Here is a 53,788-nt window from a genome sequence, read left to right as displayed (position 1 = left end):
GATGAAATGACGGATCGACCAGCCATAGCGCCGCATGGCCCAGGCCAATGCCATGAAGCGGGCGCCGCGGGCGATGATGCAGGACAAGACGAAGAAGGTGAAGGAGACCTGGACGACGCCCGCCAGGATCGTGACCACCTTGATCGGGGGCAGATGGGCGAGGCCCGATGTCACCAGCAGCAGCATGATCGTGTCTTCACCGGTGCATTGGCGCAATTGCTCGAATTCGTCGAACTTGCCGTAGAATTCGAGCACGGGCCGCGCCAGCGTGTCATAGGCGAAGAGGCCGAGGAAATAGCCGGCGATGCCGCCCAAGGTCGAGGCGATGGTGGCGACGATGGCATAGCGATAGGCGCGTTCCGGCCGCGCCAGCGCCATGGGCAAAAAGAGGACATCGGCCGGTATGAGGAAGACCGAGCTTTCGATGAAGGCGATGACGGCGAGCCAGACCTCCGCCGTCTTGCGGGCGGCCAGTGAAAGAGTCCAGTCATAAAGGGAACGAAGCATGGCGAAGTTGTCTAGCTGGAGAGAAGGGTTCCGTCGAGGGTCTGCCTCAACGCGGGTCGTAGGCGTAGTCGGCGAGCAGACGAGCGGCCGCGCGCGCATCGAAATCGGGACGACGCACGAAGATGGAGAGATCGTTAACGCGTACGATCTCGCGGGCGATGAGGGCCGCATCGTGATAATGCAGCCGCGAGGCATAATCGTGAAAGGCGACAAAGGCCTGATCACCGGCATGGAGCAGCACCTGGACGAGGCAGGCCACGCGGAAGCGCCCGTCGATGAGATAGAGGTCTCCCTGGGCCGCGGCGGGGTCGCCCCATATGCTGGCATGATAGGACGGCCAGCGCTCACGCGCCGTTTCGTTGGCAGGAAAGCCCCACTCCCCCGTGTCGCCGATATCGACGAAGGTGAGATTGGGGAAGAGCCGCGTCTTGCGGGCCCGGCATTCCGAGGCGACGCGATCGAGCCAGGCCTTCGACGAATCCAGGCTCATCACCTGCTCGCCCGCCAGCGACGCCGCCAGCACGGTGCTGGCGCCTGAGCCGAATTCGACATAGCGGCGGGCGCAGCGGACAAAACCGGTGAACAGGCTCCATTCGTCGGGGCTCATCGTCACATGCACGGTCGGTCGACCTCCTGAAGTTTCCGGATTTGGTGGTGCTGGAACGGTCAATCGTGCCCGGGGCGCACACGGCGCAACGACTTGACCTTGGAATTGCGCGACTTGGCGTCAAGCCGACGCTGCTTGGAGGCCTTGGTCGGCTTGGTGGCGATGCGCTTTTTCGGCCGTATCGCGGCGCGGCGCAGAAGCGCCAGGAGCCGGCTCCTGGCTTCGGCGCGGTTGCGCTCCTGCGAGCGATGCGTATCGGAGGCGATGACCAGCACACCCTCGAGGGTCAGCTGGCGCCCGGCGAGAAGCTGCAGGCGCTGAATCATGTCGATGGGCAGAGCGGCGCGGGCAAGATCGAAGCGCAACTCTACCGCCGTCGCGACCTTGTTGACATTCTGCCCGCCCGGGCCCGAGGCGCGGATGAAGCGCTCGCTGAGCGAGTCTTCCGGGATGGATATTGTGCCGGTGATGCGGATCATGCCGGCAATCTAGCGCGCCTCCCCGCGAAGTGGAATCACTTCGCCGAAAAGGATCCGCCGGACGTCCCAAGAAATTGGGACGTCCGGCGCATCCGGACCCGATTACGCGGCGACGGCCCTATGGCCGAGGCCGACAAATTGCAGAAGGCCGAATAGACCGACGGCGGCGGCCTGGAAGATGACGAAGCCATGGCCCAGCGCATTGGGTGCCAGCCAGCCCAGAAGCACGACAATTGACCCGAGCGTCCAGAGCGCGTTGCCGGCGATGATCAGCCAGACCGGCGCCACCGGGATGGTGCGGCGGGTCGCGGTCCAGAGGACGAAGAGGACATAGGGCACGAGCAGGAGTCCGGCCTCGAAGAGAAGCTCTCCCGGTATGGCGAGTAGTCCGGACAGAAAGCCGGCGCCGGCGATCATCAGGGCCCCGGTGGCGCCCGATGCGACGGCATCGGCGAAGAGGACGTAACGGAGGAAATCGGGGTGGCGGGTCAGCATGACAGGCTCCTTTGTTGCTGGTGCGATGATGCGGAGCGCCAGGAAGCAAGTCGATTACCTTGGAGGTCATGGAGCCGACGCGGGCCCTCGGCTATCGTGGCGCCATGAACGATGTCCCCAAGACCTTCGGCGACCATCTGCGCGACTGGCGCCGCCGGCGCCGCGTCAGCCAGCTCGATCTCGCCTCGGAAGCCGAGATCTCCACCCGCCATCTGAGCTTCATCGAGACCGGCCGCTCGGTCCCCTCGCGCGGCATGGTACTGCGATTGGCCGACGTGATCGACCTGCCGCTGCGCGAACGCAATCAGCTGCTGCTGGCGGCGGGTTATGCGCCGGCCTACCCCGAACGCAAGCTCGACGATCCCTCACTGAGCGCGGCCCAGGACGCCATCGGTCTGATCCTCAAAGGGCACGAACCCTATCCGGCACTGGCGGTTGACCGGCATTGGACACTTGTCGCCGCCAACGGCACGGTGACGAAGCTCATGGCGGGAGCGGCCCCCCACCTCCTTGCCGAGCCCATCAATGTTTTGCGCCTCAGCCTTCACCCGGAGGGCCTGGCGCCCCGGATCGAGAATCTGAGCGAATGGCGGGCGCATCTGCTCGACCGGCTGCGCCGGCAGATCGACGTGACCGGCGATGCCACCCTGGATGCCCTCCTGGACGAGCTCAGGGCCTATCCGCATCCCGCCAGCCGGACGCCGCATCCCGATTATGGCGGAGTGGCGGTGCCCTTCCGGCTCAAAATGCCAGAGGGCGTTCTGTCGTTCTTCTCGACCACCACGGTTTTCGGGACGCCCGTCGATGTCACCTTGTCGGAGCTGGCGCTGGAAAGCTTCTTTCCGGCCGATCCTCAGACGGCCGAGGCGCTGCGCCAGCTTTCAGGTTGACGGAAGGCCCGGCCTCCCTCTACATCCTGCCCCTGGTTTGGCCTCTGTGGCGGAATGGTAGACGCGGCAGACTCAAAATCTGTTGCTCGCAAGGGCGTGGGGGTTCGAGTCCCTCCAGGGGCACCAATAAAATCAACTGCCTAAATCCGAACGACAAGCCAGGCGGCGATGGGCTCATCGGCCGCGTCCGCACTGTGTCCTCAAAATGGGGCTGCAGCTGAGGCAGGCATCATGCGCGCGGCGTGCCAGGGTCGGGCGGCGTCGGCGGCTTAAGGGGGGCGGGATGGTTGCGCCCGGCGTCGGGCCGCATGTAACCGGGCCTCTGGCACGCTTGGCTCGGGAGGGCAGCTGTGTGCATATTGATGGTGCCTAAACGCGCTTACTTTCGGCGATATTGTAGTGATCATGGATCGCCCTTACGATCTCCTTAAACTTTCGATTTCATGAAGGTTCACCGGTGGGATCCAGCAGGATGCAAGTCACTACTGGGATGGTTGGTCAGGGGTTTTACAATCGCCATTCAGCACCACAATGGGCAGCGATTGAACACGTCCTGCCCTGGCTTGAAATCGCCCTGGAGTCGATGGAGCTGCCAGTTGCGCCAAATGCCATTTCACTGACAGACTTCGGATGCTCAGAAGGCAAGAATTCCGTTGCTGTCATGCAACGCCTCCTGCCCGTGTTACGGCGGCGAACACATCAACCGCTGTTGACCATCCATAGTGACCTTCCGACCAATGACTTCTCCGAGCTCTTCAAGAGATTGCAAGCGGACGGAAAATCGGTTTTTGCGTCTGAACACACTTATGCCAGCGCGGTCGCCGGCTCAATGTACGACCAGCTGATTCCGGGGGCAACCGCCAGCGTAGCGATGAGCTTCAATGCGATCGGATATCTCAGCCGGCGGCCGCTTGACCACCTTCCCGGATACATTCTTCCAAACGGGCCAAGTGCGATCCGCAACATTGGCATCGTCAGCAAGGAGGAGCGTGCCGCATTCGCCCATCAGGCGGGGAACGATATGACCGCCTTCCTAAAGGCAAGAGCCGCCGAACTTGTGAGCGGCGGCAAGCTTCTTGTCCAGGTTTTCGGCGCAGACGGGAACGAATGCACTGGCGATGGGATCTATGACGCATTGAATGATGCGGTTCTTGAATTGTGCGACGCCGGACGGATATCGAGGGAAGAGTACGCTCGGTACTATCAACCGATCTATTTCCGAACGCTTGCGGAACTTGTCGAGCCAGTATCAAGGCCCGATGCCGAACTTGCCTCGCTCTATAGACTTGAGCGGGCAGAGACCTATGATGCAACGGTTCCATTTGTAGAACACTATCGGACCAACGGAGACACGGCCGCGTTCGCACTGGCCTTTACCAGCTTTTTCCGCGCCTTTACCGAGCCCGTTTTCAGAATGACTCTTCGGGACCGCACCGACATTGATTCGCTTGTGTCAGATCTATTCTCAACTTCAGAGCGCCTAATACGTGAGAATCCCGAAAACTATCCGTTCCGCAACATCTGTGTTGCCGCCCTCATGACGCGTCTCTAGCCGGGGCTACGTCGAAGTGGCCACATTTTCTCCGCTGGCTACGCGTTCCATGAGAGCTTTCTCTGCATTTTTTGTAATAGGGAGGCGACACGCCCATTCGACTTCGTCGCGGGTCAAGCCCACATCCTGGAGCACCCGATCATCAAGCCGGGCCAGTCGGCCTATCGCTCCCTGGGACAGCCAGTTGCTGATGACGCGTTTGAAGAATCCCAGCTGACCCGGTGTAGTCGCCACAGCCTTGGCATGGCGTCGCTTGTCGAGGCTTTGGACAGCAATGTCGGTCATTGCAGTCTCTCCTTGTCACGAGACGAACAATTGACCTCACCGCCGTAAAAACGGTGTGGGGCTGCCCGGCAAAAGGCTGTGAAAAGAGCGTGATAACACGCTATAAGGGAGCATCAGGAGTCACAAGATGTTGCGGCTCAAACTGTTCGGGCAATTTGAAATCGTGGGAGCGGACCCGCCGATTGCCCTGTCCAGCCATAAACTCAGCGCCATGCTGGCCTACCTGGCTATGGCTGAAAAGCCGGTACCGCGCGATCAGCTTGCAACTCTGTTATGGGGGAATCATTTCGACGAACAGGCGCGCCAGAATGTTCGTCAGGCTCTGGCAAGGCTGCGCAAAGTGATCGGGAAGGAAGTGCTGGTCTCCAGCGACGAGACTGTACAGCTGAATCCAACGATGATCGGCAGCGACGCTCGCGACGTCGAAGGCCTGATCCGCTCTGATACGCCGGAAGGGCTTGAATCAGCGACCAAGCAACTTGGACTGGAATTCCTAGCAAGCACCGACATCCGGGAGCCTGTTTTCGAAGAGTGGCTGCTCGGCATGCGTCGGCGTTTTCAGAAACTCCTGGCCGATACGCTTGTGCGTCTGGCCAGGAGTGAGCTTGGACTGAGCCGGGCCGATGAGGGGTTACGCCACGCGGAGGCCTGCATTTCTCGCGACTATTTCCGTGAGGACGCCCACCGGCTGGCCATGCAAGCGCTGGCAGCGCTTGGTAGACGCAGCGAGGCGGTGCGGCGATACCTGGAACTGACGCAGCGTTTGAAGCTGGAATTGGGTACTCTGCCCGAGGCAGAAACGGTCCAGCTTGTCGATCAATTGCGCAATTACGGATCCCTTGATGCGCCCATAGTTTCGCAAAGCAAGAAACCCTCCATCGCCGTCCTGCCATTTGCCAATCTCAGCAATGAACCCGAGCAGGAGTATTTCGCAGACGGCGTCGTCGAGGAGATAATCACTGCCTTGTCACGCCTTCACTGGTTGTTCGTCATCGCGCGCAATTCGAGCTTCACGTACAAAGGTCGCGCGGTGGATGTGCGCCAAGTTGGTCGTGAATTGGGGGTTCGTTACATTCTGGAAGGGAGTTTGCGCAAGTCCGGGGCGCGTGTCCGCATCGCGGGGCAGCTCATTGACGCGGAAACCGGTGCCACCATCTGGGCTGACCGCTTTGAGGGCGAGCTCCAGGACCTGTTCGATCTGCAAGACCAGATCACAAGTCATACGGTGGCAGCCATGTCGCCTCGGCTCGAAGAGGCGGAGATTGCACGATCCAAGCACAAACCCACCAGCAGCCTGGACGCGTATGACTGCTACCTGCGTGGACTTGCCGGCTTGAACTCATGGAGCCGCCAGGGCAGCAAAGATGCTCTCCATTACTTCAAACGAGCTATCGCGCTCGATCCGAAATTTGCTGCCGCCTATGGTCTCGCCGCCCGCTCAATCGCACAACGCAAAGCCTTGAACTGGATGGAAGATCAGACACAAGAGGAAAATGAAGCGGTATATCTTTCCGAGAGGGCGGCCGAATTCGGCCGCGAGGACGCTGTTGCGCTCGGCACCGCCGGCTTCGCGCTTGCATTTCTGGCTGGACGTTTCGCTGATGCCGATGCGCTCACAGAACGCGCACTCCGGCTCAATCCGAATTATGCGTGGGGATGGTTCTTCAGCGGCTTCGTAAAGGCGGTCAGTGGCGAGCCGGACCTAGCCATTGAGCGATGTTCAAGGGCTCTCGACCTTAGTCCTCAGGATCCCCACAGCTACAGCATGGAAATCTCCATAGGCACGGCCCATTTCTTGGCCGGGCGCTATTCCGAGGCGCTTGCCCAGGCGGAAAAAGCTTCTCGCCTGCAGGCTCACCGATTTAGCACACTCACCTTGATCGCCGCATGCAGCGCTTATCTTGGCGAGCAGGAGAAGGCTGAATCTGCCGCCGAGCGACTGCATGAACTGGAGCCCAATCTACGGCTAAGTAATTTGCATCGTCGCTGTTACCCCATGAAGCGCAGCGAAGACTTTGACCGGTTGAAGGAGGGCCTGCGCATAGCGGGGTTTCCGGAGTGAACGTGGCGTCGTCACAGTAGTTATCCGGACAAGGTGATTGGGTGCAGCCGTCGGATCTCGGTATTCCTCAATCTCATGCTTTCGACCATAGGCATTCAAAGCTGGGGACCGCGCCCGGAAAGCCCTTGAGGCGCCGCGCGACGCGGTTGCTGAAAATGTCCCGACGCCCGTCCTTCCGGTAAATGTTCTCCGAGGCCAGGATCTGATCGCCTTTTGCCCGCGAGCACAAACGCGCGGCAAGCTGAACCGAACGACCGAACAAGTCGTTGCTGTCTTCGACGGGTTCGCCGCAATCCAGCCCGATACGGACATGTATGGGCTCGGGATTGCCGGCGTTGTACCGGTTGAACTCCCGCTGGATCAGCATCGCGGAATCAACGGCGGCCTTCGATAGAGGAAATGAAGCCATGATGCCGTCTCCGGTGTGCTTCACCTCCTGTCCGCCAAACCGCTTCAGGCATCGGCGAACAATCGCGTCATGTGCCCTGACCAGTTCGGTTGTCATCAGGTCGCCGAGACGCTGGGTTATGCTCGTAGAACCAACGATGTCGGTGAACATGATGGCTCTATGCGCCGCCTCCGACAACGCCGATGAATGACTAGTGGTCAGCTCGGGGTCGTGAATGCGGCCGAGAAAAGCCTCGATTGCGGAAATCGAGACCTCGAGGATCTCACCGGGAATATGCCCGTGGGCATCGCGGTGCACACATTGCACCGCATCCGCGCTTGGCGCGTCAACAAGACAGAAGGTCGTGCCATTTCTCTCATCGAACCAATAGGTGAGGAACTTCACGCCGTACTTATCTTGAAGCTCCAGGTCCTTGCGGTGCGCCTCTGCCACGTCTTCCGCAGTTCCTCCGGCTATATCGTGCCGGTCCATATAAATAGGCATAGTCTACTCCAACATCGCTTAGTGCTGCATTTGGCCTCCCAGTCCCTTGCTCAGCTCTGCCAACCCGCCCCGTGAACCATGAGCTCCAGACAGCTTCGTTATTACTCGCCAAGTATCTCACCGGGACGGTACAGCAGACCGCGCTCCGACAGGCTGGGCTTGCGGCAATAGTCGCCAAGCTGGCCCTGTGGGGTCGGATCCCCGGCATAACCCCACCAGCCGTCACTTCGGAGCCAATAGTTTCCATCCGGTATGGAAACGCAACCCAGCTGTTCCAGTCGCTGAATTTGTGCCGAGTTCAAGAACTGGCCATTCACGATCACGTATCGTTGGGCGTCAGCTGGACTTGCGACGAAGCTACCGGCTATTCCCGCGAACAGGAATGCCATTATCGTGATACGAATTTTCATGGGCTTTGCCTCCACTATCCGTAGAGAAGCACGAGCATTCTATTATTCGGCCAATGAACCGTCTGTGATATTTCCCACAAAGCTCGCCGCGTCACGGCGCCGCCGCGACTGCCCCTTGCGACGACTGGATACAAGTCGTTATTTGAAATTGGCGGCCACGCAGCGGCTTTGAGTTCCAGCAAGCCCCGCTGGGAAACTAGAGCAATACTGAAGTTCGCGCTTCGTATTGCCTATTATCCATGCGATCCCTTCCGGAAACAGATTTGACTCAGAGGCTGTCGTCCTGGGCAGCCGTTCTTTCGTTACATCCAGAAGAACATATTCGCCCGCAGTATTGAAGGGCCGAAAGGTCAAGGTGCATGTCGCACTGAGTGAAATTTGCTGGACGACGGTGCCGCGTGTGGCGACCCGATGGTCTCCACTGCAGTAAAAAACCTCCGAGGTGCTCGGGTCCATATAGGCGATCGTTGAATAGCATTCGGAGTACAAAAGGGTCCCCTGATGAGACTGCGAGCAGATCGTTGATATGCCTGTGGCCAGTTGAGCGCCTGGCGCGACGCCTGCGGTGCTCGTCGCGATCGAGAGACCGATGATAAAACATCGAGCAAGACAAAAAGCGGGGGTCATTTGAACGTCGCCGCGACACATCGGTTCTGAATGCCGGCCTCGCCGGCAATGAACTGGGAGCAGTATTGAATTTCACGCAGATTGCGGGCGGCGACCCAGGCCACACCGTCCGGATACAGGTCCATTCTGGAACGCGGAAGTACCGGCAACCCGTCCTCGGTCATGTCCAACAGCGTGAAGCCGCGGCTGTCTGGATGCGTGTCAAATAAGAGAGCGCACTGCGCCTTCGCCGATATGTCGTGGACCTTGCCTGCGCGCGTAACGACGAGATGGACGCCTTTGCAGTAGAATATCCGGGCGTTTGCAGGTTCGGCATAGGTGATGGTGGAATCGCATTCCCAGAAATGATACTGGCCCAAGTCGTACTGCGAGCAGAAGGTGCGCACGTTCTGTCCAATCTGGTTATCCTGCGCCTTTGCATCCAGCTGGCCTGGAAGAAAGCCGAGAATAGCGACGGACAGCAACCGCTTGAACGAATCCGGATTCATCATCTGGCTTACCGCAATTCCAGACACTTGCGCGCGCGGCTTGCGGCGATGCCGCCCAGACGTGGGCCCTCAAGTGCCCGTGAGCCGGAAATACTATAATAATATTGCCGACGTGAGAACCAGGACGGCTTGCGCGTCACCAGGAGGATATCAAACATGACGACGCCTCAGCCCCTGCGCTCTCGCGCCTTGCGGGCGAACCTTAAATTCGCCGTGGCGTTGGCCGTCCTCATTCTGCTGCCGGCCTGGTCGCTCGGCTATTGGCAAGGTTGGCTCTTGTGGCTGCATGTCTGCATATGGTGCTTCGGACTGACCCTCTATTTCCTGAAGCGCGATCCGGCGCTGGCGGAGCGGCGGATGGAAGTTGGCGCAAAGGCCGAGCACCTCCCCTCACAAAAACGCATCCAGGTCTTCAACAGCGTCGCGATCGTCACACTTTTCGTCGTGTCGGCACTCGACGCCGGCTCGAGATGGTCGTCAATGCCGCTTGCCGGCATCATGATCGGCCATGGGCTCGTCATCCTGGGCTTTCTCATTATCGCCGTCACGCTCAGGGAGAATTCCTTCGCCGCCGCCACGGTCACAGTCGCCGAGGGCCAGCGCATCGTCTCGACCGGCCCCTATGCCTGGATTCGTCACCCGATGTATGCGGGCGCTCTCATTCTCTGCGCCGGTATCCCGTTGGCGCTCGGCTCATGGTGGGGACTTGTGGTCCTGCCGCTCTTGCTGGCCGGTCTTGTTGCGCGCCTGATCGATGAGGAACGCCACCTCGTGGCGCATCTTGCCGGCTATGCCGATTATTGCCGGCGCGTCCGTCACCGCCTGGTGCCCGGTCTCTGGTAGCAACGAACGAAGCTTTGACTAGCGGCGAAAAGGCGGGCACTAAACAGTGGACATCCGCCTGCCGCTGAAGGGAGTACTTCATGGTCAACGAAACACTCGCCGGCGTTTTCGCGCCCGTGCTCACCCCCTTCGACAGGACGTTGAAGCCCGATGCGCCGCTTTTCGCCAAATATTGCGGGTGGGTGCTGTCGCAAGGCGCGGGGCTTGCGGTCTTCGGTACCAACTCCGAAGCCAATTCCCTCACAGTAGGGGAAAAGCTCGAGCTTTTCTCGCTGCTCATCGACAACGAACTGCCGGTCGAGAAGATGATGCCGGGCACCGGCGCCTGCGCGCTGCCCGATGCTGTGGCGCTGTGCCAGGCGGGGGCCAAGGCCAAGACCGCCGCCACTTTGATGTTGCCGCCCTTCTATTACAAGGACGTGTCAGATGACGGATTGTTCGCCTTTTATGCCGAGACGATCGAGCGCGTCGGCGACGCAAATCTGAAAATCTGCCTCTATCACATCCCGCAGGTTTCGGGGATCGCGATCAGCCTGAAGCTGATCGAAAGGCTGATCAAGCAGTATCCGGATACCGTTGTCGGGATCAAGGATTCGGGCGGCGACTTCGCCAACACCAAGGCGATGCTCGATGCCTTCCCGGACTTCCGCGTCTTCTGCGGCTCGGAGCGCTTCCTGCTCGAAACGATGCGGCATGACGGAGCCGGTTGCATCTCGGCGATGGCCAATGTCCATCCCGGCGCCATCGTCAATCTCTATGAGACGCGCGCCAATGCCGACGCGCAAGCCAAGCAGGACGCACTCAACGCGACGCGCGCCGCCTATGACGGCATCGCGATGATCTCAGCGCTCAAGCGCACGATCGCCGAATATGGCAAAGCGCCCGGCTTCAAGACGATGCGGCCGCCGCTTACCGATTTCCCAGACGAGGCCTGGGAAGCCCTGAAGACCAAGCTCAGCGCGTTGAGCCTCAAGACGCCCAATCTCGACAAGGCGCTGAGCTAGACCTGAGCTTAATCCCTCGACAGGAGCCGCATCGCGGCGAGCGTCAGGAGGAAGCTCGCGACGGTGATGACGGCGCTCAGCGCATAGATGAGCGAGACCTGCGTGCTGTGCGAGGCCGATGCCGTCCACAAATAATAGGGCAAGGTCATGATGCCGCCGCGCGCATAGAGGGTGCGCGGCAATTCGTTGAAGGATAAGAGAAAGCTGAAGAACAGCGACGCCGAGATGCCGGGCATCAGCAAGGGCAGCTCGATGTCGAGGAAGCGGCGCCAGCGCGGGGCGCCGAGGTCGCGCGCCGCATCGAGCAGTCTGTGGTCGAAGCGGACGACGACGATCAGGATGCAGAGCAGCGCGAATGGCAGGGCCCAGATGAAATGGGCGAGGAAGACCGACCAGAAGCCGGTGCGGATGCCGATGAGACCGCGATAGAAAATGAGAATGGCAATACCGACGAGAATGCCCGGCATCACGATCACCGACAGATAGGTGGCGAGCAGACCGCCGCGGCGGTGCGCCAGCGGGACGGCGCGGCCGATCAGCAGCGCCGCGGCAGTGGCGTTGAACGAGACGAGAAGGCCGATGCCGACGCTGGTGGCGAGCGGCCGCGTCCATCTGGAGTTTTCACCCTCGAAAAGCGAGGCATACCATTCAATCGTCAGCGGCCAGGGGATGCCGGTCAAGGGCTGCGCGCTGAAGGACAAAAGGACAAGACCGAGGATCGGCAGATAAAGCAGGACCATGGCGAAGACGCCGCAGGCGACCGCGAACCTCACCCCGTTGCGGGTGAAGAGACCGGCCGGCGGCAGGCTGTTCCGTCCGCTCACGACTGCATCCCCGCAAATATCCCGCCTTCCGCCGCCTGCCGGCGCGCCAGTACCAGGCGCGCGATAAGGAAAGCCAGCAGCATGGCGAGGACGAGAAGCGACGCCAGCGCGGCCGCACCCGGATAGTTCATCGCGCGGATCAGGTCGTCGAAGGTTTCGGCGATGAGCGCCACATTGCCGCCACCCAGAAGCGTCGAGGCGACATTGTCGCCGAGCATCGGAATGGCGGTGAAGACGAGGCCGGCGGCGATGCCGGGCGATGCCAGCGGCACGACGACATGGCGTAACGTCGTGAAGGCATCGGCGCCGAGATCGCGGCTCGCCTTGATCAGCTCATCGTCGATCAGAGAGAAGGATATGAAGAGCGGCCAGACCATGGACGGAAAATAGGGACCGATCAGGCCCAGATGCACCGAGAATTCGGAGAACAGCAGCCAGCCCACGGGGTCGGGCGAAATGCCCGTCTGGGCAAGGAAGATGTTGACGAGCCCTTCGCTGCCAAGGATCGAGCGCCAGACGATGGTACGCGCGGCGGGGCTCAGAAAGAACGGGACGACGAGCAAAATGAGAAGGGTGGATTTGAGCCAGCCCGGCTTCATCCCCTTGGCGAGCCACAGCGCAAAGGGAAAGGCGAGCAGCAATTCGATGAGGGTCACGACCACCACGATGCGCAAGGTCCGCAGCACGATCTCGATGCGGAAGTCGACCAGGATGTCGGCATAGGCCTTGGTGGATAAGGCCCAGACGAAGCCCAGCCCCTTGCCTTGGATGAAGGAGATCACCAGGAGCGACAGAATGGGCAGGAGGACGCCCAGGACCCACAGCACGGTGAGGGTGCCGATCGCCGCCTGCTCGACGCCGGTGCCAGCCTGGCCTTTGCGCATGGCGGACATGATCGCTTCCTTAAGGAATGCGGGCGGAGCCGGAGACCAGCCCCGCGCCGATCACGATCCGTTCAGGGTCGGACCGACCCGAACGGATGAACGTGATCAAGTTTCTAATTTGGCGCGTGATCAGAGGAAAACCGGTAGCCACTTTTTCTGATCACGCGCTGATATCACGCGTTGCGGAAACGCGCCATTTCGGCGTCATGTGCCGCCAGATCGTCGGGTGCGCCGCCGATCCAGTAGTTCGGGTTGAGGAACTTGGTCTTGACCTTGACGATATTGGCTTCGACTGCGGCGACCTTGTCCGCGGGCCAGCCGGCCGCTTTGGCGTATTCGAGGCCCAGATCCATGCGCGATCCGGTATAGCCGCGCAGGACCGCGAGTTCGGCGGCATAGGAGCCGCCGAGAAACCAGTCTAGGGCGCGATAGATCTCCTCGATATTCTCGCGCTCGGCCGCCTGCACGGGGATCGAGGTCGCATGCATCCAGTTGATGTGGAAATCGCTGCAGGTCGCGTATTCGACGTCGTGGCCGCGGCCCTTGACATCCTTCACCGCCGGCTCCCAACAACGCTGCACCAGCACCTCGCCATTGACGAAATTGGCGATCTGCTCGTCATAGGTCTTCCACAGATTGCGGAACTGCCCGGCCTTCTTGCGCTCGATCATTTAGTCGGCGGCGGTCTTCACTTCGCTGGCCGTCATATTGGCGGGATCGGCGATCTCGGCGAGCTTGCGGTCCTTCAGATACATGCCGCCGATCATCAGCGCGATATTGTCGCCGTCGATCGACGCCTTGCCGAGCGTCTTCTCGTTGTTGAGCAGGATGTCCCAGTTGAGCGCTTCCGGCGGGCGGATGAGGCCGAGCTTCTCGGGATAATAACCGAAGCTGTCGGCATTGTAGTAGAGCGGCGCGGCCCAGTCCTTGTCGTCGCCGGCATAAAGCACCGGGCTGCGCTTCACGCTGTCGGCGATGCCGGCATAATTCTTGAGGCGCGACGTGTCGAGCTGCGCCACCTGGCCCTGCTTGACCATCGGCTTCTGGACGCCCGCCAGCGTGTTGATGAGATCGAAGCGCTCGCCCGCGTCATTAGCGAGGATCTCGTTATAGAGGGCGCCCACATCGTCGACATTGAAGGAGGTGAACTCCATCTTGAGGCCGGTGTCCTTCTCGAACTGGCTCCAATCCTTGAGCGCCACCGTCGGTCCGCCCATCATGCGGATGGTGCCAGGTGCGGCACGCGCGCGCCTGATGCTGTGGTGGATGAGCGAAGGCGCGGCGAGCGCGCCGACGCCGGCGGCAAGGGTCTTGAGCACCGCGCGCCGGTTCAATGGCCGGCCCTTCCTGCGTTCAGTCATGTTTCTTCCCTTTCGATGATGTTTCTTGTTGGCCTGCGCTTTCGGGCCCGATGCTGCCGATCACGCAGTTCTCGGGTGCGAAACTCAAATCGGCAGCTGGCGGCAGCACATCCTCGGCGCCGTCGAGACGGACCATCATCTCCCCGACCGGACTCTTGAACGGCACGTCGGTGAAACGGCCCTTGTAGACGGGAGCGCCGGCCCTGCCGCGCAGATGATTGGTGCGGTCGGCGGCCTTCGCGATGTGGATATGTTCGGCCCGAATGGCGGCGAAGGCGGTATCGCCGGGACGCAAGTCCCTGGCGACGACACGGCCGCGGACCGTCGCGCCGGCGATGTCGATTTCGGCGTCCCGGGCCGACACGCGAACAATACGGCCGCGCAGGACATTCTCGAATCCCATGAAGCGCGCGGCGAATTCGCTGGCGGGACTGGCGAACAGGTCGCGCGGGCTTCCCATCTGCTCGATCGTGCCGGCGCGCATCAGCACGATGCGGTCGCTCATGGTGATGGCTTCCTCCTGGCTGTGGGTAACCAGGATGAAGGTGGCGCCGGTCTTGCGGCGCAGCTCGATGAGCTCGAGCTGCATGTCGAGGCGCAGGCGCTCGTCGAGGGCGCCCAATGGCTCGTCGAGAAGCAGGATGTCGGGGCCCATGACCAGTGAACGCGCCAGCGCCACGCGTTGTCTTTCGCCACCGCTCAATTGATGGATGCGGCGATCATATTTGTCGGGCAGGCGTACCAAGGCCAAGGCTGCTTCGGCGCGGCGGCGGCGCTCCTCTGGCGTCACCTTGCGGATGCGCAGGCTGTATTCGACATTCTCGCCGACGCTCATATGCGGAAACAGCGCGTAATGCTGGAAGACCGTCGAGACATTGCGCGCCTCGGGCGGCACGCCCGCGATCGAGCGGCCGTTCAGGCGCATCGCATCGGCGGAATCAGGTTCCTCCAGCCCGGCAATGACGCGCAGCAGCGTGGATTTGCCGGACCCCGACGGGCCCAGCAAGGTCAGGAACTCGCCTTTGGCGACGTCGAGGGAAATGCCCCGCAAGGCGAGCACGCCGGAATAGCTCTGCCGCACATTGGCCAGAGTCAGGATGGGGTCGGAGGCTGTCCCAGGTCCGCTAGTCGCCAGTTCAGACATTGTCCCGCTCTGCTTGGACGAAGTTCGGATCGCCGCTCTCGACCCGGCAAGCCTACTTTATCGTTACAGATAAAATAGACCGCGCTTCAGAAAAAATGTCAAGCGCTGCGTATTGCCGAAAAATATGGTGTCTTGTTGCCATTCGAGAGCGCCAACGCAATACCTTCCAAGATGGCGCCCTTGACGAGTTCGTGATTTTAGCTTTAACGTTTTATACCTTAAATCGCGAGATCACCTCATGCATGCCACCGCCACGCTCCGCGAGCATCTCTATACGGCCGTCCTTTCCGACGTGATGGACGAGATGGGACTGACCACGCAGGCGATGCGTCCCTTCGTGCGGCCCGTCGACGACACGCTGATCTTCGTCGGCCGCGCCCGCACCGCGCTTTTCACCAACACCTATTCGGTTCTCGAGGGCGAAAATCCCTATGAGCTGGAAATTCGCCTGGTCGACGATCTCAAGCCCGGCGATGTGGCGGTCGTCGCCTGCGGCGGGCCGACCGACCGCATCGCGCCATGGGGCGAGCTCCTGTCGACAGCGGCCACCGCGCGCGGCGCCGTGGCCTGCGTCACCGACGGGCTGGTGCGCGACGTGCGCCACATCAAGGCGATGAAATTTCCCGTCTTCCATGGCGGCATCGGCCCGCTCGACAGCCGCGGCCGCTGCCGGATGATCGAGATGGATCGCCCGATCGATTGCGCCGGCGTCCGGGTCACCGCCGGCGACTGGGTATTCGGTGATATCGACGGTGTCGTCATCATCCCACAAGGCGTGGCCGACGAAGTCTTCACCAAAGCGCTCGACAAGGTCACGCGCGAGAATCGCACGCGCGACGAACTGCGCGCCGGGCGTCTCCTTGCCGAAGTCTACGAAAAATACGGCGTACTCTGAGGTCGGCCATGACGGCTCCCGCCAGCTTGCGCTTCGCCATCGATACCGGCGGCACTTTCACCGATCTCATTGTCGGCGAAGCGGATGGCAGCCTCACCATGCATAAGGCTCCGACGACACCCGCCGATCCGGTGGCCGGCGTCATCGATGTGCTGAAGGTTGCCGCCGCCGCCAAGGGCGAGAAGCTCGCCGATTATCTGGCGCAGGGTGAGGTGCTGGTGCATGGCACCACGCATGCGATCAACGCCATCGTCACCGGACGCACCGCGCGCACCGCCTTCCTCACCACCGAGGGCCATCCCGACACTTTGGTCTTCCGCGAGGGCGGGCGCCAGGATGCGTTCAATTTCACTATCCCTTACCCCGAACCCTTCATCCCTAAGGCACTCACCTTCGAGATCGAGGAACGCATCATGGCCTCGGGGGAGGTGCGCACGCCTCTCAACGCGGCGAAGCTCGCCGCCCTGTTGAAGGAGCTCCCCGGCAAAGGCGTCGAGGCGATCGCCGTCTGCCTCCTGTGGTCGATCGTCAACCCTGAGCACGAGCTCGCGGTCGGCCGGCTGATCGAGAAACATCTGCCCGGCATGCCCTTCACGCTGTCGCACCGGATCAATCCCTCCATCCGCGAATATCGACGCGCCATGTCGACCGCCATCGATGCCGCGCTGAAGCCGATCATGGGCAGCTATATGCGTGGCCTCGACCGGCGCCTCAGCGATGTCGGCTTTGCCGGAAGGCTCCTGGTGGTGTCCTCGCAAGGTGGCGTGATGGACGCCGCCGAAGTGGCCGAGCAGCCGGTGCATCTCATCAATTCCGGCCCGAGCATGGCGCCGGTCGGCGCCAGGGCCTATTGCAGCGGCGGCGACACGGACACGCTGATCGTCGGCGACACCGGCGGCACGACCTTCGATGTGTCGCTGGTGCGCAACGGGCGCATCCCGCGCACGCGCGAGACCTGGCTCGGCAAGCCCTTCTCCAGCCATCTCACCGGCATGCCGTCGGTCGACACCAAGAGCATCGGCGCCGGCGGCGGCTCGATCGCCTGGGTCGATGACGGCGGCCTTCTGCATGTCGGGCCGATCAGCGCAGGCGCTGTGCCCGGGCCCGCCGCTTATGGCCGCGGCGGCACGCGCCCGACGGTGACCGACGCCTCGGTGGCGCTGGGCATCATCGATCCCCTGCATTTTCTCGGCGGCAGGATGAAGCTCGACCGCGAGGCGGCCGAGGCGGCGATCCAGCGCGATGTCGCTTCGCCTCTCGGCCAGAGCGTCGAGGCGGCCGCTGATGCGATCATCGAGCTTGCCACCGAGCACATGGTGCAGGCCATACTCGACATCACGGTCAATCAGGGCATCGATCCGCGCGAAGCGGCCTTCGTCGCCGGCGGTGGTGCTGCGGGGTTGAATTGCGTCGCGATCGGACGCCGGCTCGGCTGCCGCACGGTGCTGGTGCCCGAGACGGGTGCCGCGCTCGCCGCGGCGGGCGCGCTGGTGTCGGATCTCGTCGCCTATCACCAGGCGATGCTGTATGCCACGAGCAAGGATTTCGATTTCGCCGCGGTGAACAAGGTGCTCGCCGATCTCGAGGCGCATTGCGAAGCGTTCCGCCGGCAGATCGGGCCCGATGCGATCTTTGTCGGCATCGACTGGTCGACGGAAGCCCGTTATCCCGACCAGGCATGGGAAATCGAAGTGCCGTTGTGCGTGAGCCGCTTCCAGGAGAACGCCGATGTCACCCGGCTCGTCGCCGATTTCCACAAGACGCATCAGGACATATTCGCGGTGAGCGACGAGGCCTCCTCGATCGAGACGATCGGCTGGGCGGCGGCGGTGCATTGCCGCCTCGGGGCCACGGCGCCGGGCCGCATGCGGCACCAGCAGGACGGCGCGATCGGCCAGGATCGTCAGGTCTATTTCAAGGATAGCGGCTGGGTGAAGGCCAAGGTCGCCAGCATCGACGCGCTTGCCGGCGATGCCGTGGTCGAGGGGCCGGCCATTCTCGAATCCGGCTTCACTTCGATCGTAATCGACCCGGGCGCCCGCGTAGCGCGCGATCGGTCCGGCACGCTCGTCATCGATATCGGAGCTTAGGGAGACGCATGCGCGACAATCCATCGAACGCCATGAACCGCGTCCAGCTCGCCGTGCTCACCGCCCGCTTCGAGGGCGTGGCGCGCAAAATGGCCAATACGCTGCACCGCACCGGGCGCTCGGGCATCCTCACCATCGCGCGGGACTTCTCCTGCGTGATTCTCACCGCCCGGCATGAACTGCTGACCGCCTCCGACAGCCTGCCCATCCATGTGCTGCGCGGGCCGGAGGTCATGTGCAAGACGATGACCGACAATCATCCGCAGCTCCGCCGCGGCGATGCCTACCTGCACAATTCACCCTATCATGGCTGCACCCATCCGGCCGATCACAGCATCCTGGTGCCGGTGATCGACGACGACGGCATCCATCGCTTCACCGTCCTCGCCAAGGGACATCAGGCCGATTGCGGCAATTCGCTGCCGAGCACCTATATGGGAGCGGCCAAGGACGTCTATGCCGAGGGCGCCCTGATCTTTCCGGCGGTCAAGATCCAGAGCGACTATCAGCATCAGATGGACCTCGTGCGCATGTGCCAGTTGCGCATCCGGGTGCCCGAGCAATGGTGGGGCGACTATCTCGCCACCTTGGGCGCGGCGCGCGTCGGCGAGCGCGAGATCCTGGCCTTAGGCCGCGAAGTCGGCTGGCAGGCGCTCGAGGACTATGCCAGCGCCTGGTTCGACTACAGCGAGGAGCGCATGCGCGCCGCGATACGCGGCATGCCCAAGGGCCGCATCACGCGCAAGAGCCGGCACGATCCCTTCCCGGCTACGCCTCCGGATGGCGTCGAGGTCACCGTCACCGTCGACATCGACCCTGAGGCCGAGCGCATCGAGGTCGATGTACGCGACAATATCGGCTGCCTGGAGAATGGCCTCAATCTCTCGGAAGCCTGCGCGCGCTCGGCGCCGATGGTCGGCATCTTCAATTCCATCGACCATACGGTGCCGAAGAACGAAGGCAGCTTCCGCCGCATCTCGGTGCTGCTGAAGGAGAACAGCGCCGTCGGTCTACCGAAGCACCCGACCTCCTGCTCGGTGGCCACCACCAATCTCGCCGACCGGGTCTCCAATCCGGTGCAATGCGCCATCGCGGAGCTCGGCGACGGTCTCGGCATGGCCGAATCGGGCGCCTGCATTCCAGCTTCTTCAGGTGTCGTCTCCGGAGTCCATGACGGCCAGCCCTTCGTCAATGAAGTCTATCTCGGCTGCACCGGCGGCGCCGGCGCGCCCTCGACCGATGGCTGGCTCACCATCATGCATACGGGCAATGCCGGCATGTGCTACCAGGATTCGATCGAGATCGACGAGCTCAGGCATCCGATCTTCGTGAAGGCCAGGCGGCTGATGGCGGATACCGAAGGGGCGGGCAGGTTCCGCGGCGCGGTGAGCGCCTATTCGGAATTCTCACCTGTCGGCTGCGCCATGACGGTTGCCTATGTCAGCGACGGCAATGTCAATCCGGCGCGGGGTGTGCGTGGCGGTCTCTCGGGGGCGCCCTCCGCGCAATATGTGCGGCGCGCCGGCGGCGCGCTCGAGCCGACACCGGGCTGCGCCGAGGTGCTGGTCCAGCCGGATGAGGCGATGGTGTCGATCAGCTGCGGTGGTGGCGGTTACGGGCCGCCCGAAGCGCGCGACCCGGCGCTGGTGCTGCGCGATGTGCGCGAAGGCTGGGTCAGTCGCGCCAGGGCCGAAAGCGTCTATCGTGTCGCCGTTACCGATGCGCTCGAGCTCGATGCGGCACGCACCGCGAATTTACGGAAGGGATGACGCAGTGTCCTCATGCTGAGGTGCGCCCTCGGCCCTTGAGCCGAGGGCGCCTCGAAGCATCCAACAGGATACAGTGAGATTGCTGCAACAGACCCTTCGAGGCCCACTTTCGGTGGGCACCTCAGGGTGAGGGTAATGCGTGGACAGATTTCGCTATGCGTTAATCCGACTCGCCCGGCAGGAGTGTCACGTCGAACAGCATCTCGCTTTGCTTGAAACGGCCTTCCGACAGGCGGGCGAGCAGCAAGGCGGCGCCCTGCTTGCCCATCTCATAAGCGGGCGAGGCGATCGAGGTGAGGCGCGGACGCACATAATCGATGAAGGCGAAGCCGTTGCAGCCGGTGACCCGCACATCGCCCGGCACCGCGAAATTGCGGTCCTGCGCCCAGGTGAGCGCGGCGCAGCCCATCTGGTCGTTGCCGCCGAGCAGCGCGTCGGGCAGGCCGTTGCGCTCAACATAACGCGCAATGGCAATCTGCGTGTCGGCGATCTCCTCGCTGCCGCAGGTCACCGTGTCGAGCCTCGCGCCATGGCGTTCCGCCACCGCCATGACGCCGGCCTGGCGCGCGGCCATTGCCGCCCAGCTCTGGGCCGGCACCAGCAGCGCCAGCCGCCGGGCGCCCCGCGCGATGAGGCGCTCGGCGAGGAGCTCGCCGGCCTTGTGATCGTCCTGGCGGACCGACAGCGTGTCGGTCATGAAATCCGGCGCCTGATCCTGGAAAATTACGATCGGCTGGCCGGTATCCTCGAGCTGGCGATAGAGCGCGCGGCGCTCCTGCTGGGTGCCGGAGGCCATGATGCAAAGACCATCGGTCTGATCGCGGCGCAAGAGATGCAGATCGGCGACCGCGGCTTTGCGGATGCCGGTGACCAGCAGGCCATAGCCGTGGCCGCTGAGATAGTTGGAGATGCCGGCCAGGATGTTGCTGGTCATCAGATCGGCGAGGAAGCGCGGCTGCTCGTCGACGACGATCAGACCTATGGCGCCGCGCTGCGACAGGCGCAGATTTCGGGCGCCCGCATTGGGACGATAGTTCAATTCGCGAATGGCGGCGGCGACCCGTTCGCGCGTCGCCTCCGACATCAGTTCCAGCCGGCCGTTGACCACGTTGGAAACCGTCGTCATGGAGACGCCCGCCCGCCGGGCGATATCGCGCAAAGTCACCCGCTCATCAGCCATGTCCCGTTCCGTCCGCCTCCATCTGGTTCAGCCGCCTACTTTAACGTTACTCTAGCCGAAAAGCGTGGCCCGGCCAGCCGTTGACCACATCTATCTTCACAAGGAAAAGCACCATGTTCACGAAGATCATCGCCGCCGACGGCGCTCCCAATACCGGCTCCTATTCCCCCGCCCTCAAGGTCGGCGATTTCGTCTTCGTGTCCGGACAAGGCCCCATCGATCCCCAAGGCAATATCGTCGCCGGCAGCATCGAGAGCGAAGTGGCGCTCACTCTCGACAATGTCAAAGCACTGCTCGCCGCGGCGGGCGCGCGCATGGATCAGGTGGTCAAATGCACATGTTATCTCGCCGACATCGCGGATTTCGACGCCTTCGACCGCGTGTACCGGACTTATTTCGGGGAGGTGAAACCGACGCGCACCACCGTCGCCGCGGGTCTTTCCGGCATCAAGATCGAGATCGACGCTATGGCCTATGTCGGGCGGTAGGCGGATGCTTCGCCCGCAGGCGACGTGGTTGACTTGACTTCCGGGGAATATGGACTAGCTTCGGCGCGCCATGATCACGTTTCCGAAACGTCAAATGAAGAAGGAGGCTCGGCGCCTTAAAGCCGACCTCTCGCCCGGACGCGCCTAACGCAGCTCCCGCGTCCGGGATAATCAGGCATTTCACATCACAATTCGAAGATGCGGCGCCGTCGGGCCAGCCGGCTTCGATCACATTCATCACCTCGGGCGGAATCCGCCTGAAGTGATCACGATCCAGGAGTTTTGCGGTGAGATTTGTGGATCTCTTTCAGAGTGACGACATCATATTGGACCATCCCGCCGATACCGGCCCCGCGGTGCTGGAGGCGGTTTCAACTCATTTGAGCGCCAGGAGCGGCGCCGACATGGAGACGATCCGGGCCGCGCTTACCATCCGCGAGGATGTCGGTTCGACCGCGATCAATCATGGCGTCGCGATCCCGCATGCGCGTCTGGGCTGCGTGACGGCGCCCGCCGCCACCTTCATGCGGCTCGCCCGGCCGATCGATTTCGATGCTCTCGACGGACACCCCGTCGACCTCGTCTTCGCGATGATCTGGCCGGCGATGCCCAAGGAGCATTCGCTCATCGGCCTCGCCGAACTGTGCCGGCTCCTGCGCGAGCCGCCGCTGCTCCATTGGCTGAGGGAAGCCGCAAGCCCGCGCGAGGCGCGGATGCTGTTGTGCTGTACGGCGGAGATCATCGCCGCGCGCGATGCGCGCACGCGCCAGCGCGTGCCTGCCCGCTTCTCGCGTCCGCAGCCGATGCCGGCATGAACGCGCCCGTCCGCCTGCAATATGGAGCGCTGCCGCACCGCCCGTCGGCCCAGGGCGGCAGCGACATAATGCTGATCACGTCGCGCGACACCGGCCGCTGGATCATCCCCAAGGGCTGGCCGATGCGTGGCAGGAACGGCGTCGAGGTGGCGGCCCGCGAGGCCTTCGAGGAAGCGGGCGTCGAAGGCGAAGCCGCGACGCAGGCGATCGGCGCCTATCACTACCGCAAGCGCCGGCCGAACGGGCGATCCCTCATCTGTCGCGTCGAGGTCTTTCCCCTCGGCGTCACCAACGAACTGGGGCGCTGGCCGGAATGGCATCAGCGCCAACGCGCCTGGTTCGCCGCGGCGCAAGCAGCTGAGCTCGTCGATGAAGCCGAGCTCAAGACCCTCATCCTCACAATGAGCGAGATCACCTTACGATGATACAGACGCCCTATTATCTGATCGACAAGACGAAGCTCGCCCGCAACCTCGCCATAATCGACGAGGTGCGCGAGCGTTCCGGCGCGAAGGTCCTGCTGGCGCTCAAATGCTTTGCCACCTGGTCGGTCTTCGATCTGATGCGCGCCCATATGGACGGCACGACTTCCTCGTCGCTCTACGAAGTACAGCTCGGTCATGAGAAGTTCGGCGGCGAGACGCATGCCTATAGCGTGGCCTTCGCCGATCACGAGATCGACGCGGTGATGTCGCATGCCGACAAGATCATCTTCAATTCGATCGGCCAGCTCGAGCGCTTCGCCGGCAAGGCGGCGGGATTGTCGCGTGGCCTGCGGCTCAATCCGGGAATCAGCTCCTCGGGCTTCGATCTCGCCGATCCGGCGCGCCCGTACAGCCGGCTGGGCGAATGGGAGCCCGAGCGGATCAGATCCGTGCTCGGCCGCATCGACGGCTTCATGATCCACAATAATTGCGAGAATGCCGACTTCGCGCTCTTCGACCGGATGCTGACCGAGATCGAGGAGCGCTTCGGCCTGTTTCTGCGCGAGGTCGACTGGGTGAGCCTCGGTGGCGGCATCCACTTCACCGGCGAGGGCTATCCCATCGAAGCATTCTGCGCGCGGCTCAAGCGCTTCGCCGAGCGCCATGGCGTGCAAGTCTATCTCGAGCCTGGTGAAGCAGCGGTGACGAAGAGCACCACACTCGAGGTGACGGTGCTCGACACGCTCCATAACGGCAAGGATCTCGCCATCGTCGACAGCTCGACGGAAGCGCATATGCTCGATCTCCTGATCTACCGGCAAAGCGCCAAGGTCAGCCCCGATGCTGGACCTCACCGCTACATGATCTGCGGCAAGTCGTGCCTCGCCGGCGATATTTTCGGCGAGTTCAGCTTTCCGGATCGGCTGAAGCCCGGCGACCGCATCTCGATCGAGGACGCGGCCGGCTACACGATGGTGAAGAAGAATTGGTTCAACGGCGTGCAGATGCCGGCGATCGTCCTGCGCGAGGCCTGCGGCCGGCTGAACCCTGTGCGTCAATTCTCTTATGAGGACTATCTCGCGAGCCTGTCGTGAGACCCTCATTGAACCCCTAGTGCGGGAGGCGAAAAGGCAGACACCGGTTTATCGCAACAACCCGGCGCTAGGATATTGGAAGCGATCACGTTCATGAGTTTGGACTCAATCGTGATCTACGAAAGGAAGCACCCTAACGAAATGAAGAAGAATGTTCTCATCATTGGCGCCGGCGGCGTGGCACAGGTGGTCGCGCATAAATGCGCGCAGTACAACGATCTCCTGGGCAATATTCATATCGCCTCGCGCACCATCGGCAAATGCGAGGCGATCATCCGCTCCGTGCATGAGAAGCGCAATGCCGTGACCGGCCGCCGTCTCACCGCGCATGCGCTCGACGCGCTCGATATCGAGAAGACCGCGCAGCTCATCCGCGATACCAGCAGCCAGATCGTCATCAATGTGGGTTCGGCCTTCCTCAACATGTCGGTGCTGTCGGCCTGTCTCGCCACCGGGGCCGCCTATATCGACACCGCCATCCACGAGGACCCGCGGAAGATCTGCGAGACGCCGCCCTGGTACGGCAACTACGAATGGAAGCGCCGCGACGAATGCGCATCTCTCGGCGTCACCGCATTGCTGGGCGCGGGCTTCGACCCCGGCGTGGTCAACGCCTATGCCAGGCTCGCGCATGACGAGTATTTCGACCGGATCGATTCGATCGACATCATCGACGTGAATGCCGGCGACCACGGGCGCTATTTCGCCACGAACTTCGATCCCGAGATCAATTTCCGCGAATTCACCGGCCAGGTCTGGTCGTGGCAGAACCGGCAATGGACGGCGAACGCGATGTTCGAGGTCGCCGAGGAATGGGACTTGCCGGTGGTCGGCAAGCGCATCACCTATATGACCGGACATGACGAGATCCATTCGCTGTCGCGCACCCTCGATGTTCCGGACATCCGTTTCTGGATGGGCTTCGGTGAGCGCTACATCACCGTGTTCAACGTGTTGAAGTCGCTGGGCCTGCTTTCGGAACAGCCGGTGACGACGGCGGAAGGCCAGAGCGTGGTGCCGCTGAAGGTGGTGAAGGCGGTGCTGCCCGATCCCTCGTCGCTGGCGCCCGGTTACACGGGCAAGACCTGCATCGGCGATCTGGTGAAGGGCGTCAAGGACGGCCAGCCGCGCGAGATGTTCATCTACAATGTCGCCGATCACGCCGACGCCTATCGCGAGGTCGGCAGCCAGGCGATCTCCTACACGGCAGGCGTGCCGGCGGCGGCGGCGGCGATCCTGATCGCCAGAGGCGACTGGGACGTCGGCAAGATGGCGAATATTGAGGAACTGCCGCCGCGGCCTTTCCTCGCGCTACTCGACGAGATGGGACTCCCAACCCGGATCAAGGACGCGGCCGGCGACCGGGCGCTGAACGAAACGACGGGCGCGGACGATATCCCCGCACCCGTGGCTGCGATACAGCGACGCCGCGCCTGACGATGCGCATGGCCGCCCCGCACGGGGCGGCCAAAACTCTCGCCGCCGACCTCGCTAGTTTACTCAATCTCGACAAAATTCGAACATAAGCTAACGCTTCGCGGGAATAGTCTCGAACAGGCTTTGGGTTGATCTTCGTCTCCGGCTGAGGTAGTTCGGCTGATAAGACGGGGCATTCAGGATTGAGAAGGAAGACATTGTGGCGGCACGGTTACGTCTCAAGGCCCTGAGTCTGGTCATTGCGGGCAGCCTCGCCGCGACGCCGGCCCTCGCCGGCCCCTCATTGGTTCTTGACGCCGCCACCGGCGAAGTTATCTCACAGGATCGCGCCGGGGAACCCTGGTATCCCGCCTCCCTCACCAAGATGATGACCGCCTATGTCGTCTATGAGAAACTGAAGCGCGGCGAGATGCAGCTCGACCAGAAGCTCACTGTGTCCGAGCTTGCCTCGAAACAGCCGGCGAGCAAGGTGGGCATGCGGCCGGGGTCGACGATCACCGTCGATCTCGCCTTGCAGATGCTGCTCGTCTATTCCGCCAACGATATGGCCTATGTCCTGGCGGAAGGTGCGAGCGGCACTTATCCCGAATTCGTGAAGCTGATGAATGCCGAGGCCCGTCGCCTTGGCATGACGGCGACGCACTACGCCAATCCGAACGGCCTGTTCGATCCGCGTCAGGTAACGAGTGCCCGCGATATCGGCGTGCTCGCTTCCGCCATCCTGCGTGATTACCCCGAGCGCGCGCATTATTTCTCGCAAGACCATGTGAGCCTTGGCAAACGGCAATTGCGCAACCGCAATAGCCTGTTGCGCCAGATGAAGACGGCCGACGGCATGAAGACCGGCTTCGTGTGCAATTCCGGTTTCAACCTCGCGGCCTCGGCGAGCGAGAACGGCCGCAAGCTCATCGCCGTCGTGCTCGGCGCGCCGGGCGGCAAGGCGCGCGCCGATCTCGCCGAAATGCTGCTGACGGCTGGATTCGCCAAGCCGCCGCAGCCGCAGCAGATGCGCATCAACCAGATCGCCAACGACGAACTCGGCGCGCTGGTGCCGGTCGATCTCACGCAGACCGTATGCAAGGGCAAGCCCACCGCCGTCGCCAAGGCCTCGGGCCTCACCGGCTGGGGCGTATCTTTCGGCTCCTATGACAAGCCGGAAACCGCCGACATGGCGCTGCGCGGCCGCCTGCTTGGCGTGCGCGACATGGTCGACAACTCGACCAGCGGCGTGGTGCGCGTTCCCGGCGCCAATGGCTACAACGCCATGGTATGGAATCTCGATCAGAACGCCTCGCTTACGGTGTGCTCGGCGGCCCGCCAGAAGCCGAATGGCTATTGCGAAGTGATGACGCCGGAGAACTTCGCCTCGATTGCCGCGCTGGCGCGTGCAACCGAAGAGCGAATCCAGCCCGCCGCGGCGCAGGAAAACACCAGCCCGCCGAAGAAGAAAAAGCGCAAGAAAAACTAGAGCGTTTCCCGCGAAAGTTGCTCGACTTTCGCGACAAGGAAGCGCTCCAGATATATGTAAGCGAGCCTTTTCCCGCTCTCTCTTGAAAAACGCACGCGCTTGTGCGCTCAATACGCAGCGAGTCAACCTGCCGTGATGTGGGGGCTTCTGGGTGATCTACGAGATCTGTGTGGATTCGGTGGCAGGCGTGCGCGCCGCGAAGGAAGCGGGCGCCCATCGCGCCGAGCTCTGCGCCAATCTTCTCGAAGGCGGCACCACGCCGAGCCTCGGCCTCATCCGGGCGGCGCGGCGCGTCACCGGCATCGGCATCCATGTGATCATCCGGCCACGCGGCGGCGACTTCCTGTTCGACGATGACGAATATGCGATCATGCAGACCGACATTGCCGCCGCCAGGCAGGAGGGCGCGGACGGCGTCGTCATCGGCCTTCTCACCGCGGAAGGCGACGTCGACGCCGAGCGGACGCGGGCACTGATCGCTCTGGCGCGTCCCTTGTCCGTCACCTTCCACCGCGCCTTCGACATGGCGCGCGATCCTTTCGCGGCGCTCGAGACGCTGATCAGCCTCGGTGTCGACCGCATTCTGACATCGGGTCAGGAGGCTAGCGTACTGGAAGGCCTCCCGCTCATTTCGGAACTCATCAAGCGCGCCGGCGAGCGCATCATCATCATGCCGGGCGGCGGCATCACGCCGCGCAATGCGGGTCGCATAGTCCAGGCGGCGCATCCGAAGGAGACGCATTTCGCCGCACTCACCGCTGAACCCGGCGGCATGCGCTTCCGCCGCGATCACGTCTTCATGGGCGGCGAGCTGCGCCCGCCCGAATTCGACCGTCTCGTCACCTCAGGCCAGATCATCCGCACGGTGATGAAGAACACAACAGGCTGAGGAGGAAAGGGCCCATGAGCGAGGATCTTGCAATAACCGAATCGGCGGCGAGCCTGGCGAAGCGAATCCGCGCCAAGCAGATATCGCCCGTTGAAGTGGTGGACGCCGCCATCAAGCGCATCGAAACGCACAATCCGAAGATCAATGCGCTCGTCATCTTCGGCTATGAAGACGCGCGCAAGGCCGCCAAGGCGGCGGAAGCAGCCCTCATGCGCGGCGACGCGGTCGGTCCCCTCCATGGCGTGCCGATCGCCATGAAGGACTGCTTCGACTTCAAGCCCGGCTGGGTCACCACTTTCGGCGGCATACGGGCGCTCAAGAATTACGTCGTCAACACCTCCTGCATGTTCACCGAGCGGATGGAGAAGGCCGGCGCCGTCATGGTCGGCAAGACCAACAGCCCGGTCTTCGGCTTCCGCGGAACCTGCGACAACTATCTCTTCGGCGCCTCGAAGAACCCCTTCGATCTGTCGAAGAATACCGGCGGCTCGTCGGGTGGTGCTGCAGGTGCGGTGGCGGCGGGCCTCCTGCCTCTGTGCGAAGGCACCGATGGCGGCGGCTCCATCCGCATCCCGGCCTCCTGGTGTGGCGTCTTCGGCTACAAGCCGGCTTTCGGGCGCGTGCCGCTGGTGACGCGGCCCGATGCCTTTGGCGGAAACATCCCCTTCATCTTCGAAGGCCCGATCACCCGCACCGTCGAGGACAGCGCGCTGGCGATGAGCGCGCTGCAGGGCTACGATTCGCGCGATCCCTATTGCCTCGAAGGCACGGTCGATTTCATGGGCGCGCTCAAGCGCTCGATCGCCGGCAAGAAGATCGCCTATACGCGCGACTACGGCATCTTCCCGGTCGACCGGCGCGTCGTCGCCGTGGTCGACAAGGCGGTCCAGGCTTTCGAAGAGGCGGGCGCCCATGTCGAGGAGGTGAAGATCGACATCCCGCATTCGCACCGGACTTTAAGCGACATGTGGTGCCGGCTCATCGCGCCCAAGCAGGTGGCGGCATTGGAAGGCTTCAAGCGCGAAGGCATCGATCTCAAGCGCGACCATCACGGCGACTTCCCGCCGGAATTCTGGCACTGGGACGAGATCGGCCGCCGGCTGACGGTACCAGAGCATATAGAAGACGAGATCATGCGCTCCGACGTCTTCGACGCGCTGCGCAAGGTGCTCGACCGTTACGACTATCTGGTGTCGCCGACGCTTTCCTGCCTCGCCGTCGACAATGCGTCGGACGGCAATACGGTAGGGCCGAAGGAAGTCGAAGGCGAGGAGATCAACCGGCTGATCGGCTGGTGCATGACCTTCCTCATCAATTTCATCGGCTATCCGGCGGCGACAGTCCCGGCGGGCCTCGCGTCAAACGGCCTGCCGGTTGGCCTGCAGATCGTCGGCCGGCGCTATGCCGATGAAGACGTCTTCGCCGCCAGCGCCACCTTCGAGCGTCTGCGTCCGTGGATGGACACGTACAAGCAGTGCAAGTTGTAGGGGACTGTCCCCACCCGGCGCTGCGCGCCACCCTCCCCGTTAAGAACGGGTAGGGAGAAGATATGTACGATCCTCTCTCCTCGCGCGAAGCGTGGGGAGGGTGGCGAGCGAAGCGAGCCGGGTGGGGTCTTTCCACGTTCCAGTTCCCGGACTAGCGTTAATAAGGTTCAGCCGGGACGGCCCATGGACAATCGTATCGCGTTTGCTCGATCGCTGCGAAAGGCGATGACACCCGAGGAAGTGAAGCTCTGGGTCAGGCTCAGGACGTGGCGCGGCAAGGGCTATCACTTTCGCCGGCAAGCGCCGATCGATGGCTATGTTCTCGACTTCGTGTGCAAGTCGCACAAGCCGATCGTGGAGGTCGATGGCAGCCAGCATGGCGAAGATCGCGGCCGCGCCCGTGATGAAAAGCGGGACGCGCACTTTCGCGCTAAAGGCTACCGCGCTTATGGAATGCCGACGTCAATCAGGATCCCGATGCAGCGGCCGACACGGTCTGGGCGTTTCTGCAAGGGGAAAACCCCTTCGCTTAGTTGCCCCACCCGGCGCTGCGCGCCACCCTCCCCGTTCCGGGGAGGGAGCAACGGTCACCACAGCGTGTAGCCGCCGTCGATCACGAAGCTGGCGCCGGTGACGTAGCTCGAGGCATCGGAGGCGAGATAGACGGCGAGCGGGCCGATCTCCTCGGGCTCGCCGGTGCGACCCATCGGCACGGCGCGCACGAAGGTCGCGATGACCTCGGGGTGTGTCTTCGACCAGGCGAGATTGGGCTCGGTCATGAACAGGCCGGGGCAGATGGCGTTGACGGTGACGCCGCGCGGCGCCCAGTCGGCTGCGGTGGCGCGGGTGAAGTGGATCACCGCCGCCTTGGTCGTCTCGTAATGCCGCCCGCCAATGCCGCGATTGGCGATCATGCCGCTGATCGAGGCGATGTTGATGACACGGCCCTTGCCACGCTTGAGCATCTCTGCACCGATCATCTTGGTGCAGATGAAGCAATGCGTCAGGTTGAGATCGACGCCCTTCTGCCAATCGGCGAGCGAAGTCTCCTCGATCTTCGAGGCGAGATTGCGTCCGCCGACATTATTGACCAGAATGTCGACGGGGCCCGCCTCGGCCAGCACACGGCGGCAAATATCCTCGCAGATAGCGGAATCGGCGATGTCGCCCTGAAATGTCCAAACCTGCCGGTCCCGCGCGCGAACCTCCTCGGCGGTCTTCGCCAAGGCGGCCGGATCGCGCCCGTTCAGGATGACATCGGCGCCCGCTTCCGCCGCCGCCAGCGCGATCGCCCGCCCGAATCCACGGCTACCGCCGGTAATGAAGAGACGCTTTCCATCCAGGCGGAAACGATCGAGCACATTCATGGACGAATCCTCGTTGAGATGTCTTGGCACCTTTAATTTATCTGATAATCTAGGGCTTCCGACCTGTCGAGACCTCTTCAAGAGGAGGACACCGAACACGTGCAGACAAGTCTCCTTCGCCCAGCCTGGAACCAGGGTTCAGCGAAGGCAGCTATTGCGGGTACGGAGAATCTCGCTGACCATCGCGTTTGCCAAATAAAACGACAGCCCTGAAGGGCTGAATCATCCGGGAGAAAACAATGAAGATACGCAAGGAAGAGGAATATATTTTACAGGACGCGCTCGTCCGGCAGCTGCGGCAGGGCCGCATCGACCGGCGCGAATTCCTGACGCGCAGCCTAGTCGCGGGGCTCGGCCTCGCCGGCATCGGTGCCGCCGCCAAAGGCGGCATCGGTGCGGCGCGCGCGCAGAACCGTCCGCTGACCCCCACCTTCTATCAATGGATCGAGGATCTTCACCCGAGCATTCCAAAGGTGAACGAGAAATTCCCCGGCCTCAACTATCAGATCGCGCCGGTCGAAGGCTTCGGCATCGAGCGCTTCGTGGCCGAAGCCAAGAACAAGGAAAGCACCTGGGACGTCTATGTCGGCCAGACACCTTTCGTCGAAATGTCGGCGATGAAGGAAGCCGGCGTCATCGAGCCGTGGGACGACTATATTCCGAAAGAGGTGATCGACGACATGATCCCCTCGATCCGGGCCGAGAACACGATCGACGGCAAGCTCTATGGCTGGCCGTTCTTCCTCGACGTGATCGGCAATTCCTGGCATTCGGGCCTCACCACCAAGGCCGGCCTGCCGGATCAAGCACCCGCCACCTGGGATGATCATCTGGCCAACGCCAAGAAGATCATGGACTCGGGAGCGGCTCCCTTCGGCGCCACTTTCGACTCGCATGGCTGGCGCTCGCTGGCGCCGATGGCGCACAGCATGAACCCCGATGTCTACACCTCCGAAGGCCTGTTCGACTTCACCAGCGAGCCGTCGGTCGAGGCGTTGAAGTTGATGAAGGCCATCATGGCGGTGTCGCATCCCGACATCCTGCTCGAAGGCGCCTCCGATGGCGGCGTTAACGGCACGCCGGACGAAGTGGCCTTCGCCGCCCAGCGCGTCGGCTACTTCACCAAGTACTTCAATGCGCCGTTGCGCATGGCCCAGAACTGGGACGACCAGAAGGCCCTGCATCTCGGGCCGCTGCCGAAATTCGCCAATGGCGCAGGTTCGACGGTGTTCTGGACCACCGGCAGCGCCTTGTTCAAATACGGACAGAACAAGGAGAAGGCGGCCGAATACATCAAGGCGCTCACCTATGATCCGCAGATCTGGAAGGACTCGATCGCCGGCACCGAGACCAGCCATCCCGGCCAGCTGCCGCCCTACAAGTCGATCTATGCGGAATGGGAAACCAACAAGCCCGACTGGATGCCGGACTTCGTGGCGCTGGTGCGTGGCCAGCTCGACAAGGCCAAGGCCATCAACAACCACATTTTCGGCTTGCAGCAGTTCGTGATCGGCAAGCCGATCTGGGAAACCTACCTCAAGGGCGAGGAAGCCGATCCCAAGGTTGCGCTGCAGAAAGTCGTCGACGCCGTGCAGGCCGAAATGAAGCGCGGCAAGTAACCAGGGGCGCGGGAACCGGTGTTTCGGGCCCGGTTCCCGTTTGCTTTAGCGAGCGTCTGTGCGCTCTTGTGAAGAGCGGCGCATCCAGCAAAGCTTGGAATAATGGTTGAGACGACCGCCTCCGATCGAATAAGCTTGGCGCCCCAGAGCCGTCTGGGCGAGCGCCTGACGAGCTTGCGCCATGCATCGAGTGCCTGGTGGTTCCTGCTGCCGGCCGTGATCTTCTTCGTCGGCTATCAAGTCTATCCGATCTTCCGCGTCCTGTGGATCAGCTTCACCAACTATGAGTTCCTTTCCAGCGATCCGGCTGAGTTCGTCGGCTTCGCCAACTACGTCGCCGCGGCCAAGGATCCCCTAATGTGGGCGAGCCTGTGGCGCGCCACGCTCTTCACGCTAATGTTCCTGCCCGGAACGATCATCCTGCCTTTGCTGCTCGCCATACTCATCGACAAGGTGACCAATCCGAAGCTCGCCACTTTCTATCGCGTGGTGCTGCTCATTCCGGCGGTGATCCCGAGCACGCTCGTCTTCGTGCTGTGGAAATGGATGTATAATTACCAGGTCGGGCCGATCAACCACTTCCTGGTCGACACGCTCGGCCTCTTCACCTTGCAGAACGCGCCGCAATGGCTGGGCGGCACGCCGCTGACGCTACCCGCCATCGCCGTCATGGAATGGTGGTGGGGGCTCGGCTATCATACCATTTTCTTCCTCGCCGGCCTCGCCGCGATCCCCAAGGACCTGCCGGAAGCAGCGCGCATCGACGGGGCGAGCGAATGGAAGATCTTCTGGCACATCACGCGTCCGGCACTGGCGCCGATCATGATGATCCTCATCGTGCTACGCTTCGGCAGCGCCATGGCGGTGATCGACGAATATCTGATCTTCGGCGGCTTCAACCGTGACACGCCGACCTATACCTGGACCATCTTCATGTATGACCAGGCGTTCAAGCTCGGCCTGTGGCGGCAAGGCTTCGCCGCGGCGATCGGCATGATCGGGGCCATGGGCATGATGGTGGTGATGGTTATCCTGATCCGGCTCTTCAGGCCGAAGGGATAGGATCATGACCGACATCACCGTCACCGCCAAACCTGAGCAGAGCTGGTTCGCCCAGAACAAGGCGTCGCTTATCCGCCACGGGGTCATCAATTTCTTCATGCTGATCATCCTGGCGCCGCTCGCCTGGGTGCTGATGATGTCGATCAAATCGCGCCCCGATGCGATGCGCGGCGATTTCTGGCCACGCAAATTCGACTTCGGCCACTATGCCTATGTGTTCGAGAAGATCGATACGCTGCCGGTCAATCTGTGGAACAGCATCTATGTCACCGCCGGCACAACCTTTTTCACCAGCGTTTTTGCGATTCTTGCCGGCTATGCGCTGGTGCATATGCGGCCCAAGGGCGGCGGGTTCGTCGTCGCAGCACTTCTCGTCTCGCTCTATTTCCCGACCCGCGTGGTGTCGATCATCAGCGTCTACGAAATCCAGAGCTTCCTGGGCCTCATCAACAGCACCAGCGGGCTCATCCTGCCCTATATCACGCTCAACCTGGCGATCAGCATCCTCATCATGCGCAGCGTCTTCCAGCTGGTGCCGCATGAGGTGGTCGAGGCGGCAAAGGTCGACGGGGCCGGTCCGGTGCGCACCTTGTGGGAGATCGTGCTGCCGATGGCGCGCAATGGTCTCGTCGTGGTCTTCATCGTCAATTTCGTTACCGCCTGGGGCGAGTTCCTTTTGTGCTCGACGCTCACCAACGACCAGACGGCGCGCACCATGCCGGTGGTGCTGGCGGGCGCGCAAGGCGGGCTTGGCCAGTGGTCATGGCCCAATCTCGCCGCCGTCTATATGATCGTGGTGCTACCCGGCATCATTGCCTTCACCTTCGCCCAGAAGCTCTTCTTCAAGGGCCTGATGGAAGGCGTGGTGAAAGGGTAGACCCCACCCGGCGCTACGCGCCACCCTCCCCGTTAAGGACGGGGAGGGAGAAGCCGCCAATCTCACGAATAGCTGAAGCGCGGGCGCCAGTCGCCGGGCCCGCCGGGCAACAGATCGAAGAGGTGCCAGGCGGCGCAGTAGTCGTCGAAGGGACCAAGGCCGGCATTGGAGACGCGGACTACCCCATCACCCTCGCGCCGGAAGACCGAGATGCCGGGCATGCAGCCATCCTCATAATAGCCCATGTCGGCGGCGAAGCCCTTGTCCTTGAGGCTCACCATCGGGAAGCGCCAGCCGCGGCCTTGCGCGAAGTCTCGCTGTATCTCGGGCGGATCGGGGCTCGCCACGACGAAGGCGGCGCGATCGGCCAGATGCTGATAGATGCCGTTGAAGCCGTCGGCCCATAATGTGCAATAGGGACAGCTCCTACCCATATTGTGAATGACGATCAGATCGTCCTTGCCTGCAAAGAGGTCGGACAGCTTCACCGGACCGGCGAGGGTCGCGAACTCATAGTCCTTCACCGCCTGCGGTTCGGCCTCGTCCTTGAGCGCTCGCATCTTGGCGCGGATATCGGTGATCTGGCGACGATAATCGTCGAGCTTGATCGCCGCAGCCTGGTATTTCATCATCGCCTCCCGTCTTTCTTCACATTCACAAGACTTCAAGATCTGGGATCACGTTTCGCCGGTCCGCGTTTGGCGGCCTTGTGCTTCTCGATGCCATCCAGCGCGCCCGCCAGCGTGTCGAACTGTTCCTGCCAGTATTTGCTGTAGCGATTGATCCAGACAGCGGCCGAATAAATCGGCCCGATGGTCAGGCTGCAGCGGCTAATGCGGCCGGTGCGCTCCTGTGCGATGAGACCGGCGCGCACCAGGACCTGGATATGGCGCGACACCGCCTGGAGCGAGATATTGAACGGCTCCGCCAGCTGCGACACGAGCATCGGCTGGCCGTCGAGCCTCTCCAGGATGGCGCGGCGCACCGGATCCGACAGGGCGAAGAACACCTGATCGAGGGACGCCGTCTCGTTCACCGCGTCGTTCTGGGGCGCCACAGCCAGCTGGTTCGTTTTCATTCCCGGATATTATCAATACATATGTTGATAGTCAATTTATGCGTTGACGATTGAGTGGGCGCCCCCATGCGCGCGTGGTGAATCGGCCATGTTTTGCAGGGGCTGACGAAGGGCGATCAATCGCTTATATCAGCGACCCATGACTGACCTGCAGATCCTGCCCGTTTCGGTGATCACCGGCTTCCTCGGCGCCGGCAAGACCACTTTGCTCAACAGCCTGCTCAAGGACCCGATGCTCGCCCAAGCCGCGGTGATCATCAACGAGTTCGGCGAAATCGGCATCGACCATCTTCTCGTCGAACGCTCCGAGGAGAACGTCTTCGAGATGTCGTCGGGGTGCCTGTGCTGCACGATCCGCGGCGATCTCATCGACACGATGCTGAAACTGATCGCGCGGCGCGATGCCGGCGAGCTCAAGGCCTTCGACCGCATCATCATCGAGACGACCGGTCTCGCCGATCCCGCCCCGGTTCTGCATACGGTGATGAGCGAACCGGATCTCCTCAAGCGCTGCCGGCTCGAAAGCGTCATCACCGTCGTCGACGGGGCGCAGGGTGAAGCGACGCTCGATGCCCATGCGGAAGCGGTGAAACAGGTGGCCGTCGCCGACCGCCTGGTGCTGACCAAGCTCGATCTGCTCACCGGACGGGAGGGCGAAGACGCGCTCCACGCGCTGATCGCCAGGCTCCGGGCGCTCAACCCGGCGGCCCGCATCCTCACCACCCATCGCGGCGAGGCGACGGCCGCCAGGCTTCTCAATAGCGGCCTCTACAATCCTGACACCAAGTCGCTCGACGCGCGCAACTGGCTCAATGCGGAGGCCTATGAAGCGGGCGAGAAACGCCGGCGCCATCGTCATCACGGCCACCAACATCATGACCATGGCCACGATCACGAACATCATCACGACGTGTCCCGTCATGACGACCATATCCGCTCCTTCACTTTCTCGGACGAGCGCGCCATCAGCGCCGCCGGCCTCGACATGTTTCTGGGACTGCTGCAGTCCTTCCATGGCGCCAACATGCTGCGCATGAAGGGCATCGTGAAGGTCGCCGATGATCCGACGCGCCCAATCGTGCTGCATGGCGTTCAGCATATCTATCACCCGCCGGTCAGGCTTGCCGCGTGGCCCGATGGCGATGAGCGCACCCGTCTCGTCTTCATCGTGAAGGATATCGAGAAACACCTGATCGAGGATCTGTTCAAGGCGTTCACCGATCAGATCACCGGCGCCGGCGCCTTCCACACCGACAAGACTCTTTCGCTCAACTAGACCGGAGACTCACCGATGCTCAAGATGTTCGGCCTCAAGAAATGCTCGACCTGCCAGAAGGCCATGGGCTATCTCGACGAGAAGAGGAAGGCATATCACTTCAGCGACGTGAAGGAAGACGAGCTCAGCAAGGACCAGGTCGCGAAATGGTCGAAAGCCTTGGGTGGCTGGGAGAAGATGATCAACCGCGCCGGCTATACGTGGCGCGGCCTGCCTAAGGCAGAAACGGAAAACCTCACCGAGGCGAAGGCCGTGACGCTCGCCCTCAAGAATCCCTCGCTCATCCGCCGCCCGCTCATCGAGCACAAGGACGGCTCGGTCACCGTAGGCTTCTCCGAGAAGGTTCGGGGATTCATCGGATAGTTCAAACGCGTCATCCCCGGCGAAATCCGGGATGACAGAATTGGGGATTGCGGGACTATCCCCGCACCAGCGGCCTCGTCATGCAGGTCGGGCCGCCTTCGCCCTTGCGGCAGATTTCGTCGCCCTTGATGACCTCGACCTTGACACCCGCCACTTTCATGCGGCGTTCGGTCTCGGGATTGTCCGCCACCATCATGGCGTGGCGCGGTCCCAGGGCCAGGACATTGCAGCCCATCGTGTCGAATTCCCTGTCGGGCACTTCGACGAAGCCGATGCCGCGGCTTTCCAGGAACTGCACCAGGCGCACCGGCATCAGCGGCAGATAGACCACCGCCAGGTTGCGGTCGAGCGGGCTCAGGACCGACATCAGATGGAAGACGTCGCCCTTGCCCTTGTAATGCGGCAGGTCGAATTCGAGGATCTCGACATCGCGCCCGGCCAGGTTGCGCAATTGCGCGATGCCTTCGCGGTTGGTGCGGTAGCCGATGCCGGCGAGCAGCGTGTGGCGGTCGATCCAGACCAGATCGCCGCCCTCGACCGAGCCCGGCCCCTCGATCTCGCCGGCGATCGGGATGCCCAAGCTTTCCAGATGCGCGCCATTGACGGCGGCCTCGCGGCGGCGCTGCGGCTTGCCCATGAAGGGCCGCACCAGGCCGCGCGGCGTCACGATCAGCGCGTCATGCGTGTAGATCGAATCGAGGGTGAGCCCGTCGCCGTCGGGAAGCGAGATGACGTCGGCGCCGGCCGCCTCGAGAAGCCGCGTCACTTCGGCGAATTCACGGCATGCCTCGGCGAGGTCGGGCCGCGAATGATAGTTCAGCGGCTTCCATTCGGCGTCGAGCCGGGTATCGTCCCTGAAGGCCGTGGCGGGCGAGCGCACCACCACCTTCTTGAGTGAACCCCAGTTGTTGAAGGCGCCGAAATCGAAGCTCATTTGTGCCGGATCCTGAATATATGGCGGCCGTCGCTCGCCTCATGCGAAAGGAGCTCGTGGCCCTGCTCGTTGCAGAAGTGGGGAACATCTATGACGGAAGCGGGGTCGGTGGCAATGAGACGCAAAGTGTCGCCGGATTTGAGGCTGTCCAGGCGCTTGCGGGCTTTAAGCACTGGCAGCGGGCACAACAGGCCCGCCGCGTCGAGTTCATGTTCGGTCATGGCGGCCACTATAGCGAGCCTCCTCTCGACCTGCTATGCCGGTTCGCCTGACGGGAGATCTAAATGCCGCTGATGACCAAGCTTGCCACGACCGGCCGTGTCGAGGCGCTGCTCAAGAATGCCGACCGCACCTCGGGACTGGAGAAAGCCCGCAGCGACTGGCTGGCCTTGCGCTTCGACGGGATCGTGGGCGATTGCCATAGCGGGCTAACGCGCCCCGCCGATGTGCGCACCATCAAGCAATATCCGCGCGACACGCCGATCCGCAATGTGCGCCAGCTCACCTTGCTGTCGGTCGAGGAGCTCGCCGACATAGCCGCGGTCATGGAGATCCCCGAGGTGAAGCCGGAATGGGTCCGCGCCAATATGGTGACATCGGGCATTCCCGACCTGACCCTGCTGCCGCCCTCCTCGCGGCTGCAATTCCCCTCTGGCGCCACCATCGTCGTCGACATGGAGAACGAGCCCTGCCGCTATCCGGCCGATATCATCGCCCGACATAATCCGGAGCAGAAGGTCGGCTTCGTGAAGGCGGCCAAGCACAAGCGCGGCATCACCGCCTGGGTCGAGCGCGAAGGCGATGTGGCCTTGGGTGATGCGATCACTATCTGGATTCCGCCGCAGCGCCTCTATGGCGCGCCTGCCGCGTGAGCGGCAGCGGCGATATCGCCGGCTGCATCCTGGCCGGCGGACAATCGCGCCGCATGGGCGAGGACAAGGCGGGCCTGCTTCTTGGCGGCGCGGCATTGATCGACCTTGCCATCGCGCGGCTCAAGCCGCAGGTCGCGACACTCATCGTAAACCGGCATGACGAAGCGACATCGCTCGAAGTGCCAGGATACAAGGTCGTGACGGATGCCCCTGGCGACCATCAGGGGCCGCTTGCCGGCATACTGGCGGCACTCGTCTGGGCGCGGCAGAACGGGATCGAATGGGTCGCAACCGTCGCGGTCGACACGCCGTTCTTTCCGCGCGATCTGGTGCGGAAGCTCAGCCAAGCTGCGCGGGACAAGGATATGGCGGTGGCGCGTTCGGGCGCTAGGCTGCATCCGGTCTTCGGCCTGTGGAAGTCAACGCTGGCGTCGGCGCTCGCCGACTATATGAAGGACAGCCGGCGCTCGGTGCAGCACTGGGTTCTGGCGCATGAGGCCGGCATCGCCGAGTGGCCGAAAGAGCCCTATGATCCGTTCTTCAACCTCAACGAAGCGGCCGATGTGAACACTGCCCTTCGCATCCAGGCCGAGTACCGGCCATGACGCAGAAGATCATTGGCGTCGCCGGCTTCAAGAACGCCGGCAAGACCACGCTGGTCGAGAAGCTGGTGCGCGAATTGACGGGACGCGGCTATCGCGTGGCGACGGTCAAGCACGCGCATCACTCCTTCGACATCGATCATGAGGGCCGCGACAGCTTCCGCCATCGCGCCGCCGGCGCCAGCGAGGTCGCCGTCATCTCGCGCCAGCGCTGGGCCATCATCCATGAATCGCGCGGTGAGGAGGAGCCGTCCTTCGAGATGATCCTCGCCAAACTCACGCCTTGCGATCTCGTCATCGTCGAAGGCTACAAGCATGGCGACCACCTCAAGATCGAGGTGCGCAATCTGGCGCTCGATCATCCGAAGCTCGCCGGCGAGGATCCGTCCATCGTGGCGATCGCCGCCACCGGGCCGGTTCCCGACGCGCAGGTACCGGTCTTCGACCGCGATCATGTCGAGGCGCTCGCCCAGTTCATCATCGCGCGCATGGAGCTCAGTCCGAAATGACCCCAGACGACGTGATCGATTTCTGGCTCAAGGCCGGGGAAGAGCGCTGGTTCGTCAAGGACACGGCTTTCGACGGCGCGTTGTCGGTCCGCTTCAAGGAGGCGCTGGCGAAAGCGCGCGACGGCGCCTTCGATCATTGGGCTGAGACACCGCGCGGCATGCTGGCGCTGATCCTGATGCTCGACCAGTTCTCGCGCAATATCCATCGCGGCTCGCCGCTCGCCTTCGCCGCCGACAAAAAGGCCCTGGCGCTGGCCAGGCGGGCGGTATCGCATGGAGACCATCTCACAGTTCCGGCCCCGCTCGCCATGTGGCTCATCATGCCTTTCGAGCATGCCGAGGATCTCGACGCGCAACGGCGCTGCGTGGCGCTGTTCGCGGCGCGCCAGCCGGACATGGTCCATTGGGCCAAGCTCCATCTCGACATCATCGAGCGCTTCGGGCGCTTTCCGCATCGCAACGCCATCCTGGGCCGGAAATCGACGCCCGAGGAGCTGGCGTTTCTGGCGGCGGGCGGGTTTTCGGGCTGACGCCTCGCCCTTCGGCGCGGTGTTGTCAATCCGGTGCGAACTGGTCTAGATAAGCTTGGCGCTTCAAACAGGAGGGGAAGTCGATGTTACATCAGCACTTCCATTGCAGAACTCGTGGACCTGTCTTCGCCCCGCGCTCGATCTCGCGGGGCTGACCGAGGAACGCATCGCCGTCTCATCGTCAGCCTTTTTGGGCACAGTTGGTTGTGCCGCCCTGACTTGATGAGACTGCAATGTCCCTTATCTCCGCCAAAGACCTTTCTCTGATCCGTCGCGAGTCCCTTTTCAGCGGGCTCAATTTCTCCGTCGCAAAAGGCGACCGCCTCGGCCTCGTCGCGGCAAACGGGCGCGGCAAATCCTCGCTGCTTCGCATCGTGGCGGGCGAGGAAGAAGCTACGACAGGAGCCGTGACATGCATGCGCGGCCTGGTCATCGCCTTCGCATCGCAGGACGTGCCCGAACGCCTCTTATCCTTGAGCCTCCATGACACTGTGCGCGACGCGCTCGCCCCGGAAGTCGCCGAAACAGAGAGCTGGCGGATCGATATTCTGCTCGATGATCTCGAGGTGGACGAGGCCATAAGGCGTCTAATTGTTGGCAGCCTGTCCGGCGGCTGGCAGCGGACCATGCTTCTCGCAAGGGCGGCCGTGGTCGAACCCGATCTGCTTCTCCTGGACGAGCCGACCAACCATCTCGATATTGGCCGGATCGGTGTCTTGGAGCGGTTTCTTTTCGCCTTGCCGCGCGACTGCGCGGTGATCGCCGCGAGCCATGATCGCGCCTTTCTCGATGATATAACCAACCGCACCCTGTTTCTGCGCCCGGAGGACAGTGAAGATTTCTCCCTGCCCTATTCCCGCGCCCTCCAGGCACTGGAAGAGCGCGACGCGGCGCGCGATCGCCGGTATGAAAACGACATGCGCAAGGTCAGGGCGCTCAGGCAGCAAGCGGCAAAGCTCAAGAACATTGGCATCAATTCGGGCTCCGACCTCCTGGTCGTAAAGACCAAGCAGCTTTCGGAGCGGGCCGACAGGCTGGAGGAACAAGCGCGGCCGGCGCATCAGGACCGCTCGGCCGGGGCGATCCGCCTGACCAACAGCGGCACCCATGCCAAGGCGCTTGTGACAATAAATGATACGGCAATCACGACGCCGGACGGGCGGGTCCTGTTCCGCACCGGGAAGCTGTGGATCGAAAATGGCGATCGGATCGCTTTGCTCGGCGCCAACGGGACGGGCAAAACCCGACTGGTCGACAGACTGCGCGCGGCTCTTGCCAGGGAGGATCCGCATATAAGGGGTGCTGCGAGCCTCCAGCTCGGCAATTCCGATCAGGCACTGTCGCAACTCGATGCGTTTCGCACACCTTGGGATGCGGTGAAGCGGTCCAGCGACCTGACCGACCATCAGGCGAGGTCGCAACTCGCCGGAACGGGGATCAGCATCGACGCGCAGTCAGCACCGCTCGCCAGGCTTTCCGGCGGCCAGCGGGCGCGGCTGGCGATGCTGCTCCTGCGGCTGGCGCAACCCAATTTCTACCTGCTGGACGAGCCGACGAACCACCTCGATATCGAGGGGCAGGACATGCTGGAAGGCGAGTTGATCGAGCATGGCGCCGCCTGCCTTCTGGTCAGCCACGACCGGGCCTTCGTGCGCGCCGTGGCGACGCGGATCTGGGTGATTTCAGGCCGGAAGCTGCTCGAGGTCGACGACCCCGGGCCGATCTTTGCGCAACTGCTGGCCGGGTGAAGGTGTCGGAATCGGCGCGCCCCTGGTCGTTCCATCTCACGACCGTTGAACAGAGCTCACTAATGTGCCCCAATTAGAGCAAATCCCGCCAAAGTTGGAGACTTTGGCGATGAGGATTTGCTCCAACATATTGATCTGGTGCGGATCCTTTTCGGCGACGTGATTCCACGTCGCCGGGATACGCTCTAGATCGAAGGGATATCGAGGAGTCATCATGTCGGCGTTCCCCGAAAAGGCGAAAGTTGTCATCATAGGGTTAGGCGGCATCGTTGGAGCCTCGGTCGCCCATCACCTGATCGAGCGCGGCTGGGACGACATTGTCGGCATCGACAAGTCCGGCGTACCCACCGATATCGGCTCGACAGCACATGCCTCGGACTTCTGCTACACGACGAGCCACGATTATCTTTCGGTCTGGACGACGCAGTACTCCATCGACTTCTATGAAAAGATGGGACACTACGCCCGTATCGGTGGTCTGGAAGTCGCGCGTACCGGCCACGACATCTGGATGGAGGAAATCAAGCGCAAGCTCTCCTCGGCCAAGGCGTTCGGCACCAGCGCACACTATGTCTCGCCCGCCGAAATCAAGAAACTGTTTCCGCTGATCGAGGAAGATCAGGTGATGGGCGGCATGTTCGATCCCGACGCCGGCCTCGTCATTCCGCGCTCGCAGACGGTTGCCGGAAAGCTGATCGACGCGGGTGAAAAATCCGGCAAGCTGAAGGTCTTCGGCAATACGCCGGCGACCGCGCTCGTCATCGAGAAGGGCCGCATCAAGGGCGTCGTCACCCATCGCGGCACGATTTTGGCCGACCATGTCGTCGTCTGCGCCGGGATCTGGGGGCGCCTGATCGCCGCGATGGCCGGCGAGGATCTGCCGGTGATGCCGGTCGATCATCCGCTGTCCTTCTTCGGCCCCTTCAACCAGTTCGAGGGCACCGGCAAGGAAATCGGCTACCCGCTGCTGCGCGACCAGGGCAACTCCGCCTATATGCGCGACACCGGCGACCCCAAGACCGCCGAAGGCGGCCAGATCGAATGGGGATATTACGAACAGACCAATCCGCGCCTCTGCCATCCACGTGACATTCTCGAAAAACACGAGGCGCGCCTGTCACCCTCGCAGCGCGATCTCGACATGGAACAGATCCTCGAACCGCTCGAGCGCGCCATGGAGCTCACCCCCATCCTCGGTGAGCTCGGCTACAATGAAAGCCATTCCTTCAACGGCCTTCTGCAGGTGTCGGCCGCCGGCGGGCCGTCCTGCGGCGAGAGCCAGAAGGTGCGCGGCTTATGGTATTGCGTCGCCATCTGGGTCAAGGACGGCCCGGGCTACGGCAAGCTGATCGCCGACTGGATGACGGATGGCCGCACCGGGATCGATCACGCTTCAATTGACTACGCCCGTTTCTATCCGCACCAGCTCGAGGAAAAATTCATCGAGGGCCGCACCCGCGAAGCCGCCCAGAAGATCTATTATCCGGCCGTGCATACCCGCGAGCCCTATGCGACGGGCCGCAACATCAAGCGCTCGCCATTCTACGAGCGCGAGAAGGAGCTTGGCGGCTATTTCATGGAGCTCGGCGGCTGGGAGCGCGCGCATGGCTATGCCGCCAACGAGCACCTCCTGAAAAAATACGGCAACCGCGTGCCTCACCGCGAGAACGAGTGGGACAGCCGCCACTTCTGGCGCGTCTCCAACGCCGAGCATCTCGCGATGAGCGACGATTGCGGCATCGTCAATCTCTCGCATTTCCACATGGTCGACATCGAAGGGCCGGACCATGTCGAGCTTCTCGAATGGCTCTGCGCCGCCAAAATCGGCGGAGACGGCAATATCGGCAAGGGTATCTATACTCACTTCCTCGATGACGAGGGCATGGTGCGCGCCGACTTCACCGTCTTCCGCCTGGCCGACCGCTGCCGTCTGGTGAACGGCGCCGATGCAGGTCCGCGCGATTTCCATTATATGCGCCGGATCGCCGAGGATCGCGGCCTGGACGTCACGATCACCGATGTCTCAGAGAAATATGTCACCATCGGCATCTGGGGTCCGAATGCCCGCGCGACGCTGAAGAAGGCCGTTGCCGATCCGGCCGGCCTCGACCCGGAAAACTTCCCCTTCGCCGCGATCAGACAGATCGAGATCGGTGGCATGCCGGTCACCGCCTTCCGCATATCCTATGTCGGCGAGCAGGGCTGGGAACTGCATATGAAATATGAGGACGGGCTCGCCGTCTGGGACGCGTTGCGCGCAACGGGTGTCATGGCCTTTGGCGTCGAGACCTATGCGAATTCGCGGCGGATGGAGAAGAGCCTGCGCCTGCAGAATGCGGACCTCCTTACCCAGTACAATCTCATCGAGGCCGACCTTGCTCGTCCGAAGGTGAAGGAAGCGGACTTCCGCGGCAAGGCGAAGCATCTGGAATACAAAGCGCGCGCGCATCAACCGGCCATGCTCTGCACGCTGGTGATGATGGAGAACACCGACAGACAAGGCGTTGCGCGCTATCCCGTGGGCAATCTGCCGGTCATGGATCCGGAAACGGGCGACGTGCTGGTCGATGAGCTAGGCCGTCGCTCCTACACGACCTCCATCGCCTATGGCCCGACCATCGGCAAGAACATCGCGCTCGCCTACCTGCCTTGGGCCTATTGCCAGGAAGGCCGGCAGCTGAATGTCGAGTATTTTGCCGAGACCTATCCGGTCGAGGTGGCCGGCGTCGGCTACAAGCCGCTCTACGACCCGGAAAACCTGAAACCCAGGAGTTGAGCCTGCGCCCGTTGGCGGGTCAGGGCATCGTCGCCTGCAGGAATGAGGTGACGGCAAGCCAGCTCGTCCCCACATAGACGGCGGCGCTGCACCATTTCGCGATGCGGGCGAAGCGGGCACTCTGAAGACGCATCGCCGCGAGCCTGGCGACGAATAGCACGCAGGCCAGGTCGAAAGCGAGGCTGAGCAGAACATAAAGCGCGGCGAGGACGCCGAGCTGCGTCACCAAAGAATGGCTTTGCTGCACGATAGGCAGAAAGAACGCCGAATAGAAAAGCAGCGACGTGGGATTGCTGACGGTGACCGCGAGCCCATCGAAGAAAGGCCGCGACGACAGATTGCGCGTCTTTATACCGGCAGGCTCGGTCGCGATCAGCACCGTGCTGGCCGCCAGCCAGGCGAGATAGCCGGCGCTTGCCAGTGAGAACCAAGGGAAAATGCCGCCGAAGAACTGGCTCGACAACAGAAAGGACAAGCCCAGCAGGCCGACCAGCGCCGTCTCGCCGAGCCCGACGCCGAGGACGGTGCGCACACCTACCGCCTGGCCGCCGCGCAATGTGTTGCCGACGACGATGGCCATGCAAGGCCCTGGCGTCGCCAGGATGATGGTCGTAGCCACCAGGAAAGCGCCCAAGGTCTGCCAATCCATGTCGAATTCCCCATGCGCAGGTGCATTCGCTTCGGGGAAGAGACTTAAAAGTCTCTCGGACGCCTGGCTGTGCGGATTGTCACAACGAAGGGAATAGATTTTCCAGCTCTCACCGGCATTCCCCCTCTCCCGCGCGCGGGAGAAGGGGAAAGTCACTACAGCTTCCTGAGCCACACGCTGTGGATGATGTGATCGGCGCCCTTGCGCAGAATAAGATCGGCGCGCTGGCGCGTCGGCACGACATTCTCGCGCAGATTGACGAGATTGATCGTCTCCCAGATGCGGTTGGCGGTGGCACGCGCTTCCTTGTCGGTGAGCGAGGCATAGCGATGAAAGTAAGATTTGGGATCGCGGAAGGCGGTGTCGCGAAGTGAGAAGAAGCGTGCCACATACCAGTCGTGAATGACGTCCTCGGCCGCATCGAGATAGATCGAGAAGTCGAAGAAGTCGGAAATGAAAGGAATGATCTTGCCGTCACGCGGCGGCCGGCCCGTCTGCAACACATTCAGGCCCTCGACGATCAATATGTCCGGCTGATCGACGGTCACGCGCTTGTCGGGCATGACATTGTAGGTCAGATGCGAATAGACGGGGGCGGTCACATTGCGCCGGCCGGCCTTGATGTCGGAGAGGAAGCGCAACAATGTCGGCAGGTCGTAGCTTTCCGGAAAGCCCTTGCGATTCATGATGCCCTCGCGCTCGAGGATCTCATTGGGCAGGAGGAAGCCGTCGGTGGTGACGAGATCGACCTTGGGATGATTGGGCCAGCGCGCCAGGAGTCGCTGCAGGATACGCGCCGTGGTGCTCTTGCCGACCGCGACACTACCGGCCATGCCGATGACATAGGGCACCTTGGTGCCTTCGGCGTGCAGAAACTTGCCGGTAGCGCGGAACAGCTCCTGAGTGGCGGCGACATAGAGATTGAGCAGGCGCGACAGCGGCAGATAGATCGCCACGACTTCGGCCAGATCGATCCGGTCATTGAGGCCGCGCAATTCGTCGATATCGGCCTGGTCGAGCGTCATCGGCGTGTCGGCGCGCAATTTCGCCCAGGCGTTGCGCTCGAAATGGCGGTAGGGCGAAATCTCGTCGCGCAGCGAATCCATGTAATTCACACCTGCTTGCGGCCGGCCTTCTCGGCGATTCCGGATGTTCCGACGCGCTTCTCGAGCTCGCCCATCACGTCCGACAAAGGCAGGCCCGACACTTCGAGCAGCACGACCAAATGATAAAATAGATCCGCGGCCTCGAGCTTGAGATGGTCACGGTCGCCTTTGACCGCGGCGAGTGCGGCCTCGATCGCCTCCTCACCCACCTTCTTGGCGCATTTCTCGATGCCCTGGGATAGGAGCTTGGCGGTGTAGGAGATTTCGGGCGAAGCACCCTTGCGAGCGGTCACCGTGTCGGCGAGCTCGGCGAGGACGTCCAGCCGGTGGCGTAATGTGTCTGTCATGTTCCTGCCCCTTCCTGCATTCTTAACATCTCGCGCGCTTCCCGGCGAAGCGGTTTTGCTTCGCCGAGGATTCGCGCCAATTCAATATGTTGGCGCAAATCGTTGGCGCCAAAGTCTGCAACTTTGGCGGATTTGCTCATCCCAGCCGCATGGGAATTCCTCGTTCAGCCATATGGTTCTTGGCCTGGGAAATGGTGAATGTGCCGAAATGGAAGATCGAGGCGGCGAGGACCGCCGTGGCATGGCCGTCCCTTATGCCCTCGACCAGATGATCGAGCGTGCCGACGCCGCCCGAGGCGATGACCGGCACCGGCACGGCATCGGCGATGGCGCGCATCAAGGCGATGTCGAAGCCCCGGCCGGTGCCGTCGCGGTCCATCGAGGTGACGAGCAACTCGCCAGCTCCCAAGGCCACCACCTCCTCGGCAAAAGCGACCGCATCGATGCCGGTGGCATTGCGCCCGCCATGCGTGAAGATCTGCCACTGGCCCGGCGCCACCTGTTTCGCGTCGATAGCGACGACGATGCACTGGCTGCCGAACTTTTCCGCCCCCTCGCGCACGAAGCCACGGTTGTTCACGGCGGCCGTATTGATCGAGACCTTGTCGGCGCCAGCGAGCAGCAGCTTGCGGATGTCGTCGGTGGTGCGCACGCCGCCGCCGACGGTCAACGGCATGAAGCAGGCCTCGGCGGTGCGACGCACCACGTCGAAAATGATGCCCCGGTTCTCATGCGTGGCGGTGATGTCGAGGAAACACAGTTCATCGGCGCCGGCCTTGTCATAGGCCTTGGCTATCTCGACCGGATCGCCCGCATCGCGCAAATTCACGAAATTGACGCCCTTGACGACGCGACCGTCCTTCACGTCGAGACAGGGAATGATGCGGGCCTTGAGCATCACGCGGCCTCGGCAATGAGCTTCAGGGCCTCGCGCGCATCGAGGCGGCCGTCATAAAGCGCGCGACCCGATATGGCGCCTTCGAGGATGGCGCAATCGGGCTCGAGCAGGCGCCTGATGTCGGCGAGCGAAGCCAGCCCGCCCGACGCGATGACCGGAATAGCCACAGCCTTGGCGAGTGCCAGTGTCGCCTCGATATTAAGGCCCTTCAGCACGCCGTCGCGGTCAACGTCGGTGAAGATGATCGCCGCAACCCCGGCATCGGCGAAGCGGCGCGCCAGTTCGATCGCGGTAAGCTCCGATGTCTCGGCCCAGCCTTCGACCGCCACCTTGCCACCCTTGGCGTCGATGCCGACGGCGATGCGGCCGGGAAAGCGGCGGCAGGCCTCCTTCACCAGATCGGGATCGCGCAGCGCCACGGTGCCGAGGATGACCCGGCGGATGCCGCGCGCCAGCCAGGTCTCGATCTGGCCCAGGTCACGGATGCCGCCGCCCAGTTGCACCGGGATGTCGATGGCGCGGAGGATCGCCTCGACGGCAGGCGCATTCACCGGCTTGCCGGCAAAGGCGCCGTCGAGATCGACGAGATGAAGCCAGCGGAAGCCCTGCGCCGCGAAATCGCGCGCCTGGGCGGCCGGGTCGTCATTGAAGACGGTGGCCTCGGCCATGTCGCCGAGCTTGAGGCGCACGCACTGGCCGGCTTTCAGATCGATGGCGGGAAACAGGATCATGGGCGCCATCTCAGGAAATTGGCGATGAGCGCCAGACCCAGCGCCTGGCTCTTCTCGGGATGGAACTGGCTGCCGGCGATATTGTCGCGGGCGACGAAGGCGGTTACAGGCCCGCCATAATCGGCGGTGGCAATCAGCGCCGCGCCGTCGCTCGGCGCCAGATGATAGGAATGGACGAAATAGGCATGAAGTCCGGCAGCCCCGAGAGCGATACCGTCGAACAGCTGATGAGGCCTGGCCGGGTCCAGCGTGTTCCAGCCCATATGCGGGATCTTGAGGGTGGGATCTCGCGGCTCGATCACTTTCACATCGCCCCTGATCCAGCCGAAGCCCTGTGTCTCGACATGCTCGAGGCCACGATCGGCCATCAATTGCATGCCGACGCAGATGCCGAGGAAGGGCTTGCCGCGGCGAACCTCGTCGGCGAGCGTCTCCCACATGCCGGGAACGGCTTTGAGGCCGTCATGGCAATCGCGGAAGGCGCCCACCCCCGGCAGCACAATACGCTCGGCCCGGCGTACCTCTTGCGGGTCCGATGTCACGGCGATCCGGGCGGAGGAGCCGTCATCGCGGGCGGCACGCTCGAAAGCCTTGGCCGCGGAATGGAGATTGCCGGAGCCGTAATCGATGATGGCGACGAGGCTCATGTCCGGCTGAATCCCGGAAAGATGAAATCGGGCTCGGACGATTTCCAGTTGCGCGACAGGCCGGGGAGCGCCGGTGTGTCGGACGCCGGCGGCTCGGCGGCGGGGAGCGGCACACCACCTTCGCTGAAGAAGCGGTATTCCGCTTCCTCGAGATCATCGCCCTGGACCAAGCCTACTTCGTCGTAGCCGCGCCGTGCATAGGTCCAGCGCAGCAGGTCGTTACCCTGGAAGCCCAGAATGAGATTGATGGCGAGGCCGGAAATGAGCCGCACCGCATCGCCGAAACCCAAGGCTTCGGCGACGGCCCAAATCAGCAGCTGCGCCGAGACGGCGATGACGAGGACGATCCACATGCCCTTGGCCGCGAGCCAGAGCAGCGGGAAGAGCAGGGCCCACCAGCTGAAACCCTCGCGCACGAAGACGACGTCGTCGGCGCCGCGGCCCTGTTTGTTATGGGCGGTCCACCAGGCCATTATTTGCTCAGCGACCCCTTGGTCGAAGGAATGCGGTCCTTCTGGCGCGGATCGATCTCGATCGCCTCGCGAAGGCAGCGCGCCAGCGCCTTGAAGCAGCTTTCGGCGATGTGATGATTGTTGTCGCCATAGAGCGTTTCGACATGCAGCGTGATGCCGGCATTCATGGCGAAGGCCTGGAACCACTCGCGCACCAGCTCGGTGTCGAAATCGCCGATCTTCGGTCGCGAGAAATCGACCTTCCAGACAAGGAAGGGCCGGCCCGACACGTCGATGGCGGCGCGCGTCATCGCCTCGTCCATCGGCAGATGCAGGCTCGCATAGCGGCGGATGCCCTTGCGGTCGCCGAGCGCCTTGGCCACCGCCTGGCCCAGCGCGATGCCGGAATCCTCCGTCGTGTGGTGGAAATCGATATGGAGATCGCCTTTGGCGCGAAGCTTGATGTCGATCAGCGAATGGCGGGCCAACTGCTCCAACATGTGATCGAGGAAGCCGACGCCGGTCTTGACGTCATAGGCGCCGGTGCCATCGAGCACGACGCTCGCGGCGATCTCGGTTTCGGTGGTCTTGCGTTCGATGCTGGCCTTGCGCATGGCCCTCTAACCCTTTGTTGCGGCGGTCTCTTAGCAGGTGCAGCAAGCCAGCACCACCCTTTCACTGCCGCCGAGTTAACTTGGCCGTCAGGCGCAAGGCTTTTCTTCTCGGTTATCAAGGCCTACATGACGGCCAGCCGGGCCCCGCCCGGCCCTGGATCACGATCAATTCAGATCGTACCGACCTGAATTGATAAACGTGATCGGAATCTTATGTTTGGCGCGCGATCGGACGGAAAACCGGTACCCACTTTTCCTAATCACGCGCTAGGTTTGGCGACGAAAAGGACTTCCATGAGCGATCCCCAGCAGTGGCACGGCACGACCATACTGAGCCTCCGTAAAGGCAACCGGGTGGTGATCGCGGGCGACGGCCAGGTCTCCATCGGCCAGACGGTCATCAAATCCAACGCCCGCAAGGTCAGGCCGCTGGCCGGAGGCTCGGTGATCTCGGGTTTCGCCGGCGCGACCGCCGATGCCATGACGCTGTTCGAGCGGCTCGAAGCCAAACTCGAGCAATATCCGCTCCAGCTCACCCGCGCCTGCGTCGAGCTCGCCAAGGACTGGCGCACCGACCGCTATCTCAGGCGCCTGGAAGCCATGATGATCGTCGCCGACACGCAGGTCAGCCTGGTGCTCACCGGCACTGGCGACGTGCTCGAGCCCGAGCGCGGCGTGATCGGCATCGGTTCGGGCGGCAATTATGCGCTGGCGGCGGCGCGGGCTCTGATCGATACCGACATGGAAGCCGAAGCGATCGCCCGCAAGGCGATGGCCATCGCGGCCGAGATCTGCGTCTACACAAACAATAATCTGACCGTCGAAAGCCTCGCATGCTGACACGCGCCGATCTCGATGAGGCCGTGAGGAGCGGCATCATCACGGAAGGCCAAGCGGCGGCGTTGCAGGAGCTGCCGGCGAAACGCCAGGCGGCGCGGCATCTTCATGGGGCGGGCGACGAACGCTTCGTGTTCATGAAAAACTTCAACGAGTTCTTCATTGCGCTCGGCGTCGTGCTGCTCAGCATCGGCCTGTGGGCGGCCAATATCACCTTCCTGGGGCTCGGCGCCGGATTCATCATCATATTCATCGCCGTGATGTGGGCGCTCGCCGAATATCTGACGCGCCAGCTCAAGCTCACCTTGCCCAGCATCATACTGGCGCTGTTCATCGTGCCCGGCATGGCTTGGCAGCTCTACGGGCTGCTCCAGATGGGCAACAGCGACATGGGATGGGCGGGCTTCCCGCAGAGCCTGCTGATCCCCGGCCTCGCCGCGAGCCTCGCCGCACTTCTGTTCTATCTGCGCTTCCGGCTGCCCTTCGCGCTTCTTCTTCTCGCCGGCAGCCTGGTCGCCGCCTTCATCGCCGCCTATGCGAGGCTCTTCGGTGAAACCTCAGAAGCCGTCACCTATGGTCTATTCCTGTTCGCCGGACTGGCCACGCTGGCGGCGGCGCAGTGGTATGACAGTTCGGACCGCGAGCGCCTGACGCGGCGCGCCGATTGCGGCTTCTGGCTCACCTTGATCGCGGCCCCCTTGATCGTGCATCCGATCGCCGGGCTGATCTCGTCGGGTGAGGAAATGACGCCTGAGACGAGCCTCGTCACCGTCGCCGTCGTGGTCGTCTTCACGCTCGCCGCCCTTATCATCGACCGGCGCGCCTTGCTCGTCTCCTCGCTCGCTTATCTGGGCGGCGCCATGGTCTATGCCTTCACCCGCCTCGGCGGCGAGCAGAATGCGACGTGGATCACGCTCCTCCTCATCGGCGCCAGCGTCATCCTTCTGGGCGTCGGCTGGCAGCGGGCGCGACGCGCCGTGATGTCTTTCATTCCTTTATCCCTCACCCAATATCTGCCTGTCGTCAGAAGCTGAGTTATCCATGACCGACTTTACTCCCCGCGAAATCGTTTCCGAACTCGACCGTCACATCGTCGGCCAGAAGGACGCCAAGCGCGCCGTCGCCATCGCGCTGCGCAACCGCTGGCGGCGCAAGCAGCTCGAGGGTTCCTTGCGAGAAGAGGTGATGCCCAAGAACATCCTGATGATCGGACCCACCGGCGTGGGCAAGACCGAGATCGCGCGCCGCCTCGCCAAGCTCGCCAATGCGCCCTTCATCAAGGTGGAGGCGACGAAGTTCACCGAAGTCGGCTATGTCGGGCGCGATGTCGAGCAGATGATCCGCGACCTGCTCGAGGCGGCGATCGGCATGGTGAAGACGGCGCGCCGCAAGGATGTCGAGGCGCAGGCCCATATCAATGCGGAAAGCCGCGTGCTCGATGCTCTCGTCGGCGTGAATGCAGCAGAGACGACGCGCGAGAGCTTCCGCAAGAAGCTGCGCTCGGGCGAGCTCGACACCAAGGAGATCGAGGTCCAGGTGATGGATTCGCCGGCGGTGCCGAGCTTCGACATTCCGGGCATGCCGGGGGGTTCGGCGAGCGTGATCAATCTCTCCGACATGCTGGGCAAGGCCTTCGGGCATCGGCTCAAATCGAAGCGCTTGACGGTAAAGGCGAGCCACGAAGTTCTGCTCGCCGAGGAAAGCGACAAGCTGCTCGACCAGGAGCAGATCACCCAGGAGGCGATCGACGTCACCGAGAACAACGGCATTGTCTTCCTCGACGAGGTCGACAAGATCTGTGCCCGCTCGGAGCGCCAGGGCGCGGATGTGAGCCGCGAGGGCGTGCAGCGCGATCTCCTGCCCCTCATCGAAGGCACGACGGTGTCGACCAAATACGGTCCGGTGAAGACCGATCATATCCTCTTCATCGCGTCGGGCGCCTTCCACATCGCCAAGCCGTCCGACCTGCTGCCTGAGCTGCAGGGCCGGCTGCCGATCCGCGTCGAGCTCAAGGCGCTGACACGCGACGATTTCCGCCGCATCCTGACCGAGCCGGAGGCGAGCCTGATCAAGCAATACAAGGCGCTGCTCCAGACCGAGGGCGTCACGCTCGACTTCAGCGAGGACGGCATCGACGCGCTCGCTGATATCGCCGCCGAGATCAATGCGGCGATCGAGAATATCGGCGCCAGGCGTCTGCAGACCGTGATGGAGCGGGTGCTCGACGATGTGAGCTATTCGGCGACCGACCGCTCCGGCGAGACGGTCAGGATCGACAAGGATTTCGTCGAGAAGAATCTGGGCGATCTGGCGCGTAATACCGATCTGTCGAAGTTCATTTTGTAAGTGCTTCTTGTCCTTCCTCCTTGCGGGGACGGTGGTTCATCCGGCCGTAGGCCGGGTGAACCGGATGGGGGTCGGGTGGTCGCGCAAGTGCTCACGCGCCACCCGACTCCCACCCCGACGCTTCGCGTCGACCCTCCCCGCAAGGGAGAGGGTGAGT

60 protein-coding genes and 1 tRNA gene (1 of these 61 running past the window's edge) are annotated in these 53,788 nt (G+C 62.7%); 32 read left to right on the top strand and 29 right to left on the bottom strand.

Features of this window, described 5'->3' with window-relative positions:
* The 4 genes from G5V57_RS11365 to G5V57_RS11350 all read right to left on the bottom strand — a co-directional run.
* Nucleotides 1-507, bottom strand: the 5' portion of a protein-coding gene (locus tag G5V57_RS11365; RefSeq protein WP_165167602.1) for a YqaA family protein. The gene continues 102 nt to the left of window position 1, outside the view; the window shows 507 of its 609 coding nt (coding positions 1-507); the start codon lies at nt 505-507; the stop codon falls past the left edge of the window.
* A gap of 46 nt (nt 508-553) precedes the next feature.
* Nucleotides 554-1,126 carry a hypothetical protein gene (locus G5V57_RS11360; protein ID WP_165167601.1) on the bottom strand — a complete coding sequence of 191 codons (573 nt, stop codon included), beginning with the start codon at nt 1,124-1,126 and terminating at the stop codon, nt 554-556.
* Between the two features lie 47 nt (nt 1,127-1,173).
* Nucleotides 1,174-1,593, bottom strand: coding sequence for an alternative ribosome rescue aminoacyl-tRNA hydrolase ArfB (gene arfB / locus G5V57_RS11355; RefSeq protein WP_165167600.1), 420 nt, complete (start codon nt 1,591-1,593; stop codon nt 1,174-1,176).
* Nucleotides 1,594-1,695: 102 nt separating this feature from the next.
* Complete coding sequence (locus G5V57_RS11350) at nt 1,696-2,088, bottom strand: hypothetical protein (RefSeq protein WP_165167599.1); 393 nt, start codon at nt 2,086-2,088, stop codon at nt 1,696-1,698.
* A gap of 104 nt (nt 2,089-2,192) precedes the next feature.
* On the opposite strand from G5V57_RS11350, the gene G5V57_RS11345 reads away from it, so the two are divergent.
* From G5V57_RS11345 to G5V57_RS11335, 3 genes are all read left to right on the top strand, one after another.
* Complete coding sequence (locus G5V57_RS11345; RefSeq protein ID WP_165174030.1) at nt 2,193-2,978, top strand: helix-turn-helix domain-containing protein; 786 nt, start codon at nt 2,193-2,195, stop codon at nt 2,976-2,978.
* Nucleotides 2,979-3,018: 40 nt separating this feature from the next.
* Nucleotides 3,019-3,104: transfer RNA gene (locus G5V57_RS11340), tRNA-Leu, on the top strand.
* Between the two features lie 346 nt (nt 3,105-3,450).
* Nucleotides 3,451-4,530 carry a class I SAM-dependent methyltransferase gene (locus G5V57_RS11335; protein ID WP_165167598.1) on the top strand — a complete coding sequence of 360 codons (1,080 nt, stop codon included), beginning with the start codon at nt 3,451-3,453 and terminating at the stop codon, nt 4,528-4,530.
* A gap of 6 nt (nt 4,531-4,536) precedes the next feature.
* Here G5V57_RS11335 and G5V57_RS11330 read toward each other — a convergent pair whose 3' ends face one another.
* Nucleotides 4,537-4,815 (bottom strand): DUF1127 domain-containing protein, encoded by a 279-nt coding sequence (locus G5V57_RS11330; RefSeq protein WP_165167597.1) that lies wholly within the window; start codon nt 4,813-4,815, stop codon nt 4,537-4,539.
* A 127-nt stretch (nt 4,816-4,942) separates the two neighbouring features.
* On the opposite strand from G5V57_RS11330, the gene G5V57_RS11325 reads away from it, so the two are divergent.
* Nucleotides 4,943-6,877, top strand: a complete 1,935-nt coding sequence (locus G5V57_RS11325) for a BTAD domain-containing putative transcriptional regulator (protein WP_165167596.1) — start codon at nt 4,943-4,945, stop codon at nt 6,875-6,877.
* A 73-nt stretch (nt 6,878-6,950) separates the two neighbouring features.
* On the opposite strand, the gene G5V57_RS11320 is transcribed toward G5V57_RS11325, so the two are convergent.
* From G5V57_RS11320 to G5V57_RS11305, 4 genes are all read right to left on the bottom strand, one after another.
* On the bottom strand, nt 6,951-7,769 hold the full coding sequence (locus G5V57_RS11320; protein ID WP_165167595.1) for a nickel-binding protein: 819 nt from the start codon (nt 7,767-7,769) through the stop codon (nt 6,951-6,953).
* 101 nt (nt 7,770-7,870) lie between these two features.
* A complete protein-coding gene (locus tag G5V57_RS11315) occupies nt 7,871-8,179 on the bottom strand; it encodes a hypothetical protein (protein WP_165167594.1) in 309 nt (102 codons plus the stop codon).
* Between the two features lie 623 nt (nt 8,180-8,802).
* Nucleotides 8,803-9,297: a hypothetical protein gene (locus G5V57_RS11310; RefSeq protein WP_165167593.1), complete on the bottom strand. Its 495-nt coding sequence runs from the start codon at nt 9,295-9,297 to the stop codon at nt 8,803-8,805.
* A 5-nt stretch (nt 9,298-9,302) separates the two neighbouring features.
* Nucleotides 9,303-9,452 (bottom strand): hypothetical protein, encoded by a 150-nt coding sequence (locus tag G5V57_RS11305; protein ID WP_165167592.1) that lies wholly within the window; start codon nt 9,450-9,452, stop codon nt 9,303-9,305.
* On the opposite strand from G5V57_RS11305, the gene G5V57_RS11300 reads away from it, so the two are divergent.
* Both G5V57_RS11300 and G5V57_RS11295 read left to right on the top strand, forming a co-directional pair.
* Nucleotides 9,451-10,137, top strand: coding sequence for an isoprenylcysteine carboxylmethyltransferase family protein (locus tag G5V57_RS11300; protein ID WP_165167591.1), 687 nt, complete (start codon nt 9,451-9,453; stop codon nt 10,135-10,137). The two genes, G5V57_RS11305 and G5V57_RS11300, sit on opposite strands and share 2 nt — an antisense overlap.
* Before the next feature lie 80 nt (nt 10,138-10,217).
* Nucleotides 10,218-11,141 (top strand): dihydrodipicolinate synthase family protein, encoded by a 924-nt coding sequence (locus G5V57_RS11295; protein WP_165167590.1) that lies wholly within the window; start codon nt 10,218-10,220, stop codon nt 11,139-11,141.
* Between the two features lie 8 nt (nt 11,142-11,149).
* Here the strand turns inward: G5V57_RS11295 and G5V57_RS11290 are convergent, their stop codons facing one another.
* From G5V57_RS11290 to G5V57_RS11270, 5 genes are all read right to left on the bottom strand, one after another.
* A complete protein-coding gene (locus G5V57_RS11290) occupies nt 11,150-11,965 on the bottom strand; it encodes an ABC transporter permease (protein WP_165167589.1) in 816 nt (271 codons plus the stop codon).
* Nucleotides 11,962-12,858 (bottom strand): ABC transporter permease, encoded by an 897-nt coding sequence (locus G5V57_RS11285; RefSeq protein WP_165167588.1) that lies wholly within the window; start codon nt 12,856-12,858, stop codon nt 11,962-11,964. Before G5V57_RS11285 ends, G5V57_RS11290 begins: the two co-directional genes overlap by 4 nt.
* A gap of 164 nt (nt 12,859-13,022) precedes the next feature.
* Nucleotides 13,023-13,520, bottom strand: a complete 498-nt coding sequence (locus tag G5V57_RS11280; RefSeq protein WP_165167587.1) for a hypothetical protein — start codon at nt 13,518-13,520, stop codon at nt 13,023-13,025.
* Nucleotides 13,521-14,210: a hypothetical protein gene (locus G5V57_RS11275; protein WP_165167586.1), complete on the bottom strand. Its 690-nt coding sequence runs from the start codon at nt 14,208-14,210 to the stop codon at nt 13,521-13,523.
* The gene (locus G5V57_RS11270) at nt 14,203-15,354 is read right to left on the bottom strand and encodes an ABC transporter ATP-binding protein (protein ID WP_165167585.1); all 1,152 of its coding nucleotides are present in this window, start codon (nt 15,352-15,354) and stop codon (nt 14,203-14,205) included. Before G5V57_RS11270 ends, G5V57_RS11275 begins: the two co-directional genes overlap by 8 nt.
* 238 nt (nt 15,355-15,592) lie before the next feature.
* Here G5V57_RS11270 and G5V57_RS11265 point away from each other — a divergent pair, with 238 nt between their 5' ends.
* From G5V57_RS11265 to G5V57_RS11255, 3 genes are read left to right on the top strand one after another with little or no spacing between them, the layout of a single operon-like run.
* Nucleotides 15,593-16,249 carry an RraA family protein gene (locus G5V57_RS11265; RefSeq protein WP_165167584.1) on the top strand — a complete coding sequence of 219 codons (657 nt, stop codon included), beginning with the start codon at nt 15,593-15,595 and terminating at the stop codon, nt 16,247-16,249.
* An 8-nt stretch (nt 16,250-16,257) separates the two neighbouring features.
* Nucleotides 16,258-18,339 carry a hydantoinase/oxoprolinase family protein gene (locus tag G5V57_RS11260; protein ID WP_246737593.1) on the top strand — a complete coding sequence of 694 codons (2,082 nt, stop codon included), beginning with the start codon at nt 16,258-16,260 and terminating at the stop codon, nt 18,337-18,339.
* A gap of 8 nt (nt 18,340-18,347) precedes the next feature.
* Nucleotides 18,348-20,108, top strand: a complete 1,761-nt coding sequence (locus tag G5V57_RS11255) for a hydantoinase B/oxoprolinase family protein (RefSeq protein ID WP_165167583.1) — start codon at nt 18,348-18,350, stop codon at nt 20,106-20,108.
* A 160-nt stretch (nt 20,109-20,268) separates the two neighbouring features.
* On the opposite strand, the gene G5V57_RS11250 is transcribed toward G5V57_RS11255, so the two are convergent.
* A complete protein-coding gene (locus tag G5V57_RS11250; protein WP_165167582.1) occupies nt 20,269-21,288 on the bottom strand; it encodes a LacI family DNA-binding transcriptional regulator in 1,020 nt (339 codons plus the stop codon).
* A gap of 113 nt (nt 21,289-21,401) precedes the next feature.
* On the opposite strand from G5V57_RS11250, the gene G5V57_RS11245 reads away from it, so the two are divergent.
* The 9 genes from G5V57_RS11245 (at nt 21,402) to G5V57_RS11205 (ending at nt 29,994) form a co-directional block, all read left to right on the top strand.
* Nucleotides 21,402-21,776, top strand: a complete 375-nt coding sequence (locus G5V57_RS11245; protein ID WP_165167581.1) for a RidA family protein — start codon at nt 21,402-21,404, stop codon at nt 21,774-21,776.
* Nucleotides 21,777-22,063: 287 nt separating this feature from the next.
* On the top strand, nt 22,064-22,591 hold the full coding sequence (locus G5V57_RS11240) for a PTS sugar transporter subunit IIA (protein WP_165167580.1): 528 nt from the start codon (nt 22,064-22,066) through the stop codon (nt 22,589-22,591).
* Nucleotides 22,588-23,016 carry an NUDIX hydrolase gene (locus G5V57_RS11235; protein ID WP_165167579.1) on the top strand — a complete coding sequence of 143 codons (429 nt, stop codon included), beginning with the start codon at nt 22,588-22,590 and terminating at the stop codon, nt 23,014-23,016. Before G5V57_RS11240 ends, G5V57_RS11235 begins: the two co-directional genes overlap by 4 nt.
* Nucleotides 23,013-24,110: a carboxynorspermidine decarboxylase gene (nspC, locus tag G5V57_RS11230; RefSeq protein ID WP_165167578.1), complete on the top strand. Its 1,098-nt coding sequence runs from the start codon at nt 23,013-23,015 to the stop codon at nt 24,108-24,110. Before G5V57_RS11235 ends, nspC begins: the two co-directional genes overlap by 4 nt.
* Before the next feature lie 141 nt (nt 24,111-24,251).
* On the top strand, nt 24,252-25,547 hold the full coding sequence (locus tag G5V57_RS11225) for a saccharopine dehydrogenase family protein (RefSeq protein ID WP_165167577.1): 1,296 nt from the start codon (nt 24,252-24,254) through the stop codon (nt 25,545-25,547).
* Nucleotides 25,548-25,746: 199 nt separating this feature from the next.
* Nucleotides 25,747-27,015: a D-alanyl-D-alanine carboxypeptidase family protein gene (locus G5V57_RS11220; protein WP_165167576.1), complete on the top strand. Its 1,269-nt coding sequence runs from the start codon at nt 25,747-25,749 to the stop codon at nt 27,013-27,015.
* A 151-nt stretch (nt 27,016-27,166) separates the two neighbouring features.
* Entirely contained in the window at nt 27,167-27,904 is a 738-nt protein-coding gene (locus tag G5V57_RS11215; RefSeq protein WP_165167575.1) for a copper homeostasis protein CutC, read from the top strand.
* A 14-nt stretch (nt 27,905-27,918) separates the two neighbouring features.
* The gene (locus G5V57_RS11210) at nt 27,919-29,391 is read left to right on the top strand and encodes an amidase (RefSeq protein WP_165167574.1); all 1,473 of its coding nucleotides are present in this window, start codon (nt 27,919-27,921) and stop codon (nt 29,389-29,391) included.
* 183 nt (nt 29,392-29,574) lie between these two features.
* Nucleotides 29,575-29,994 (top strand): endonuclease domain-containing protein, encoded by a 420-nt coding sequence (locus G5V57_RS11205; RefSeq protein WP_246737592.1) that lies wholly within the window; start codon nt 29,575-29,577, stop codon nt 29,992-29,994.
* Here the strand turns inward: G5V57_RS11205 and G5V57_RS11200 are convergent.
* A complete protein-coding gene (locus tag G5V57_RS11200; protein ID WP_165167573.1) occupies nt 29,979-30,758 on the bottom strand; it encodes an SDR family NAD(P)-dependent oxidoreductase in 780 nt (259 codons plus the stop codon). The two genes, G5V57_RS11205 and G5V57_RS11200, sit on opposite strands and share 16 nt — an antisense overlap.
* A 239-nt stretch (nt 30,759-30,997) precedes the next feature.
* Between G5V57_RS11200 and G5V57_RS11195 the strand changes: the two genes are divergently transcribed.
* The 3 genes from G5V57_RS11195 (at nt 30,998) to G5V57_RS11185 (ending at nt 34,316) form a co-directional block, all read left to right on the top strand.
* Complete coding sequence (locus tag G5V57_RS11195; protein ID WP_165167572.1) at nt 30,998-32,377, top strand: ABC transporter substrate-binding protein; 1,380 nt, start codon at nt 30,998-31,000, stop codon at nt 32,375-32,377.
* Nucleotides 32,378-32,479: 102 nt separating this feature from the next.
* Nucleotides 32,480-33,439 (top strand): carbohydrate ABC transporter permease, encoded by a 960-nt coding sequence (locus G5V57_RS11190; RefSeq protein WP_165167571.1) that lies wholly within the window; start codon nt 32,480-32,482, stop codon nt 33,437-33,439.
* Between the two features lie 4 nt (nt 33,440-33,443).
* Nucleotides 33,444-34,316, top strand: coding sequence for a carbohydrate ABC transporter permease (locus tag G5V57_RS11185; protein WP_165167570.1), 873 nt, complete (start codon nt 33,444-33,446; stop codon nt 34,314-34,316).
* A 62-nt stretch (nt 34,317-34,378) separates the two neighbouring features.
* Here G5V57_RS11185 and G5V57_RS11180 read toward each other — a convergent pair whose 3' ends face one another.
* Nucleotides 34,379-34,948, bottom strand: coding sequence for a DUF899 family protein (locus G5V57_RS11180; RefSeq protein WP_165167569.1), 570 nt, complete (start codon nt 34,946-34,948; stop codon nt 34,379-34,381).
* Between the two features lie 32 nt (nt 34,949-34,980).
* Nucleotides 34,981-35,394: a helix-turn-helix transcriptional regulator gene (locus tag G5V57_RS11175; protein ID WP_165167568.1), complete on the bottom strand. Its 414-nt coding sequence runs from the start codon at nt 35,392-35,394 to the stop codon at nt 34,981-34,983.
* 139 nt (nt 35,395-35,533) lie between these two features.
* On the opposite strand from G5V57_RS11175, the gene G5V57_RS11170 reads away from it, so the two are divergent.
* Nucleotides 35,534-36,670 (top strand): GTP-binding protein, encoded by a 1,137-nt coding sequence (locus G5V57_RS11170; protein ID WP_165167567.1) that lies wholly within the window; start codon nt 35,534-35,536, stop codon nt 36,668-36,670.
* Nucleotides 36,671-36,685: 15 nt separating this feature from the next.
* Nucleotides 36,686-37,033: a Spx/MgsR family RNA polymerase-binding regulatory protein gene (locus tag G5V57_RS11165; protein WP_165167566.1), complete on the top strand. Its 348-nt coding sequence runs from the start codon at nt 36,686-36,688 to the stop codon at nt 37,031-37,033.
* Between the two features lie 55 nt (nt 37,034-37,088).
* Here G5V57_RS11165 and G5V57_RS11160 read toward each other — a convergent pair whose 3' ends face one another.
* A complete protein-coding gene (locus tag G5V57_RS11160) occupies nt 37,089-37,967 on the bottom strand; it encodes a dimethylarginine dimethylaminohydrolase family protein (protein WP_165167565.1) in 879 nt (292 codons plus the stop codon).
* On the bottom strand, nt 37,964-38,188 hold the full coding sequence (locus tag G5V57_RS11155; RefSeq protein WP_165167564.1) for a sulfurtransferase TusA family protein: 225 nt from the start codon (nt 38,186-38,188) through the stop codon (nt 37,964-37,966). The genes G5V57_RS11160 and G5V57_RS11155 overlap by 4 nt, the downstream gene beginning before the upstream one ends.
* A 63-nt stretch (nt 38,189-38,251) precedes the next feature.
* Here G5V57_RS11155 and G5V57_RS11150 point away from each other — a divergent pair, with 63 nt between their 5' ends.
* The 6 genes from G5V57_RS11150 (at nt 38,252) to G5V57_RS11125 (ending at nt 45,004) form a co-directional block, all read left to right on the top strand.
* Nucleotides 38,252-38,839 (top strand): MOSC domain-containing protein, encoded by a 588-nt coding sequence (locus G5V57_RS11150; RefSeq protein ID WP_165167563.1) that lies wholly within the window; start codon nt 38,252-38,254, stop codon nt 38,837-38,839.
* On the top strand, nt 38,836-39,444 hold the full coding sequence (gene mobA / locus G5V57_RS11145; protein WP_165167562.1) for a molybdenum cofactor guanylyltransferase MobA: 609 nt from the start codon (nt 38,836-38,838) through the stop codon (nt 39,442-39,444). The genes G5V57_RS11150 and mobA overlap by 4 nt, the downstream gene beginning before the upstream one ends.
* Nucleotides 39,441-39,950, top strand: a complete 510-nt coding sequence (gene mobB / locus G5V57_RS11140; protein ID WP_165167561.1) for a molybdopterin-guanine dinucleotide biosynthesis protein B — start codon at nt 39,441-39,443, stop codon at nt 39,948-39,950. Before mobA ends, mobB begins: the two co-directional genes overlap by 4 nt.
* The gene (locus G5V57_RS11135; protein ID WP_165167560.1) at nt 39,947-40,480 is read left to right on the top strand and encodes a DUF924 family protein; all 534 of its coding nucleotides are present in this window, start codon (nt 39,947-39,949) and stop codon (nt 40,478-40,480) included. The genes mobB and G5V57_RS11135 overlap by 4 nt, the downstream gene beginning before the upstream one ends.
* A gap of 233 nt (nt 40,481-40,713) precedes the next feature.
* Entirely contained in the window at nt 40,714-42,228 is a 1,515-nt protein-coding gene (locus tag G5V57_RS11130; protein ID WP_165167559.1) for an ATP-binding cassette domain-containing protein, read from the top strand.
* 214 nt (nt 42,229-42,442) lie between these two features.
* Complete coding sequence (locus G5V57_RS11125; RefSeq protein WP_165167558.1) at nt 42,443-45,004, top strand: FAD-dependent oxidoreductase; 2,562 nt, start codon at nt 42,443-42,445, stop codon at nt 45,002-45,004.
* A gap of 19 nt (nt 45,005-45,023) precedes the next feature.
* On the opposite strand, the gene G5V57_RS11120 is transcribed toward G5V57_RS11125, so the two are convergent.
* The 9 genes from G5V57_RS11120 to hisB all read right to left on the bottom strand — a co-directional run bounded on the left by G5V57_RS11120 (nt 45,024) and on the right by hisB (nt 50,448).
* Nucleotides 45,024-45,653 carry a LysE family translocator gene (locus G5V57_RS11120; protein WP_165167557.1) on the bottom strand — a complete coding sequence of 210 codons (630 nt, stop codon included), beginning with the start codon at nt 45,651-45,653 and terminating at the stop codon, nt 45,024-45,026.
* 155 nt (nt 45,654-45,808) lie between these two features.
* Entirely contained in the window at nt 45,809-46,759 is a 951-nt protein-coding gene (coaA, locus tag G5V57_RS11115) for a type I pantothenate kinase (RefSeq protein WP_165167556.1), read from the bottom strand.
* 5 nt (nt 46,760-46,764) lie between these two features.
* Nucleotides 46,765-47,106: a phosphoribosyl-ATP diphosphatase gene (locus tag G5V57_RS11110; protein WP_206530245.1), complete on the bottom strand. Its 342-nt coding sequence runs from the start codon at nt 47,104-47,106 to the stop codon at nt 46,765-46,767.
* Entirely contained in the window at nt 47,103-47,246 is a 144-nt protein-coding gene (locus tag G5V57_RS11105) for a hypothetical protein (RefSeq protein WP_165167555.1), read from the bottom strand. The genes G5V57_RS11110 and G5V57_RS11105 overlap by 4 nt, the downstream gene beginning before the upstream one ends.
* The gene (gene hisF / locus G5V57_RS11100) at nt 47,243-48,004 is read right to left on the bottom strand and encodes an imidazole glycerol phosphate synthase subunit HisF (protein ID WP_165167554.1); all 762 of its coding nucleotides are present in this window, start codon (nt 48,002-48,004) and stop codon (nt 47,243-47,245) included. The genes G5V57_RS11105 and hisF overlap by 4 nt, the downstream gene beginning before the upstream one ends.
* Nucleotides 48,004-48,735 (bottom strand): 1-(5-phosphoribosyl)-5-[(5-phosphoribosylamino)methylideneamino]imidazole-4-carboxamide isomerase, encoded by a 732-nt coding sequence (gene hisA, locus G5V57_RS11095; protein ID WP_165167553.1) that lies wholly within the window; start codon nt 48,733-48,735, stop codon nt 48,004-48,006. The genes hisF and hisA overlap by 1 nt, the downstream gene beginning before the upstream one ends.
* Nucleotides 48,732-49,382, bottom strand: coding sequence for an imidazole glycerol phosphate synthase subunit HisH (hisH, locus tag G5V57_RS11090; protein WP_165167552.1), 651 nt, complete (start codon nt 49,380-49,382; stop codon nt 48,732-48,734). The genes hisA and hisH overlap by 4 nt, the downstream gene beginning before the upstream one ends.
* A complete protein-coding gene (locus G5V57_RS11085) occupies nt 49,379-49,855 on the bottom strand; it encodes a DUF2628 domain-containing protein (protein WP_165167551.1) in 477 nt (158 codons plus the stop codon). The genes hisH and G5V57_RS11085 overlap by 4 nt, the downstream gene beginning before the upstream one ends.
* Entirely contained in the window at nt 49,855-50,448 is a 594-nt protein-coding gene (hisB, locus tag G5V57_RS11080) for an imidazoleglycerol-phosphate dehydratase HisB (protein ID WP_165167550.1), read from the bottom strand. The genes G5V57_RS11085 and hisB overlap by 1 nt, the downstream gene beginning before the upstream one ends.
* A gap of 294 nt (nt 50,449-50,742) precedes the next feature.
* On the opposite strand from hisB, the gene hslV reads away from it, so the two are divergent.
* From hslV to hslU, 3 genes are read left to right on the top strand one after another with little or no spacing between them, the layout of a single operon-like run.
* The gene (gene hslV, locus G5V57_RS11075) at nt 50,743-51,288 is read left to right on the top strand and encodes an ATP-dependent protease subunit HslV (RefSeq protein WP_165167549.1); all 546 of its coding nucleotides are present in this window, start codon (nt 50,743-50,745) and stop codon (nt 51,286-51,288) included.
* On the top strand, nt 51,282-52,319 hold the full coding sequence (locus G5V57_RS11070) for a hypothetical protein (protein ID WP_165167548.1): 1,038 nt from the start codon (nt 51,282-51,284) through the stop codon (nt 52,317-52,319). The genes hslV and G5V57_RS11070 overlap by 7 nt, the downstream gene beginning before the upstream one ends.
* A 7-nt stretch (nt 52,320-52,326) precedes the next feature.
* Nucleotides 52,327-53,631 (top strand): ATP-dependent protease ATPase subunit HslU, encoded by a 1,305-nt coding sequence (hslU, locus tag G5V57_RS11065; RefSeq protein WP_165167547.1) that lies wholly within the window; start codon nt 52,327-52,329, stop codon nt 53,629-53,631.
* Nucleotides 53,632-53,788 lie beyond the last annotated feature (157 nt).

Origin of the sequence: Nordella sp. HKS 07, assembly GCF_011046735.1 — a bacterium.
GTDB lineage: Bacteria > Pseudomonadota > Alphaproteobacteria > Rhizobiales > Aestuariivirgaceae > Taklimakanibacter.
This window is presented reverse-complemented; position numbering and strand designations above follow the sequence as displayed.

What these genes read in the sequence shown, in the direction of transcription:
- hisA (WP_165167553.1), bottom strand. Translation starts at nt 48,735, where the DNA reads ATGATCCTGTTTCCCGCCATCGATCTGAAAGCCGGCCAGTGCGTGCGC.
- arfB (WP_165167600.1), bottom strand. Translation starts at nt 1,593, where the DNA reads ATGATCCGCATCACCGGCACAATATCCATCCCGGAAGACTCGCTCAGC.
- G5V57_RS11235 (WP_165167579.1), top strand. Translation starts at nt 22,588, where the DNA reads ATGAACGCGCCCGTCCGCCTGCAATATGGAGCGCTGCCGCACCGCCCG.
- hisB (WP_165167550.1), bottom strand. Translation starts at nt 50,448, where the DNA reads ATGCGCAAGGCCAGCATCGAACGCAAGACCACCGAAACCGAGATCGCC.
- G5V57_RS11325 (WP_165167596.1), top strand. Translation starts at nt 4,943, where the DNA reads ATGTTGCGGCTCAAACTGTTCGGGCAATTTGAAATCGTGGGAGCGGAC.
- hisH (WP_165167552.1), bottom strand. Translation starts at nt 49,382, where the DNA reads ATGAGCCTCGTCGCCATCATCGATTACGGCTCCGGCAATCTCCATTCC.
- G5V57_RS11205 (WP_246737592.1), top strand. Translation starts at nt 29,575, where the DNA reads ATGGACAATCGTATCGCGTTTGCTCGATCGCTGCGAAAGGCGATGACA.
- G5V57_RS11175 (WP_165167568.1), bottom strand. Translation starts at nt 35,394, where the DNA reads ATGAAAACGAACCAGCTGGCTGTGGCGCCCCAGAACGACGCGGTGAAC.
- G5V57_RS11165 (WP_165167566.1), top strand. Translation starts at nt 36,686, where the DNA reads ATGCTCAAGATGTTCGGCCTCAAGAAATGCTCGACCTGCCAGAAGGCC.
- G5V57_RS11305 (WP_165167592.1), bottom strand. Translation starts at nt 9,452, where the DNA reads ATGTTTGATATCCTCCTGGTGACGCGCAAGCCGTCCTGGTTCTCACGT.
- hslV (WP_165167549.1), top strand. Translation starts at nt 50,743, where the DNA reads ATGAGCGATCCCCAGCAGTGGCACGGCACGACCATACTGAGCCTCCGT.
- G5V57_RS11110 (WP_206530245.1), bottom strand. Translation starts at nt 47,106, where the DNA reads ATGACAGACACATTACGCCACCGGCTGGACGTCCTCGCCGAGCTCGCC.
- G5V57_RS11185 (WP_165167570.1), top strand. Translation starts at nt 33,444, where the DNA reads ATGACCGACATCACCGTCACCGCCAAACCTGAGCAGAGCTGGTTCGCC.
- G5V57_RS11255 (WP_165167583.1), top strand. Translation starts at nt 18,348, where the DNA reads ATGCGCGACAATCCATCGAACGCCATGAACCGCGTCCAGCTCGCCGTG.
- nspC (WP_165167578.1), top strand. Translation starts at nt 23,013, where the DNA reads ATGATACAGACGCCCTATTATCTGATCGACAAGACGAAGCTCGCCCGC.
- G5V57_RS11210 (WP_165167574.1), top strand. Translation starts at nt 27,919, where the DNA reads ATGAGCGAGGATCTTGCAATAACCGAATCGGCGGCGAGCCTGGCGAAG.
- G5V57_RS11225 (WP_165167577.1), top strand. Translation starts at nt 24,252, where the DNA reads ATGAAGAAGAATGTTCTCATCATTGGCGCCGGCGGCGTGGCACAGGTG.
- G5V57_RS11200 (WP_165167573.1), bottom strand. Translation starts at nt 30,758, where the DNA reads ATGAATGTGCTCGATCGTTTCCGCCTGGATGGAAAGCGTCTCTTCATT.
- G5V57_RS11160 (WP_165167565.1), bottom strand. Translation starts at nt 37,967, where the DNA reads ATGAGCTTCGATTTCGGCGCCTTCAACAACTGGGGTTCACTCAAGAAG.
- G5V57_RS11345 (WP_165174030.1), top strand. Translation starts at nt 2,193, where the DNA reads ATGAACGATGTCCCCAAGACCTTCGGCGACCATCTGCGCGACTGGCGC.
- G5V57_RS11280 (WP_165167587.1), bottom strand. Translation starts at nt 13,520, where the DNA reads ATGATCGAGCGCAAGAAGGCCGGGCAGTTCCGCAATCTGTGGAAGACC.
- G5V57_RS11170 (WP_165167567.1), top strand. Translation starts at nt 35,534, where the DNA reads ATGACTGACCTGCAGATCCTGCCCGTTTCGGTGATCACCGGCTTCCTC.
- G5V57_RS11285 (WP_165167588.1), bottom strand. Translation starts at nt 12,858, where the DNA reads ATGTCCGCCATGCGCAAAGGCCAGGCTGGCACCGGCGTCGAGCAGGCG.
- G5V57_RS11070 (WP_165167548.1), top strand. Translation starts at nt 51,282, where the DNA reads ATGCTGACACGCGCCGATCTCGATGAGGCCGTGAGGAGCGGCATCATC.
- G5V57_RS11125 (WP_165167558.1), top strand. Translation starts at nt 42,443, where the DNA reads ATGTCGGCGTTCCCCGAAAAGGCGAAAGTTGTCATCATAGGGTTAGGC.
- G5V57_RS11155 (WP_165167564.1), bottom strand. Translation starts at nt 38,188, where the DNA reads ATGACCGAACATGAACTCGACGCGGCGGGCCTGTTGTGCCCGCTGCCA.
- mobB (WP_165167561.1), top strand. Translation starts at nt 39,441, where the DNA reads ATGACGCAGAAGATCATTGGCGTCGCCGGCTTCAAGAACGCCGGCAAG.
- G5V57_RS11320 (WP_165167595.1), bottom strand. Translation starts at nt 7,769, where the DNA reads ATGCCTATTTATATGGACCGGCACGATATAGCCGGAGGAACTGCGGAA.
- G5V57_RS11275 (WP_165167586.1), bottom strand. Translation starts at nt 14,210, where the DNA reads ATGACTGAACGCAGGAAGGGCCGGCCATTGAACCGGCGCGCGGTGCTC.
- G5V57_RS11085 (WP_165167551.1), bottom strand. Translation starts at nt 49,855, where the DNA reads ATGGCCTGGTGGACCGCCCATAACAAACAGGGCCGCGGCGCCGACGAC.
- G5V57_RS11350 (WP_165167599.1), bottom strand. Translation starts at nt 2,088, where the DNA reads ATGCTGACCCGCCACCCCGATTTCCTCCGTTACGTCCTCTTCGCCGAT.
- G5V57_RS11310 (WP_165167593.1), bottom strand. Translation starts at nt 9,297, where the DNA reads ATGATGAATCCGGATTCGTTCAAGCGGTTGCTGTCCGTCGCTATTCTC.
- G5V57_RS11250 (WP_165167582.1), bottom strand. Translation starts at nt 21,288, where the DNA reads ATGGCTGATGAGCGGGTGACTTTGCGCGATATCGCCCGGCGGGCGGGC.
- G5V57_RS11300 (WP_165167591.1), top strand. Translation starts at nt 9,451, where the DNA reads ATGACGACGCCTCAGCCCCTGCGCTCTCGCGCCTTGCGGGCGAACCTT.
- hslU (WP_165167547.1), top strand. Translation starts at nt 52,327, where the DNA reads ATGACCGACTTTACTCCCCGCGAAATCGTTTCCGAACTCGACCGTCAC.
- G5V57_RS11135 (WP_165167560.1), top strand. Translation starts at nt 39,947, where the DNA reads ATGACCCCAGACGACGTGATCGATTTCTGGCTCAAGGCCGGGGAAGAG.
- G5V57_RS11315 (WP_165167594.1), bottom strand. Translation starts at nt 8,179, where the DNA reads ATGAAAATTCGTATCACGATAATGGCATTCCTGTTCGCGGGAATAGCC.
- G5V57_RS11260 (WP_246737593.1), top strand. Translation starts at nt 16,258, where the DNA reads ATGACGGCTCCCGCCAGCTTGCGCTTCGCCATCGATACCGGCGGCACT.
- G5V57_RS11190 (WP_165167571.1), top strand. Translation starts at nt 32,480, where the DNA reads ATGGTTGAGACGACCGCCTCCGATCGAATAAGCTTGGCGCCCCAGAGC.
- G5V57_RS11245 (WP_165167581.1), top strand. Translation starts at nt 21,402, where the DNA reads ATGTTCACGAAGATCATCGCCGCCGACGGCGCTCCCAATACCGGCTCC.
- hisF (WP_165167554.1), bottom strand. Translation starts at nt 48,004, where the DNA reads ATGCTCAAGGCCCGCATCATTCCCTGTCTCGACGTGAAGGACGGTCGC.
- G5V57_RS11120 (WP_165167557.1), bottom strand. Translation starts at nt 45,653, where the DNA reads ATGGATTGGCAGACCTTGGGCGCTTTCCTGGTGGCTACGACCATCATC.
- G5V57_RS11195 (WP_165167572.1), top strand. Translation starts at nt 30,998, where the DNA reads ATGAAGATACGCAAGGAAGAGGAATATATTTTACAGGACGCGCTCGTC.
- G5V57_RS11295 (WP_165167590.1), top strand. Translation starts at nt 10,218, where the DNA reads ATGGTCAACGAAACACTCGCCGGCGTTTTCGCGCCCGTGCTCACCCCC.
- coaA (WP_165167556.1), bottom strand. Translation starts at nt 46,759, where the DNA reads ATGGATTCGCTGCGCGACGAGATTTCGCCCTACCGCCATTTCGAGCGC.
- G5V57_RS11270 (WP_165167585.1), bottom strand. Translation starts at nt 15,354, where the DNA reads ATGTCTGAACTGGCGACTAGCGGACCTGGGACAGCCTCCGACCCCATC.
- G5V57_RS11330 (WP_165167597.1), bottom strand. Translation starts at nt 4,815, where the DNA reads ATGACCGACATTGCTGTCCAAAGCCTCGACAAGCGACGCCATGCCAAG.
- G5V57_RS11335 (WP_165167598.1), top strand. Translation starts at nt 3,451, where the DNA reads ATGCAAGTCACTACTGGGATGGTTGGTCAGGGGTTTTACAATCGCCAT.
- G5V57_RS11180 (WP_165167569.1), bottom strand. Translation starts at nt 34,948, where the DNA reads ATGATGAAATACCAGGCTGCGGCGATCAAGCTCGACGATTATCGTCGC.
- G5V57_RS11105 (WP_165167555.1), bottom strand. Translation starts at nt 47,246, where the DNA reads ATGAGCAAATCCGCCAAAGTTGCAGACTTTGGCGCCAACGATTTGCGC.
- G5V57_RS11265 (WP_165167584.1), top strand. Translation starts at nt 15,593, where the DNA reads ATGCATGCCACCGCCACGCTCCGCGAGCATCTCTATACGGCCGTCCTT.
- G5V57_RS11130 (WP_165167559.1), top strand. Translation starts at nt 40,714, where the DNA reads ATGTCCCTTATCTCCGCCAAAGACCTTTCTCTGATCCGTCGCGAGTCC.
- G5V57_RS11150 (WP_165167563.1), top strand. Translation starts at nt 38,252, where the DNA reads ATGCCGCTGATGACCAAGCTTGCCACGACCGGCCGTGTCGAGGCGCTG.